The sequence below is a fragment of the Streptomyces sp. NPDC002958 genome (assembly GCF_055563255.1).
The window spans coordinates 500797-558467 of record NZ_JBVHDS010000003.1; the positions used below are offsets into that span (position 1 = coordinate 500797).

The following is a 57671-nucleotide window of genomic DNA, read 5'->3' on the forward strand; positions in this document are numbered from 1 at the left end:
ACGGACAAGGGTTCCAGCATCGACGCCTGACCTCGGCGGACGGCCCGGCGGCCCGGTGGCCGTCCGGCCGGGCGGGAACAACCGGCACCGGTCGGGGCGCGCAACTGTTCGTTGCCCGCCCCGGCCGGTTCTTTCACGGTGGAGAGCTCCCCGGTCCGCGGGAGCGGCGGTCGACTGGCAGCGCTCGCATCACGTGCAGGCCCGGTGGCTGCGGTGCGACTGCCGTCACCAACCCCGGGCGCGCCACTGCGGCAGCTGCGGACGCTCGTCGCCGAGCGTGGTGTCGTGACCGTGGCCCGGATAGACCCATGTCTCGTCGGGCAGCTGATCGAAGAGCTTGGTCTCCACATCGTGGAGCAGGTTCGCGAAGGCCTCGGGATCGTTGTGCGTATTGCCGACGCCGCCCGGGAAGAGGCAGTCCCCGGTGAACAGATGCGGGGCGCCGTGCGGGTCGTCGTAGACCAGCGCGATGGAGCCCGGGGTGTGACCGGCGAGGTGACGGGCGGTCAGGGCGACCCGGCCCACCCGGATCGTGCCGTTGTCGTCGACCAGGACATCGGTCGGGACCGGGATGCCCTCGGCGTCGTACCGCCCGGCGTACGTACGCGCGCCGGTGGCCGCCACCACCTCGGCGAGCGCCTGCCAGTGGTCGCCGTGCCTATGGGTGGTGACGACGGACGCGATGCCGTCGTCACCGATCAGCCGCAGCAGGGTCCCGGCCTCGTTGGCCGCGTCGATCAGGAGCTGCTCGCCGGTGGCCCGGCAACGCAGCAGATAGGCGTTGTTGTTCATCGGGCCGACGGCGACCTTGGAGATCATCAGATCCGTCAACTCGTGAACATCCGCACGTCCGCCGACCTTGACCGCTCCGCTGTACGTCATACGTCTCAGCCTATAGCGGGGGCAGCACGGGGAGGGGGCCGCCTTCGACGGTCAGGGCCGACCCGTCGCGGCGCCCGCAGAGCCAGCCGAGCAGCTCGGGGGCCGGGCCGCGGACCACGACAGGACTGCCCTCGGCGCCGCCGCCCGTCGTCCAGAACCGGCCGTCGTCGGCGGCCACGTCCGTGGACACCACATCGGGGTGCCCGTCGAACCGCTCGACGAGGAAATCGATCTCCCGCGCAACGAACTCGTCCGGCAGATCCTCCAGCTCGTAACCGATCCCCAGGTCGACATGGTGCAGTTCGACCTCGACGCGGCGGCGGAAGGGGACCCGGGAGGCCGAGTCGGTCACGCCGTTGCGCAACGTGACCGTGCGGGACCAGTCGGCCGGGGCCGAGGCGGCGTCGACGAAGCGGGCCGCGCTCTCGACCAGGTCGGTCAGCTGCTCGGCCTTCGGCCGGGGTGCGTCGCGCTCGATGTCGCGGTTGCGGGTTTCGCTGTCTGCGTACATGGGCCGACCCTGGAGAACATTTGTGAGCGCGTCGGCGTTACGAGAGAGGTGCGCAACGACATGGCCGCGGCTCCAGCCCGGCAATCGCGACGGCTGGGCGAGTGCGGCGTCGTCCAATTTCTCGGTGGCGCTGAGCAGTCGCCCGGTCGCTTCCTGTACGGCATCCAGGTCGTGCGCGTGATCAATCATGAGGCTGAGCCTAGCCTCGCCACTCATTCGGGTGAAGGAGTCTCCGGCCGTCCATAAATCGAATGCGCGTGCTATACGCTCGGACTCGAAAGCTTCGTACATCGCTGTGGCGCCCCCCATACCCTGGGACAGGGGCTCAGTTCCCCCACTTCTCTCTAGAAAGGTGCGGACCGGCGTGGCCGACCGTCTCATCGTCCGTGGCGCGCGCGAGCACAACCTCAAGAACGTCTCGCTCGACCTTCCCCGCGACTCCCTCATCGTCTTCACCGGGCTTTCCGGGTCGGGTAAGTCGTCCCTCGCGTTCGACACGATTTTTGCCGAGGGCCAGCGGCGCTATGTGGAGTCCCTCTCCTCGTACGCCCGCCAGTTCCTCGGCCAGATGGACAAGCCGGACGTCGACTTCATCGAGGGCCTCTCGCCCGCCGTCTCCATCGACCAGAAGTCGACCTCGCGCAACCCGCGCTCGACGGTCGGCACCATCACCGAGGTCTACGACTACCTCAGGCTGCTCTTCGCCCGGATCGGCAAGCCGCACTGCCCCGAGTGCGGCCGGCCCATCTCGCGCCAGTCGCCGCAGGCCATCGTCGACAAGGTGCTCGGCCTTCCCGAGGGCAGCCGTTTCCAGGTGCTCTCGCCGCTGGTGCGCGAGCGCAAGGGCGAGTTCGTCGACCTCTTCGCCGATCTGCAGACCAAGGGCTACAGCAGGGCCCGGGTCGACGGCGAGACCATTCACCTCTCCGAGCCGCCCAAGCTGAAGAAGCAGGAGAAGCACACCATCGAGGTGGTCATCGACCGTCTCACGGTGAAGGACAGCGCCAAGCGCCGGCTGACCGACTCGGTGGAGACCGCGCTCGGGCTCTCCGGCGGCATGGTCGTGCTCGACTTCGTCGACCTCCCCGAGGACGACCCCGAGCGTGAGCGGATGTACTCCGAGCACCTCTACTGCCCGTACGACGACCTCTCCTTCGAGGAGCTGGAGCCCCGCTCCTTCTCCTTCAACTCGCCCTTCGGCGCCTGCCCCGACTGCACGGGTATCGGTACGCGGATGGAGGTCGACCCGGAGCTGATCGTCCCCGACGTGGAGAAGTCGCTGGACGAGGGCGCGATCCACCCCTGGTCGCACGGCCACGTCAAGGATTATTTCGGCCGGCAGATCAGCGCGCTCGCCGCAGCCCTCGGATTCCGTACGGACATCCCGTGGGCCGGGCTGCCGCAGCGCGCCAAGAAGGCCCTGCTCCACGGCCACAAGATCCAGACCGAGGTCCGCTACCGCAACCGCTACGGGCGCGAGCGCGCCTACACCACCCCCGCCTTCGAAGGCGCGGTGCAGTTCGTCAAGCGGCGGCACTCCGAGGCCGAGAGCGACTCCAGCCGGGAGCGCTTCGAGGGCTATATGCGTGAGGTGCCCTGCCCGACCTGTGAGGGCACCAGGCTCAAGCCGATCGTCCTCGCGGTGACGGTGATGGAGAAGTCCATCGCCGAGGTCTCCTCGATGTCGATCAGCGAGTGCGCCGATTTCCTCGGCCGGATGAAGCTGAACGCCCGCGACAAGAAGATCGCCGAACGGGTGCTGAAGGAGGTCAACGAGCGGCTGAGGTTCCTGGTCGACGTCGGCCTCGACTACCTCTCGCTGAACCGCGCGGCGGGCACCCTGTCCGGCGGCGAGGCCCAGCGCATCCGGCTGGCCACGCAGATCGGCTCCGGCCTGGTCGGCGTGCTCTACGTGCTGGACGAGCCTTCCATCGGACTGCACCAGCGGGACAACCACCGGCTGATCGAGACCCTGGTCCGGCTCCGTGACATGGGCAACACGCTCATCGTCGTCGAGCACGACGAGGACACCATCAAGGTTGCCGACTGGGTCGTCGACATCGGCCCCGGCGCGGGTGAGCACGGCGGCAAGGTGGTCCACTCCGGATCGCTCAAGGAGCTGCTGGGCAACGGCGAGTCGATCACCGGCCAGTATCTGACCGGCAAGAAGTCGATCGCGATGCCCGACATCCGGCGCCCCGTCGACCCGACGCGCAGGCTCACGGTGCACGGTGCCCGGGAGAACAACCTCCAGGACATCAATGTCTCTTTCCCGCTCGGCGTGCTCACGGCCGTCACAGGTGTCTCGGGCTCCGGGAAGTCGACGCTGGTCAACGACATCCTCTACACCCACCTGGCACGCGAGTTGAACGGCGCCAAGTCCGTCCCCGGCCGGCACACCCGGGTCGACGGGGACGACCAGGTCGACAAGGTGGTGCACGTCGACCAGTCGCCCATCGGACGTACGCCCCGGTCCAACCCGGCCACGTACACCGGCGTCTTCGACCACGTCCGCAAGCTGTTCGCGGAGACGATGGAGGCGAAGGTGCGCGGCTATCTGCCGGGCCGCTTCTCCTTCAACGTCAAGGGCGGCCGCTGCGAGAACTGCTCCGGCGACGGCACCATCAAGATCGAGATGAACTTCCTGCCGGATGTGTATGTCCCGTGCGAGGTCTGCCACGGTGCGCGTTACAACCGGGAGACGCTGGAGGTCCACTACAAAGGCAAGTCCATCGCCGAGGTGTTGGACATGCCGATCGAGGAGGGCCTGGAGTTCTTCGAGGCCGTCCCCACGATCGCCCGCCACCTGCGCACGCTCCACGAGGTCGGCCTCGGATACGTCAGGCTCGGCCAGTCCGCGCCGACACTCTCCGGCGGTGAGGCACAGCGTGTGAAGCTCGCGAGCGAGCTGCAGAAGCGCTCCACCGGCCGCACGGTCTACGTCCTGGACGAGCCGACGACGGGTCTGCACTTCGAGGACATCAACAAGCTCATCAAGGTGCTCTCCGGGCTGGTCGACAAGGGCAACTCGGTGATCGTCATCGAGCACAACCTCGATGTGATCAAGACCGCGGACTGGGTTATCGACATGGGCCCCGAAGGGGGCAACGGCGGCGGTCTGGTCATCGCCGAGGGAACCCCGGAGCAGGTCGCCGGGATTCCGGCCAGCCACACCGGCAAGTTCCTCCAAGGCATCCTGGACCCGGACCGGGTGAGCGAAGCCACGGTGCCCGCGGCCCGCAAGCCGGTGCGGAAGGTGGCTGCGAAGAAGGCGGTCGCCGCGAAGTCGGCCCCGGTCAGAAAGACGGCCACGGCCAGGACGAGCGTGGGCCAGGCCGTCAAGTCCGCCACGGCCAAGACCGCCAAGACGGCTGCGGCCAAGAAGCCCGCGGCGAAGAAGACGACCGGCTCGCGCAAGGCCTGACGGCCCCGCGCCGAAGCGGCGGCCCCGTAAGCCGGGGCCGCCGCTTCTGTCGGTTCGCAGTACCCGCACCAGGCGGTACCAGGCACCCCATACCAAGCGCACACCAAGCGTCCCCACCCCCCTGACCAGGGACAATCGGCCTTGGGTGGCCCGGCCGTCGGAACTCCGATCTCCGCCGGTATCGTCGGTTCTGTCACCGATGGCTCTGATACCCGCGGTACCCCCGGTACTCCCGGTGTCTCAGTAGCCCCTGGTACCCCTTGCCCCCCTCTGAACAGTGGAGACCCGCATGCCCGGCCAGCCCGCCGCCCGCCGTACTGTGCTGAAGGGCGCCGCGCTCGCCGGCGTCGCCGGGCTGGGAACGGCCGCCTGCTCGACCGAATCGAAGCTCGGCCACGCCGAGACGCCGACGCCGACCGCCCCCGTCGAGCTCGGCGCTGCGGAAGAGGTGCCGGTCGGCGGATCCAAGCTCTACCGCGAGCAGCGGGTCATTGTCAGCTGCCCGGCCAAGGGCCAGTACAAGGCGTTCAGCGCCCAGTGCACGCACGCGGGCTGCCTGCTGGACAAGGTCGAGGACAACGTGGGGAACTGCCCCTGTCACGGCAGCCACTTCGACACGACGACCGGCAAGGCGATGCGCGGCCCGGCGACCGTGCCGCTGCCCTCGGTCCCGGTCAAGGTCGAGGGCGGAAAGCTCGTCGCGGGCCCCGACGCCTGACACCCGGCCGAGGCCGGACTCACTCCCAGTCCCAGTCGATCCGAGCAGGCCGCACTGTCACTGCCCGCAAGTAGGGTGGGACACATGGCAGACCCCTCCAGTTACCGCCCCAAGCCGGGACAGATCCCCGACTCCCCGGGGGTCTACAAATTCCGCGACGAACACCGTCGGGTGATCTACGTCGGAAAGGCCAAGAGCCTGCGCCAGCGCCTGGCCAATTACTTCCAGCACCTGGCCGCGCTCCACCCGCGTACGCGCACGATGGTCACCACGGCCGCCTCGGTGGAGTGGACCGTCGTCTCCACGGAGGTCGAGGCGCTCCAGCTGGAGTACTCCTGGATCAAGGAGTTCGACCCCCGGTTCAACGTCAAGTACCGCGACGACAAGAGCTATCCGTATCTTGCGGTCACGCTCAACGAGGAGTTCCCGCGCGTCCAGGTCATGCGCGGAGCGAAGAGGAAGGGCGTGCGCTACTTCGGTCCGTACGGGCACGCCTGGGCGATCCGTGAGACGGTCGACCTGATGCTGCGGGTCTTCCCGGTGCGTACGTGCTCCGCAGGCGTCTTCAAGAACGCCGCCAGGACCGGCCGCCCGTGCCTCCTTGGCTACATCGGCAAGTGCTCGGCTCCCTGCGTCGGCCGGGTCACCCCCGAGGAACACCGCGAACTGGCGGGCGACTTCTGCGACTTCATGGCCGGGCGCACCGGCACGTACATCCGCCGTCTGGAGAAGGACATGATGGCGGCGGCCGAAGAGATGGAGTACGAGCGGGCGGCCCGGCTCCGTGATGATGCGGAGGCCCTCAGGCGGGCCATGGAGAAGAGCGCCGTCGTCCTCGCCGACGCCACCGACGCCGACCTGATCGCGGTCGCCGAGGACGAGCTCGAAGCCGCTGTCCAGATCTTCCATGTGCGCGGCGGCCGGGTGCGCGGTCAGCGCGGCTGGGTCACCGACAAGGTCGAGAACGTCGACACCTCGGGCCTGGTCGAGCACGCCCTGCAGCAGCTGTACGGCGAGGAGACGGGCGACTCCGTCCCCAAGGAGGTCCTCGTACCGGCCCTCCCGGAGGACCCCGACGCGGTCTCCCAGTGGCTCGCCGACCGCCGGGGCTCCCACGTCAGCCTGCGCATCCCGCAGCGCGGCGACAAGAAGGACCTGATGGCGACGGTCCAGCGCAATGCCCAGCAGGCCCTGGGGCTGCACAAGACCAAGCGCGCCTCCGACCTGACGACCCGCTCCCGCGCCCTGGAGGAGATCGCCGAGGCGCTCGGCCTCTATACGGCCCCGCTGCGGATCGAGTGCTTCGACATCTCTCATCTCCAGGGCGACGACGTGGTCGCTTCCATGGTCGTCTTCGAGGACGGGCTGGCCCGCAAGAGCGAGTACCGCCGCTTCCAGATCAAGGGCTTCGAGGGCCAGGACGATGTCCGGTCGATGCACGAGGTGATCGGCCGCCGCTTCAAGCGGTACCTCCAGGAGAAGGAGCGGACGGGGGAGTGGGAGGAGCCCTCCGCCCCGACGGGCCCCGCCCCGAACACCATGTCCGTACCGGGTGCCACCCCCGATCCGGACACCATGCCTGCCCCGAACACCATGTCCGTCCCGGAAACCACCCCTGTCCCGGACCCCACCCCCGATCCGGATGCCGAGCCCCGTGAGGACGACGGCCGTCCCAAGCGGTTCGCCTATCCGCCGCAGCTCGTAGTGGTCGACGGTGGCCAGCCGCAGGTCGCTGCGGCCAAGCGGGCCCTCGACGAGCTCGGGATCGACGACATCGCCGTCTGCGGCCTCGCCAAGCGCCTCGAAGAGGTCTGGCTGCCCGATGACGACGACCCCGTAGTCCTGCCCCGCTCCAGCGAGGGCCTCTACCTTCTCCAGCGCGTCCGTGACGAGGCCCACCGCTTCGCGATCACGTATCAGCGCGCCAAGCGGGCCAAGCGCATCCGGTCCAGCCCCCTGGATGCCGTCGCCGGCCTCGGCGAGACCCGGAAACAGGCGTTGATCAAGCATTTCGGCTCCGTGAAGAAGCTGAAGCAGGCGACAATCGACGAGATCTGCGAGGTTCCGGGGATAGGCCGCAGGACGGCGGAATCAGTGGCTTTCGCCCTGGCCGCGGCCGCCCCGGCCACGCCCGCCGTGAACACGGCGACAGGAGAGATCATTGAAGAAGATGACGGGGGCAGCACGAATGACTGAGCACGAACGCGAACACGAAGTCGAGCACGACAGCACCAACCGAGCAGACGGAGCAGGACACGTGAGTACGGGCACCACGATCGAGACGGGTGACGGGAACGCGGCCATCCCCGAACTGGTGATCATCTCGGGGATGTCGGGCGCCGGGCGCAGCACCGCGGCCAAATGTCTGGAGGACCTCGGCTGGTTCGTCGTCGACAACCTGCCGCCCGCCCTGATCCCCACCATGGTCGAGCTCGGCGCCCGCTCGCAGGGCAACGTGGCCCGGATCGCCGTCGTCGTCGACGTGCGGGGCCGCCGCTTCTTCGACAACCTCCGCGAGTCACTCGCCGACCTGGAGGCCAAGCACGTCACCCGGCGCATCGTGTTCCTGGAGTCCTCCGACGAGGCCCTGGTCCGCCGCTTCGAGTCGGTCCGCCGCCCGCACCCCCTCCAGGGCGACGGCCGGATCGTCGACGGCATCGCCGCCGAGCGCGACCTGCTGCGCGAACTGCGCGGCGATGCCGACCTGGTGATCGACACCTCCAGCCTCAATGTGCACGAACTGCGCGCCAAGATGGATGCCCAGTTCGCCGGCGACGAGGAGCCGGAGCTGCGCGCCACGGTGATGTCGTTCGGCTTCAAGTACGGCCTGCCGGTCGACGCCGACCTGGTGGTCGACTGCCGCTTCCTGCCCAACCCGCACTGGGTCCCCGAGCTGCGCCCGTTCACCGGGCTCAACGAGGAGGTCTCCGCCTACGTCTTCGACCAGCCCGGCGCCAAGGAATTCCTCAACCAGTACACGGAGCTGCTCCAGCTCATCGCCGCCGGGTACCGCCGCGAGGGCAAGCGCTATGTGACCATTGCCGTCGGCTGCACCGGCGGCAAGCACCGTTCGGTCGCCATGTCCGAGAAGCTGGCGGCCCGGCTCGCGACCGAAGGCATCGAGACCGTCCTCGTCCACCGGGACATGGGGCGCGAGTGACCAGCCGCAATCTGCGCCTGCGGCGGCTGCGCAGAGCCACCTCCGCGTTGCCCGGCCGCAAGCGCGGCGCACAGCCCAAGGTCGTCGCCCTCGGCGGCGGCATGGGCCTGTCCGCGTCGCTCGCGTCGCTCCGCCGGATCACCGGCGATCTCACCGCCGTGGTCACCGTCGCCGACGACGGCGGCTCCAGCGGCCGGCTCCGCGAGGAGCTCGGAGTACTGCCGCCCGGCGATCTGCGCAAGGCGCTCGCCGCCCTGTGTGGCGACGACGACTGGGGCCAGACCTGGGCCCGGGTGATCCAGCACCGCTTCCAGTCCAAGGGCGATCTGCACGAGCACGCGGTCGGCAATCTGCTGATCGTCGCCCTCTGGGAGCAGCTCGGCGACCATGTCCAGGCCCTGGACCTGGTCGGCAAGCTTCTCGGGGCGCACGGCCGGGTGCTGCCCATGTCCGCCGTGCCGCTCGAGCTCCAGGCACTCGTACGGGGACATGACCCGGCCCGCCCGGACGACGTGGACACGGTGCGCGGCCAGGCCACCGTGGCGCTCACCCCGGGCGAGGTGCAGTCCGTCCACCTCGTCCCGCACGACCCGCCGGCCGTTCCCGAGGCCGTCGCCGCCGTCCTGGACGCCGACTGGGTGGTGCTCGGCCCGGGGTCCTGGTTCTCCTCCGTGATCCCGCATCTGCTCGTCCCGGAACTGCTCGACGCGCTCGTCGAGACCAAGGCCCGCAAGGTGCTGTCGCTCAATCTCGCACCGCAACCCGGTGAAACTGATGGCTTCTCTCCGCAGCGTCATTTGGAGGTTTTGGGACGACACGCCCCTAAACTCGCCATGGACGTGGTGCTGGCCGACGAAGCCGCCGTGCCCGATCGCGAGTCCCTGGCCCAAGCCGCCAAGCGGCTCGGTGCCGCGGTCGAGCTGGCGCCGGTGGCCTCACCCGACGGCGTTCCGATTCATGATCCGGAGCTGTTGGCCGCCGCGTACGACCGTATTTTTCGGATGCATGGAAGGATCGGCCCATGGCGATGACGCCGGCGGTGAAGGACGAAATCTCTCGGCTTCCCGTGACCCGGACCTGCTGCAGGAAGGCAGAAGTCTCGGCGATTCTTCGGTTCGCGGGTGGGCTGCACCTGGTGAGCGGTCGGATTGTGATCGAGGCGGAGCTGGACACCGCAATGGCGGCGCGCCGGCTGAAGCGGGACATCCTCGAGATCTTCGGGCACAGCTCGGAGCTGATCGTGATGGCGCCCGGAGGTCTGCGGCGCGGCTCCCGCTATGTCGTACGGGTGGTGGCGGGCGGCGATCAGCTGGCCCGCCAGACCGGCCTGGTGGACGGCCGTGGTCGTCCCATCCGCGGCCTGCCCCCGCAGGTGGTCTCGGGGGCCACCTGCGATGCCGAGGCCGCCTGGCGCGGGGCCTTCCTGGCCCATGGCTCGCTCACCGAGCCGGGCCGCTCCTCCTCGCTGGAGGTGACCTGCCCGGGCCCGGAGGCGGCGCTCGCGCTGGTCGGCGCGGCCCGCAGGCTCTCCATCGCGGCGAAGGCCCGCGAGGTGCGCGGGGTGGACCGGGTCGTCGTCCGTGACGGCGACGCGATCGGCGCCCTGCTCACCCGGCTCGGCGCCCATGACTCGGTGCTGGCCTGGGAGGAGCGGCGGATGCGCCGCGAGGTCCGCGCCACCGCCAACAGGCTCGCCAACTTCGACGACGCCAACCTGCGCCGTTCCGCGCGGGCCGCGGTCGCCGCGGGCGCCCGGGTGGGGCGTGCGCTGGAGATCCTGGGCGAGGAGGTGCCCGAGCATCTCGCGGCGGCCGGACGGCTGCGCATGGAGCACAAGCAGGCGTCCCTGGAGGAGCTGGGCGCGCTCGCCGACCCGCCGCTGACCAAGGACGCGGTCGCCGGCCGGATCCGTCGGCTGCTGGCGATGGCCGACAAGCGGGCCCAGGACCTGGGTATCCCGGGCACGGAATCCACCCTCAGCGAGGAACTCGCCGACGGCCTGGTGGGCTGAGGCGCGACCGCCATGAAGTCGGCCAAATGCAGAACGCACGGCATTCCCAGAGGTGTTGACGCTCCGTAATCGTCGCTGCGTGTGCGGCCAAGTATTCGAAGGCCCGTACTCCTATCGAGGAGGACGGGCCTCGGCGGTTCTTACGGCCCCGCTCGATGTCACCCCGGGGCGGTCGGAGAGGTAGGGTCGGAGGCGGTCGGGGACATCTCATACATCTGGCCGGGGTGGAAACCCCGCGTACCTAACGAGGAGATCGGTTCGTGACGATCCGCGTAGGCATCAACGGCTTTGGCCGCATCGGTCGTAACTACTTCCGCGCGCTGCTGGAGCAAGGTGCGGACATCGAGATTGTGGCTGTCAACGACCTGGGTGACACCGCGACCACGGCACACCTTCTGAAGTACGACACGATCCTGGGCCGTCTCAAGGCCGAGGTCAGCCACACCGCCGACAGCATCACCGTCGACGGCCACACCATCAAGGTGCTCTCCGAGCGCAACCCGGCCGACATCCCCTGGGGTGAGCTGGGCGTCGACATCGTCATCGAGTCGACCGGCATCTTCACCAAGAAGGCCGACGCCGAGAAGCACCTCGCGGGTGGCGCCAAGAAGGTCCTCATCTCGGCCCCGGCCAAGAACGAGGACATCACCATCGTGATGGGGGTCAACGAGGAGAAGTACGACGCGGCCAACCACCACGTCATCTCCAACGCCTCCTGCACCACCAACTGTGTCGCGCCGATGGCCAAGGTTCTGGACGAGCACTTCGGCATCGTCAAGGGCCTCATGACGACGGTCCACGCGTACACGAACGACCAGCGCATCCTGGACTTCCCGCACTCCGACCTGCGTCGCGCCCGCGCCGCCGCGGAAAACATCATCCCGACCACGACCGGTGCCGCCAAGGCCACCGCTCTGGTGCTCCCGCAGCTCAAGGGCAAGCTCGACGGTATCGCGATGCGCGTCCCGGTCCCGACCGGCTCGGTCACCGACCTGGTCATCACGCTGGAGCGCGAGGTCACCCGCGACGAGGTCAACGCCGCCTTCCAGAAGGCCGCCGAGGAAGGCCCGCTCAAGGGCAAGCTGTTCTACACCGAGGACCCGATCGTGTCCTCGGACATCGTCTCGGACCCGGCCTCCTGCACCTTCGACTCCCTGCTGACCATGGCAGAGGGCGCGCAGGTCAAGGTCATCGGCTGGTACGACAACGAGTGGGGCTACTCCAACCGTCTCGTCGACCTGACCGTCTTCGTCGGCAGCCAGCTCTGACCTTCGAATCGGCAGGCACCTCGATGTGAGCACGGGGCTCGGACGGCGCAACGCAGCGCTGTTCGAGCCCCGTTGCATGCTCTTTCGTCCCTCCAAGGAGTCCAGTAAAGATGAAGACGATCGACGAACTTCTCGCCGAAGGGGTCACCGGCAAGCGCGTATTCGTCCGCGCCGACCTCAACGTGCCGCTGAGCGGCACCACCATCACCGACGACGGCCGCATCCGCGCCGTCCAGCCGACCGTGGAGAAACTCGCCGCAGCCGGTGCGCGGGTCATCGTCGCCTCGCACCTGGGACGCCCCAAGGGCGCCCCGGACCCCACCTTCTCCCTGGCGCCCGCCGCAGCCCGCCTCGGCGAGCTCATCGGCGCCGACGTGGCCTTCGCGACCGACACGGTCGGCGAGTCCGCCCGCGCCACGGTCGCCGCGCTCACCGACGGCAGGGTCGCCGTCATCGAGAACCTCCGCTTCAACCCCGGTGAGACGTCGAAGGACGACGCCGAACGCGGCGCCTTCGCCGACCGGCTCGCCGAGCTCGCCGATGTGTACGTGGGCGACGGCTTCGGAGCCGTGCACCGCAAGCACGCCTCGGTCTTCGACCTCCCGGCCCGGCTGCCGCACGCCGCCGGCGACCTGATCGCCACCGAGGTCGGCGTCCTGAAGAAGCTCACCGAGAACGTCGAGCGTCCGTACGCCGTCGTACTCGGCGGCTCCAAGGTCTCCGACAAGCTCGGTGTCATCGACCATCTGCTGGAGCGCGCCGACCGCATCCTCATCGGCGGCGGCATGGCGTACACCTTCCTCAAGGCCCAGGGCCACGAGGTCGGCAGTTCCCTCCTCCAGGAGGACCAGATCCCGGCGGTGCTGGAGTACCTCAAGCGTGCCGAGGAGAAGGGCGTGGAGTTCGTGCTCCCCGTCGACGTCGTGGTCTCCGAGCAGTTCCCGGACCTGAAGACCAAGGCCCCGACCCGGCACCGCACCGTGCCCGCGGACGCGATCCCGGCCGGTTTCATGGGTCTGGACAACGGCCCCGAGACCAACAAGCTGTATGCCTCGAAGCTCGCCGACGCCGTCACCGTCTTCTGGAACGGCCCCATGGGTGTCTTCGAGCACCCCGACTACGCCGAGGGCACCCGGGCGGTCGCCCAGGCCCTCGTCGACTCCTCGGGCTTCAGTGTCGTCGGCGGTGGCGACTCCGCCGCCGCCGTCCGCATCCTGGGCTTCGACGAGAACGCATTCGGACACATCTCGACCGGTGGCGGTGCCAGCCTCGAATACCTCGAGGGCAAGACGCTTCCCGGCCTCGCCGCACTGGAGGACTGACCTTTCATGACCACCCGTACCCCGCTGATGGCGGGCAACTGGAAGATGAACCTCAACCACCTCGAGGCCATCGCACACGTCCAGAAGCTCGCCTTCGCCCTGGCCGACAAGGACTACGACGCCGTCGAGGTCGCCGTCCTGCCGCCCTTCATCGACCTGCGCTCCGTGCAGACGCTGGTCGACGGCGACAAACTGAAGATCAAATACGGCGCCCAGGACATCTCGGCGCACGACTCCGGCGCCTACACCGGTGAGATCTCCGGCCCCATGCTCGCCAAGCTGAAGTGCACCTATGTCGCCGTCGGCCACAGCGAGCGCCGTCAGTACCATGGCGAGAGCGACGAGATCTGCAACGCCAAGGTGAAGGCCGCCTACAAGCACGGCCTGACCCCGATCCTCTGCGTCGGCGAGGAGCTGGAGGTCCGTGAGGCGGGCAACCACGTCGCGCACACGCTCGCGCAGGTCGACGGCGGTCTCAAGGACATTCCTGCCGAGCAGGCCGAGTCGATCGTGATCGCGTACGAGCCGGTCTGGGCGATCGGGACCGGCAAGGTCTGCGGCGCCGACGACGCCCAGGAGGTCTGCGGGGCGATCCGCAGCCGCCTCGCCGAGCTGTACTCCCAGGAGCTGGCAGACAAGGTCCGCATCCAGTACGGCGGCTCCGTGAAGTCCGGGAACGTCGCCGACATCATGTCGAAGCCCGATGTGGACGGAGCTCTGGTCGGCGGCGCCGCACTGGACGCCGACGAGTTCGTCAAGATCGTCCGCTTCCGCGACCAGTGAGTATGCGGTAGCGCGGATCCGTCGTACCCTTGCGGGGGCCGAGGAGGGTAGCCTCTCGGCCCCCGCTGTTCGCACATGCAGTCCAGAGAATTCCGGAAAGTAGGGACCAGCCGTGATTTTGGCGTTCGAGATCGCCCTGATCGTTTTCAGCCTGCTGCTGATGCTGCTGGTGCTGATGCACAAGGGAAAGGGCGGCGGTCTCTCCGACATGTTCGGTGGCGGCATGCAGTCGTCCGTGGGCGGCTCCTCGGTCGCCGAGCGGAACCTCGACCGGATCACCGTGTTCGTCGGTCTGGGCTGGTTCGCGTGCATCGTTGTGCTTGGTCTGCTGATCAAGCTGGAAAACTGACCCGTCGTACGCGATTCCCGGTGAGGGTGTAACTCCTTTCACTGGACGCGCGTTGGGCCTTACGTAGACTGGGGCATCTTCGAGCACCATCACGCAGGGAGTTACGACCGTGGCAAGTGGCAACGCGATTCGGGGAAGCCGGGTCGGAGCGGGGCCGATGGGGGAGGCCGAGCGGGGCGAGTCCGCGCCGCGCCTTCGCATCTCCTTCTGGTGCTCGAACGGGCACGAGACGCAGCCGAGCTTCGCCAGTGACGCGCAGGTACCGGAGACTTGGGACTGCCCGCGCTGTGGTTTCCCGGCCGGCCAGGACCGGGACAGTCCGCCGGACCCGCCGCGCACCGAACCGTACAAGACGCATCTCGCGTACGTACGTGAGCGGCGTAGCGATGCGGACGGCGAGGCCATTCTCGCCGAGGCCCTGGCGAAACTCCGGGGCGAAATCTAGGGCGTGTTTCGAAAGTCACCCGAAGCAGCGCGGCCGGACACCCCAGGGTGTCCGGCCGCGCTGCTTCGGCCGTGCCGCAGCTTGCCGCCGTCTCGTCAACCCCTCTGATCAATTAGGTTGGAGAGGCAGCGGGGCATCTGCAGGTACGAGAAGAAGTGGGCTGATATCCGGGATGAATACACCAAGCCGAACCAGGCTCAACCAGACGCCCGAGTGGACCGCTCTGGGCAAGCACCACGAGCAGCTCGGTACGACACATCTGCGGCAGCTCTTCGCGGACGATCCGGAGCGCGGTACCGGATACACCCTCCGGGTCGGCGATCTGTATGTCGACTACTCCAAGCACCTGATCACCGACGAGACGCTCCGGCTGCTGCGCGAGCTTGCCGCGGCCACCGGGGTGGCGGAGCTGCGGGACGCGATGTTCCGCGGCGAGAAGATCAATACCACCGAGGGCCGCGCCGTCCTGCACACCGCGCTGCGTGCCCCGCGCGATGCGGTGATCGAGGTCGACGGTGAGAACGTGGTGCCCGGTGTGCACGCCGTACTCGACAAGATGGCGGCCTTCTCCGACCGCGTCAGGTCGGGGGAGTGGACCGGTCACACCGGCAAGCGCATCAAGAACGTCGTCAACATCGGCATCGGCGGCTCCGACCTCGGCCCCGCCATGGCGTACGAGGTGCTGCGCTCCTTCACGGACCGCTCGCTGACCGTCCGCTTCGTGTCGAACGTCGACGGCGCCGACCTCCACGAGGCCGTGCGCGATCTCGACCCGGCCGAGACGCTCTTCATCATCGCGTCGAAGACCTTCACCACGATCGAGACCATCACCAACGCCGCCTCCGCCCGCGACTGGCTGCTGACCGGTCTGAGGGCCGATCAGGAGGCGGTCGCCAAGCACTTCGTGGCGCTGTCCACGAACGCCGAGAAGGTCGCGGACTTCGGCATCGACACCGCCAACATGTTCGAGTTCTGGGACTGGGTCGGCGGCCGCTACTCGTACGACTCCGCCATCGGACTCTCGCTGATGATCGCCATCGGCCCGGACCGGTTCCGCGAGATGCTCGACGGCTTCCACCTCGTCGACGAACACTTCCGCATTGCCCCCGCCGAGGACAACGTCCCGCTGCTGCTGGGCCTGTTGGGCGTCTGGTACGGCGCGTTCTTCGACGCGCAGTCGCATGCCGTGCTGCCCTACAGCCACTATCTGTCCAAGTTCACCGCCTACTTGCAGCAGCTGGACATGGAGTCCAACGGCAAGTCCGTCGACCGGGACGGCCATCCGGTGGACTGGCAGACCGGACCGGTCGTCTGGGGCACTCCCGGCACCAATGGGCAGCACGCCTACTACCAGCTGATCCACCAGGGCACCAAGGTCATCCCGGCCGACTTCATCGGCTTCGCCGAGCCGGTCGCCGATCTGCTGCCCGGTCTGGTCGCCCAGCACGATCTGCTGATGGCCAACTTCTTCGCCCAGACCCAGGCGCTGGCCTTCGGCAAGACGCCGGACGAGGTCCGTGCCGAGGGCGTCGCCGAGGAGTTGGTGCCGCACAAGACCTTCCGGGGCAACCACCCGACGACGACGATCCTGGCCGACAGGCTGACCCCGTCCGTCCTCGGCCAGCTGATCGCGTTGTACGAGCACAAGGTCTTCGTCCAGGGCGCCATCTGGAACATCGACTCCTTCGACCAGTGGGGCGTCGAGCTCGGCAAGGTCCTCGCCAAGAAGATCGAGCCGGTGCTGACCGAGACGTCGACATCAGCCGCTGCCGCGGCGGAGGGGGGCGAGCAGTTGGACAGTTCGACGGCCGCACTCGTCCGGGCGTACCGCACCCGCAGGGGGCGCTGAGCCGATGACCACGGGGGAGCGGACGGTGCGGCTGAGGCCGCCGAACAACACGCTGGACCCGAGGGCCGTCGGCTGGTGGCGGGCCCAGTGGCTGCTGCTGACCGCGGCGTCGGTGGTCGTCCTGGCCGTGCTGGGCGTGCTCATCGAGCCCGCCCGGTTCTGGCTGCTGCTGCCTGCTGCGATCCTCGCGGTCCTCGGCGCCGGCTGCGCCGTCCTCTTCCCCCTCTGGTGGTTCCGCACCCACCGCTGGGAGGTCACCGACGAAGCGGTCTACGTCAGAACCGGAGTCCTCCGGCAGGAATGGCGGATCGCCCCGATGTCCCGGATCCAGACCGTGGACACCGTGCGCGGACCGCTCGAACAGCTCTACCGGCTCGCCACGGTCACCGTGACCACCGCGTCGTCCAAGGGCGCGGTGCGCATCGCGGGACTGGGCCACGAACTCGCGGCCGAGCTGGCCGAGCGGCTGACCCGGATCACCCAGGACACCCCGGGGGACGCCACATGAGCTCCGGGGCGACCGCTTCCGCTTCCCCTTCCCCGGACGCCGAAGGCCACCACGGCGTCACCGGCCCCGGGGCCGCCGCCACTGCCGACTGGCGGCGGCTGGACCGGCGTACGGTCCTCGTCAGCGCGCTCGTCACGGCCGGGGTGGCGGCCGGTGCGGCCGTGCCCACCACGCTCGGGCTTTCCGGACTGTTCGGGTTCGCACCGGCAGTCGCCCTGGTGCTGGGCGGCGCGATCGTGCTGATCGGCTGCGCCGCGGCCGGCGACTACGTACGGTGGCGCCGCACCCGCTACCGCATCGGCACGGAACGGGTCGAGCTCCACACGGGACTGCTGCTCGTCAAGAAGCGCTCACTTGCTCGCGAACGCATCCGCAGCGTCGACCTCACCGCCCATCTGCTGCAACGGGTCCTCGGCCTGGTCACCGTCCGCATCGGCACTGGCGAGCACACCGGCAACGACTCCACCCTGGAACTCGACCCGGTCCCCAAATCCGAAGGAGAACGGCTCCGCCGCGAACTGCTGGAACGCACGGCCACCGGCACTCCGGGCACCCATCGCGAGGGCGAGATCGTCGCCCTCGACCCGCGCTGGATCCGCTACGCACCGGTCTCGTTCGTCGCACCCGCGCTCGGCGGTGCGGCGGCCGGTGCGGTGATGCAGGTCAGCGACTGGTTCGGGGCCCAGGGGCAGGTGATCGACTGGGTCGGAGACCGGTTCCGGGACACTTCGCTGTCCGCCATGATCATGATCCTCGCCGTCGCCGCGGTCGCCATCGGCGCCGTCGCCGCACTCGGCCTGTGGGTCGAGATGTGGTGGAGCTACCGGCTGGAGCGCGAACCCGGCGGCACTCTGCGCCTCCGGCGCGGTCTGCTCACCTCCCGGTCCGTCTCCATCGAGGAACGGCGACTGCGCGGTGTCGACCTCGTCGAACCGCTCGGCATCCGGCTGGTCGGTGCCGCCCGGGTCGACGCGATCACCACCGGACTCGCCAAGGACGACGAGGAACAGCACGGCGACCACAACACCCTGCTGCCCGCCGCGCCCAGGCCCGTGGCCGACACGGTGGCCGCCGACGTGCTGCGCGAGACCACGTCCCCGACCGGCGCCCCGCTGACCGGGCACCCCCGCGCGGCCCGCGGACGTCGGCTGCGCCGGGCGTTGTGGGCCGTCGTCGTCCCCGTATCCGTCCTGGCCCTCCTGGGCGTGCTGCTGACACCCGGCCTGCTCTGGATCGCGCTCGGCTGCGCCGCCGTCGGGCTGCCCGCCGGGGTGCTGCTCGCCCTGGACGCGTACCGCGGTCTGGGACACGCCATCAGCGGCGACTATCTGGTGGTCCGGTCAGGCTCGGTACGGCGCTCGACCGCCGCGCTGGAGCGGGCCGGCGTCATCGGCTGGACGGTCAGACAGTCGTACTTCCAGCGGCGGTCCGGGGTGCTGAGCCTCACCGCGACAACGGCCGCCGGAGCGGGTGCGTACACGGCGTACGACGCAGATGTGAGCGAGGGCCTCGACTTCGCCTCCGAGGCCGTCCCCGGCCTGCTGGAGCCCTTCCTGGAGCGCACCCCGCAGGCCCGGTGACCGCGACGGTCAGCCATGCGTCGTGCCCATGACGCAGAACCTGTTGCCCTCGGTGTCCGCCGGTACTGCGAGATCCGGGTCGTCCGGGTACAGATCCCGGTCGACCCGGGCCGCGCCGAGGGCGACCAGCCGGTCCACCTCGGCGTTCTGCTCCTCGGCGTACAGGCCGGGGCGGACCCGCGGAACCGCCTGCACCGGCGTGGCGCTCCGCGCCAGGGCCAGCCCGGTGCCGTGCGCCCCGGCCGGGACCAGCACCACCCAGTCGTCCCGCGACGGCTCGCGCTCCGCATAGCCGAGCGCCGCCTTCCAGAAGGCCGCCGTGCGCCGCGCTTCCGACACACCCGTCACCACGGTTGGCGATGCGCACCATGCGCCGAGCCCTTCACGCCGCAGGCCCGGCCGCTACGAAGAGCGAACCGGGCCTGCCTGCAACGGTACTGACGACCACTCAGGAAGAGGCCGGCGGATACAGCGCGCGCGGCAGCCGCGAGGCCGCCGCCGCATCCAGCAGCCACAGGGTGCGGCTGCGTCCGTACGCGCCGGCCGCCGGGGCCTGGATCTCCCCGGCGCCCGAGAGCGCGATTTCCGCGGCCTCCGCCTTGTCCTCACCCGCGGCGAGCAGCCACACCTCGCGCGCCGCCCGGATCGCGGGCAGCGTGAGCGAGACGCGGGTGGGCGGCGGCTTGGGAGCGCCGTGCACACCGACGACGGTGCGCTCGGTCTCCCGTACCGCGGGCAGCTCCGGGAACAGCGACGCGACATGCGTGTCCGGGCCGACGCCCAGCATCAGCACATCGAACGTCGGTACCGGACCGTGGTCCTCCGGACCGGCCGCCGCGGCCAGTTCCTCGGCGTACGCGGCCGCCGCCGCGTCGGGGTCGTTGCCGCAGGGGCCGTCCGAAGCGGGCATCGCGTGCACCCGGGACGGGTCCAGCGGCACCGAGTCCAGCAGGGCCTCGCGGGCCTGCGTGACATTGCGCTCCGGATCGCCCTCCGGCAGGAACCGCTCGTCGCCCCACCACAGGTCGAGCCGCGACCAGTCGATCGCGTCCCGTGCGGGCGCCTCGGCGAGAGCGGCCAGCAGGCCGTTGCCGTTGCGCCCGCCGGTGAGCACCACCGAGGCGTGACCACGCGCGGCCTGGGCATCCACGATCTTCGTGATCAGCCGGGCCGCGGCGGCCTGCGCCATCAGCTCCTTGTCGCGGTGCACGACAAGCTGAGGAGCACTCACTTGGCCGCCGCCTTCTTGGCCGCGGTCTTCTTCGCGGCGGCAGGGGCCGCAGCGGGTGCGGGCTCGACCGGCTTCGGCTCCGCCGGTCCGCCGAGCTTCTCCACGCCGAACTTCACCGTTGCCGCATAGGTGTTGTCCGGGTCCAGGCGCCGCAGCTCCTCGGCGAGCAGCTCGGCGGTGTCCCGCCGCTTGAGCGCCACCGCACGGTCCGGCTGGCCCTGCATCGAGAGCGTGGCCAGCGAACCGTCAGGACGGTCCAGGACGATGACGCCGTTCTTGGTCTCCATCCGCACGGCCGTCAGACCTGGGCCGCCGGACAGGGTGCGCTCCACCGGAACGCCGAGCCGGTCCGCGAGCCACATGGCGAGCAGCTCACAGCTCGGGTTCTCCGACTCGCCCTCGACCGTCGCCGAGACGACCTCGACGTGCTGCTGGTCGAGCGCGGCCGCCAGCATCGAGCGCCAGGGCGTGATGCGGGTCCAGGACAGGTCGGTGTCGCCCGGGGTGTACGACCGGGCGCGCACCGCGAGTTCGTCGCTGGGGTTCTCCGACGAGTACGCGTCCGTGATCCGGCGCTGGGCGAGGGCGCCCAGCGGGTCCTTCGCCGGATCGGCGGGCGCGTCCTCGGGCCACCAGACCACGACCGGGGCGTCCGGCAGCAGCAGCGGCAGGACCACCGACTGGGCGTGGTTGGCCAGCTCGCCGTGGAGACGCAGGACGACGGTCTCGCCGGTGCCCGCGTCGGAGCCGACCCGCACCTCGGCGTCGAGCCGGGCGTCCCGGCGGCTGCGCGGCGAGCGGCTGACCCGCTTGATCACCGCGATGATCCGCGAGGGATGCTCGCGCGACGCGTCGCCAGCCGACTTGAGGGCGTCGTACGCGTTCTCCTCGTCGGTGACGATCACCAGGGTCAGCACCATGCCGATGGCCGGGGTGCCGATGGCTCGGCGGGCCGACACCAGCGCCTGGTTGATCTTGCTGGAAGTGGTCTCCGTGAGATCGATCTTCATGGCCGGCGCCAGCTCCGTCCGTCTCGTGCGAGCATCTCGTCCGCCTCGGCCGGGCCCCAGGTGCCCGCCGGGTACTGCGCGGGCTTGCCGTGCTTGTCCCAGTACTCCTCGATCGGGTCGAGGATGTTCCAGGAGAGTTCGACCTCCTGGTGCCGCGGGAAGAGGTTGGCGTCGCCGAGCAGCACATCGAGGATGAGCCGCTCGTACGCCTCAGGGCTCGACTCCGTGAAGGACTCGCCGTAGGCGAAGTCCATCGTGACGTCCCGGACCTCCATCGAGGTGCCAGGCACCTTGGAGCCGAACCGCACGGTCACGCCCTCGTCCGGCTGGACCCTGATGACCAGGGCGTTGCCGCCCAGCTCCTCGGTCGCGCCGGACTCGAAGGGCAGATACGGAGCGCGCTTGAAGACGACCGCGATCTCCGTGACCCGGCGGCCGAGCCGCTTCCCGGTACGGAGGTAGAACGGCACGCCCGCCCAGCGGCGGTTGTTGATCGTCAGCTTGATCGCGGCGTAGGTGTCGGTCTTCGACTTGGGGTCGATGCCGTCCTCTTCGAGGTAGCCGGGGACCTCCTTGCCGCCCTGCCACGCGTGCACGTACTGGCCGCGAACCGTGTGCTCGCCCAGGTCCGCCGGCAGCTCCACCGCCGTGAGCACCTTGAGCTTCTCGGCGACCAGGGCCTTCGGGTGGAAGGAGCCCGGCTCCTCCATCGCGGTCAGCGCCAGCAGCTGGAGCAGGTGGTTCTGGATGACGTCACGGGCGGCGCCGATGCCGTCGTAGTAACCGGCCCGGCCGCCGATGCCGATGTCCTCGGCCATCGTGATCTGGACGTGGTCGACGTACGACCGGTTCCAGATCGGCTCCCACATCGTGTTGGCGAACCGCAGCGCCAGGATGTTCTGTACCGTCTCCTTGCCCAGGTAGTGGTCGATCCGGAAGACCTCGTGGGGCGGGAACACATCGTGCACGAGCTGGTTGAGCTCCTGCGCGCTTGTGAGGTCGTGGCCGAAGGGCTTCTCGATGACGGCACGCCGCCAGGAGCCCTCCTTCTGGTCGGCCAGACCGTGCTTCTTGAGCTGCTGGACGACCTTGGGGAAGAACTTCGGCGGCACGGACAGGTAGAAGGCGAAGTTGCCGCCCGTGCCCTGTGCCTGGTCGAGCTCCTGGATCGTGGCCTTCAGCGTCTCGAAGGCGTCGTCGTCGTCGAAGTTGCCCTGGACGAAGCGCATCCCCTGGATGAGCTGCTGCCAGACCTCTTCGCGGAACGGCGTACGGGCGTGCTGCTTGACGGCGTCGTGGACCTCCTGTGTGAAGTCCTCGTCCTGCCACTCGCGGCGCGCGAAACCGATGAGGGAGAAGCCCGGCGGCAGCAGGCCGCGATTGGCCAGGTCGTAGACGGCGGGCATCAGCTTTTTGCGGGACAAATCGCCCGTGACACCAAAGATGACCAGGCCCGACGGCCCCGCGATGCGTGGGAGCCGTCGGTCCTGAGCGTCACGAAGCGGATTGGCTCCGGGAACACCAGACAAGGTGGTCAGCCCTCCGAAGGGGCGAGGCGCTTGAGCTCCGCCTCGGTCGAGTTGAGCAGGTCGATCCAGGACGCCTCGAACTTCTCGACGCCCTCGTCCTCGAGCAGTTGGACGACATCGTCGTAGGAGATCCCGAGCTTCGCGACGGCATCGAGTTCGGCACGGGCCTGCTCGTAGGTGCCGGTGATGGTGTTGCCCGTGATCTGTCCGTGGTCGGCCGTGGCTTCCAGGGTGGCCTCGGGCATGGTGTTCACCGTGCCGGGGGCGACCAGGTCGTCGACGTACAGCGTGTCCTTGTATGCGGGGTCCTTGACACCGGTCGAGGCCCACAGCGGACGCTGCTTGTTGGCCCGCGCCTTGTCCAGAGCGGCCCAGCGGTCCGAGGACTGTGCCGATCCGTCGGCGGAGCCGAACACCTCCTCGAACGCCTGGTAGGCGAGCCGGGCGTTGGCGAGGGCTGCCTTGCCCTTGAGTGCCTTGGCCTCCGGGGTGCCGACCGCGTCGAGGCGCTTGTCGATCTCGGAGTCCACACGGGACACGAAGAACGAAGCCACCGAGTGGATCCTGGAGAGGTCCAGGCCCGCGGCCTTCGCCTTCTCCAGCCCCGCCAGGTAGGCGTCCATGACCTCGCGGTAGCGCTCCAGCGAGAAGATCAGCGTGACATTGACGCTGATGCCCTTGCCGATGACCTCGGTGATCGCCGGGAGACCGGCCTTCGTCGCCGGGATCTTGATGAGCGTGTTGGGCCGGTCGACCAGCCAGGCCAGCTGCTTGGCCTCGGCGACGGTGGCATCGGTGCGGTGGGCCAGGCGCGGGTCGACCTCGATGGAGACCCGGCCGTCCTGGCCGTCCGTGGCGTCGAAGACCGGGCGCAGGATGTCCGCGGCGTCCCGTACATCGGCCGTCGTGATCATGCGGATGGCCTCGTCGACGGTGACCTTTCGGGTGGCGAGGTCGGTGAGCTGCTGCTCGTAACCATCGCCGTGCGAGATCGCCTTCTGGAAGATCGACGGATTGGTGGTGACGCCCACGACGTGCTGCTGGTCGATCAGCTCGGCAAGGTTGCCCGAGGTGATCCGCTTGCGCGACAGGTCATCGAGCCAGATCGCCACGCCCTCGTCGGAGAGGCGCTTGAGTGCGTCTGTCATGAGAATTGCATCTCCTACTAATCGTATAACGGCGTCAGCGTGCGGCGGCGGCGAGAGATTCCCGCGCGGCGGCGGCGACGTGCTCGCCGGTGAAGCCGAACTCGCGGAAGAGGACCTTGGCGTCGGCCGAGGCGCCGAAGTGCTCCAGCGAGACGATCCGGCCGGCGTCTCCGACGTACCGGTGCCAGGTCAGACCGATACCGGCCTCGACCGCGACCCGGGCCTTCACGGACGGCGGCAGAACGCTGTCCTTGTACGCCCGGTCCTGCTCCTCGAACCACTCGACCGACGGCATCGAGACCACACGGGTCGGGATGCCGGCCGCCTGCAGCTCCTCGCGTGCCTCGACGGCGAGGTGCACCTCGGAGCCCGTACCGATCAGGAGAACCTGCGGCCGGCCGCCCTCGGCCTCGAAAAGCACGTAGCCGCCCTTGGCCGCGTCCTCGTTCGCCTCGTACGTCGGCACGCCCTGGCGGGTCAGCGCCAGACCGTGCGGGGCTCCCTTGCCGAACACCTTGGTGTGGCGGCGCATGATCTCGCGCCAGGCGATGGAGGTCTCGTTGGCGTCGGCCGGGCGGACGATGTTCAGGCCCGGGATGGCGCGCAGCGAGGCCAGGTGCTCCACCGGCTGGTGGGTCGGGCCGTCCTCGCCGAGACCGATCGAGTCGTGCGTCCACACGTACGTCACCGGCAGGTGCATCAGCGCGGACAGGCGCACGGCGTTGCGCATGTAGTCGGAGAACACCAGGAAGGTGCCGCCGTAGATACGGGTGTGGCCGTGCAGGGCGATGCCGTTCATGGCCGCGGCCATGGCGTGCTCGCGGATACCGAAGTGGATCGTGCGCCCGTACGGGTCCGCGCCGGGCAGCGGGTTGCCCTCCGGGAGGAACGACGACGTCTTGTCGATCGTGGTGTTGTTCGAGCCCGCCAGGTCGGCGGAGCCGCCCCACAGCTCGGGGACGATCTCGCCGAGCGCCTGGAGCACCTTGCCGGAGGCGGCACGGGTGGCGACACTCTTGCCCGGCTCGAAGACCGGAAGCTTGTCCTCCCAGCCCGTGGGCAGCTCGCCCGCGGAAATCCGGTCGAACTCGGCGGCGCGCTCCGGGTTGGCGGTGCGCCAGGCGGCGAAGGTCTTCTCCCACTTGGCCTTGGCCTCGCGGCCGCGGTCCAGCGCCTCACGGGTGTGGGAGATGACCTCGTCGGAGACCTCGAAGGACTTCTCCGGGTCGAAGCCGAGGACCTTCTTCGTCGCGGCGACCTCTTCGTCGCCGAGCGCCGAGCCGTGCGAGGCCTCGGTGTTCTGGGCGTGCGGGGCGGGCCAGGCGATGATCGAGCGGGCGGCGATGAACGACGGGCGCTCGGTCTCGGCCTTGGCGGCCTGCAGCGCCTTGTACAGACCCGCCGGGTCCAGGTCGCCGCTGGGCAGCTGGTCGACGCGCTGGACGTGCCAGCCGTACGCCTCGTACCGCTTCAGGGTGTCCTCGGAGACCGCGGTCTCCGTGTCGCCCTCGATGGAGATGTGGTTGTCGTCCCACAGCAGGACCAGGTTGCCGAGCTTCTGGTGCCCGGCCAGCGACGACGCCTCCGCGGAGATGCCCTCCTGGAGGCAGCCGTCGCCGGCGACGACCCAGACCATGTGGTCGAACGGGGAGGTGCCCAGGGCCGCCTCCGGGTCGAACAGGCCGCGCTCGTAGCGTGCGGCCATCGCCATGCCCACGGCGTTGGCGACACCCTGGCCCAGCGGGCCCGTGGTCGTCTCGACGCCCGCGGTGTGGCCGTACTCCGGGTGACCGGGGGTCTTCGAGCCCCAGGTACGGAAAGCCTTCAGGTCATCGAGCTCCAGGCCGTACCCGGCCAGATAGAGCTGGATGTAGAGGGTCAGGCTGGTGTGACCCGCAGAGAGCACGAACCGGTCGCGACCGGCCCACTCGGCGTCGGCGGGGTCGTGCCGCATCACCTTCTGGAAGAGGGTGTACGCGGCGGGAGCCAGGCTCATCGCCGTGCCCGGGTGGCCGTTTCCGACCTTCTGTACGGCGTCGGCGGCAAGGACGCGGACAGTGTCCACGGCCCGCTGGTCCAATTCGGTCCACTGGAGATCTGTGGTGGTCGGCTTGGTGCTCACCCTGAGTCAGGGCTCCTCTCCACTGTTGTAAACCGGTGACTGTGACCGCACCGGGCGTTGTCGAGCCTACCCCCGTCGGAACAAGCATTTTCCGGCTGCTTTCCAGGGTGCGGGCGGCCCGCGGAGTTCGCCTCCCGTATGAGCGCAGCGGCTCACTTATGCGCCCTCCGATGAGCGCGTTTCCTTACTTATGTGCCGTCCGATGAGCGCGTCCTCTTACTTATGTGTCACGTCCACTTCCGTGCCCGTTCGATGAGCGAGACCCCCTTCTCGAGCGCTGCTCCGATGAGCGAGCCCCCTTGCTCATACGCCACTTCAACACGACCCCACCCCCGCGAAGGGCGGCCTGTCCCCAACGTCTACAGTGGTCTGGTTCGCGCAAGTCTTTATCGGGCCTTCACGCCCGGAGCTTGCTGGGATTTCTCTGTCAGGGGTGTGCGTGACGGCCGTCGAGTCCCGACCCGCAGGGGTCGCCTTGACTCCCAGCCCAGGGGGCCATCGCCCGTTCGGGGCCCGTGTCAAGGCATTCGTGGCGCTGACCAAGCCTCGGATCATCGAGCTGTTGCTGATCACCACTGTTCCGGTGATGTTCCTCGCTGCTCAGGGTGTACCCGACCTGTGGCTCGTTCTCGCCACCACCATCGGCGGGTATCTCTCCGCAGGCGGCGCCAACGCACTGAACATGTACATCGACCGCGACATCGACGCGTTGATGGACCGTACGTCGCAGCGTCCGCTGGTCACCGGCATGGTGAGCCCGCGTGAGTGCCTGGTTTTCGGCATCACCCTCGCGGTGATCTCCACGGTCTGGTTCGGGCTGCTCGTCAACTGGCTGTCGGCCGCGCTCGCGCTCGGTGCGCTGCTCTTCTACGTCGTCGGCTACACGATGCTGCTGAAGCGCCGCACTTCGCAGAACATCGTCTGGGGCGGCATCGCGGGCTGCATGCCGGTCCTCATCGGCTGGTCCGCCGTGACCGGCTCGATGTCCTGGGCCGCGGTCATCCTCTTCGCCGTCATCTTCTTCTGGACGCCGCCGCACTACTGGCCGCTGTCCATGAAGGTGAAGGACGACTACGCCCGGGTCGGCGTTCCGATGCTCCCGGTCATCGCCTCCAACCGCGTGGTGGCCCGCCAGATCGTCATCTACAGCTGGGTGATGGTCGCCGTCTCGCTGCTGCTGACCCCGCTCGGCTACACCGGCTGGTTCTACACGGCGGTGGCGCTGCTGACCGGCGGATTCTGGCTCTGGGAGGCGCACGCTCTGCTCAACCGGGCCAAGGCCGGGGTGACCGGCGGGAAGCTCAAGGAGATGCGGCTGTTCCACTGGTCGATCACCTACGTCTCGCTGCTCTTCGTCGCCGTGGCGGTCGACCCCTTCCTGAGGTAGTCCGGCTTCATCGATTCCTGCCGACGGGCGGGGTGCGTGGTCCATGCCACGTACCCCGCCCGTCGCCAGTCGATCTACCCGTCGGTAGCATCCTGAGCATGGCAGAGACGGCAGAGACCCAGGTTGAGAGCGGCAAGCAGGCGGCCCGCGCGGAGCGCAGGGCGGCGAAGCTCGCCAAGCAGATCGGCGCCTTCTCCAAGGCACACGGCGGTGCGGAGGGGCAGCTCGCCTACATAGGGCAGATGGGCACCCGCATCGTTCTCGTGGGCGAGGACGGCGGCTGGGGCGATCTGGTGGCCCCGTCGTACGCGGTCGCCGAGAGCGCCACGCGGAAAGCCGGGATCACGATGCACGAGTCCTTCGACGGGGAGTTCGCGGCGAAGGTCCGCACCGGCCCGTACGAGTGGACGCGGATGGCCGGCATTCAGCTCGGCGGCCCCTCCAACGAGGCTTGAAGCCGACGAAAGCCCCCCGCTCACCGGATCAGTCCGGCGAGCAGAGGGCTTTCGGCCAGTCACATCTGGTGGTTGTCGCATCTAGTGGCCGACGTAACCCCTGCAGGATTCGGCTCGTTGAGATTCACGCCGCGCACCGGGGACGGTCCGTACTGCACGTATCCGATGACGCCTTGCGCCAGTTGCTCCCCGGTGCGCAGCGTCTTTCAGGCGACGACCGCTGTTTCGCTGCGCGGAGTCGCCGTCGGTGAGACCGCCACCGGGCGCTCACGCATCGACAGCAGCACCCGCACGACCGCGATCCACACGAGGCACGAGCCGAGCATGTGCAGGCCGACGAGGATCTCCGGGGTGTTCGTGAAGTACTGGACGTAACCGATCACGCCCTGTCCCAGCAGCACCAGGAAGAGATCACGGGTGCGGTGCAGCGGGCCGACCGGCGTGTCCACGGCCTTCAGTACGAACCAGAGCGCGGCGGTCAGCGCCACCACGGCCCAAGCCAGATCGGCGTGCAGCTGGGTGATCATCTCCCAGTCGATCGGAATGCGGGGAACGTCGCTGGAGTCACCCGCGTGCCGTCCGGCACCCGTCACGACCGTGCCGACCGTGATCAGCAGACCCGCCACGACCACGAGCAGCCAGGTCAGCTGGGACACCGCCTTGCCCACCAGGGGACGGGGCGCCGCATCGCCCTCACCGACCCGCTGCCAGGTCACCATCGCGACGGTGATCAGCGCCGTGGAGAGCAGGAAGTGCGCTGCGACGGTGTACGGATTGAGGCCGACCAGCACCACGATGCCACCGAGCACCGCGTTGCCCATGACCACCCAGAACTGAGCCCAGCCGAGCCGGGTCAGGCTGCGCCGCCAGGGCTTCGCGCACCGGGCGGCGACGATCGCCCATCCGACCGCCGCGCACAGCACGTACGTCAGCATCCGGTTGCCGAACTCGATGACGCCGTGGATGCCCATCTCGCTCGTCGCCGTGAGGCTCTCCTCGGTGCACTTGGGCCACGTCGGGCAGCCGAGGCCGGAACCGGTCAGCCGTACCGCGCCGCCGGTCACGACGATGAGCACGGCCATGACGACGGCCGACATGGCCGCACGGCGGACCGTGCGGGGGGACGGAGTCCATCGCTCGGCGATGTAGAGGAGCGGGTTCCGCACGGCTTGAGCGACTTCGGCTCGGGTCAGCTTGGGCACGCGCACCATCGTAGGCGGCGGCTTGTGCAAGCTTTCACGAGGGGGACGAGTTACCTCGAACCGTCGACGGAGCGCTTCTGCGGACTCACTCCCAGCGGAAGAACTTCGCCGCCGCGCCCAGTCCGAGCACCGCCCACACCACGAGGATCCCGAGATCGCCCCACGGCATCGACGCGCCGTGCTGGAGCACATCCCGCAGTCCGTCCGACAGCGCGGTGATCGGCAGCAGACCCAGCACCGACTGCACCGCGTCCGGGAACTTCTCCAGCGGCACGATGACCCCGCCGCCGACCAGCAGCAGCAGAAAGACCAGATTGGCCGCGGCGAGCGTCGCCTCCGCCTTGAGCGTCCCGGCCATCAGCAGCCCGAGCCCGGAGAAGGCCGCGGTGCCGACCGCGAGCAGCATCAGGACGGCGAAGGGGTTGCCGTTCGGCGACCAGCCCAGCGCGAACGCGATCACCGTGAGCAGCACCACCTGCAGCACCTCGGTGACCAGTACCGCAAGCGTCTTGGCGGTCATCAGTGCCCAGCGGGGCAGCGGCGAGGCACCGAGTCGCTTGAGCACCCCGTACCGCCGCTCGAAGCCGGTGGCGATGGCCTGGCCCGTGAAGGCCGTGGACATCACGGCGAGCGCGAGAACGCCGGGCGTCAGGAAGTCGACGGATTCGCCCGCGCCCGTGTCCACGATGTCGACCGCGCTGAACAGCACCAGCAGCAGCGTAGGGATGATCACGGTCAGCAGCAGCTGCTCGCCGTTGCGGAGCAGCATCCGCGTCTCCAGCGCGGTCTGCGTGGTGATCATGCGGGACAGCGGCGCGGCGCCCGGCTGCGGGGTGTACGTACCGGCGCTCATGCGCGCAGCTCCTTGCCGGTCAGTTCCAGGAAGACGTCCTCCAGGGTGTGACGCTCCACGGAGATGCCGGACGGCATCACTCCGTGCTGCGCGCACCAGGAGGTGACGGTGGCCAGCAGCTGCGGGTCGACGTCGCCGGTGATGCGGTACGTGCCCGCGGTGAGCTCGGCCGCCTCCGTGCCGTCGGGCAGTGTCTTCAGGAGGGAGCCGAGATCGAGCCCCGGGCGGCCGGTGAAGCGCAAAGTGTTCTCGGCGCCGCCGCGGCAGAGCGTCTCGGGACTGCCCTGGGCGATGACCTTGCCCGCGTCGATGACGGCGACGTCGTCGGCGAGCTCCTCGGCCTCGTCCATGAAGTGCGTGGTGAGGACGACCGACACGCCGTCGGTGCGCAGCTCCCGTACGAGGTCCCAGGTGGAGTGGCGGGCCTGCGGGTCGAGGCCGGCGGTCGGCTCGTCCAGGAAGACCAGTTCGGGGCGGCCGACGACGGCCATCGCCAGGGCGAGGCGCTGCTGCTGGCCGCCGGAGAGCCGACGGTAGGGCGTACGGCCGCAGCTGCCGAGGCCGAGGCGCTCGATCAGGGTGTCGACGTCGAGTGGGTGGGCGTGGAGTTTCGCCATGTGGCGGAGCATCTCGTCGGCGCGCGCCCCGGAGTAGACACCGCCCGACTGGAGCATCACGCCGATCCGGGGGCGGAGCTTCGCGGCGTCGGCGACCGGGTCGAGCCCGAGGACCCGTACCGTCCCGTCATCCGGGCGGCGGTAGCCCTCGCAGGTTTCTATGGTGGTGGTCTTGCCGGCGCCGTTGGGGCCGAGGACGGCGGTGACCGCGCCGGTGCGTACACACAGGTCGAGGCCGTCCACAGCGGTCTTGGGGCCGTACCGCTTCACCAGGTTCCTGACCTGTACGACGGGCTCGCTCTTCATGGCCGGTAAGTCTAGGCAGGGGCGGGAACAGCCTGTCTCCCGGGGCCGAATTAGGTAACCCTAAGTGATGAACTGCACCGTAGATCGTTTCGGACCGTGGTTGTCAGGGCCCGATGAATTACGCAACAATGGCGTTGTGAAATACGGCGAGGCCAAGCGGGAGTCACCGCAGGAGGAACTCGCGACCGGAGAGCGCTCGACGCGCAACCGGGTCGCGCGCTCCATCCTGGATCACGGTCAGTCCACCGCCGCCGAACTGGCGAAGCGCCTCGGCCTCACCCAGGCCGCGGTCCGTCGCCATCTCGACGCCCTCGTCTCCGACGGCGTCGTCGAGGCCCGTGAACAGCGGGTCTACGGGGCGCGGACCCGCGGCCGCCCGGCCAAGGTGTTCGCCCTGACCGACTGCGGACGGGACGCCTTCGACCAGTCCTACGACAAGCTCGCCGCAGACGCGCTGCGCTGGATCGCCGAGACCTCGGGTGACGAAGCGGTCATCGCATTCGCCCGGGCCAGGATCGCGGCCCAGGACGAGGCGTACCGCAGGGTGATCGAGGCCGTGGACCCCGAGGCGCGCACCGAGGCGCTGGCCAAGGCCTTGTCCGCCGACGGGTACGCTGCTACGGCGCGTAGCGCGCCCGGCCCGCAGCAGGGCGAGCAGCTGTGCCAGCACCACTGCCCGGTCGCCCACGTCGCCGAGCAGTATCCGCAACTGTGCGAGGCGGAGACAGAATTCTTCTCCAGCCTCCTCGGGACGCATGTGCAGCGTCTGGCCACCATCGCCCACGGCGACGGTGTGTGTACGACGTACATTCCGCGCAGCGGCCACTCAGCAGCACCACAGACCACCAATTCAGTATCTGCAAGCACGGCCGGGAGGAACCCCGCATGACGCTCCCTACGGAGACTGCCCACCCTGAGCTCGAGGGTCTGGGTACGTACGAATTCGGCTGGGCCGACTCCGACGCGGCAGGCGCCGCAGCCAAGCGCGGGCTTTCCGAGGATGTCGTCCGCGATATCTCGGCGAAGAAGAACGAGCCCGAGTGGATGCTGAAGCTGCGCCTCAAGGGCCTCAGGCTCTTCGACAAGAAGCCCATGCCGAACTGGGGCTCCGACCTGTCGGGCATCGACTTCGACAACATCAAGTACTTCGTGCGGTCCACGGAGAAGCAGGCGGAGTCCTGGGAGGACCTGCCCGAGGACATCAAGAACACCTACGACAAGCTCGGTATCCCGGAGGCGGAGAAGCAGCGCCTGGTCGCCGGGGTCGCGGCGCAGTACGAGTCCGAGGTCGTCTACCACCAGATCCGTGAGGACCTGGAGGAGCAGGGTGTCATCTTCCTCGACACCGACACCGCGCTGAAGGAGCACCCGGAGCTCTTCAAGGAGTACTTCGGGACCGTCATCCCGGTCGGCGACAACAAGTTCGCCTCGCTGAACTCGGCCGTGTGGTCCGGCGGCTCGTTCATCTACGTGCCCAAGGGTGTCCACGTCGACATCCCGCTGCAGGCCTACTTCCGTATCAACACGGAGAACATGGGCCAGTTCGAACGGACGCTGATCATCGTCGACGAGGACGCCTACGTCCACTACGTCGAGGGCTGCACTGCGCCGATCTACTCCTCCGACTCGCTGCACTCCGCGGTCGTCGAGATCATCGTGAAGAAGGGCGGACGCTGCCGCTACACGACGATCCAGAACTGGTCGAACAACGTCTACAACCTGGTCACCAAGCGCGCCGTGGCCTACGAGGGCGCGACCATGGAGTGGGTCGACGGCAACATCGGCTCCAAGGTCACCATGAAGTACCCGGCCGTCTACCTGATGGGCGAGCACGCCAAGGGCGAGACCCTGTCCATCGCCTTCGCGGGCGAGGGCCAGCACCAGGACGCCGGCGCCAAGATGGTCCACATGGCGCCGAACACCTCCTCCAACATCGTCTCCAAGTCGGTGGCGCGAGGCGGCGGCCGTACCTCCTACCGCGGTCTGATCGAGATCGGTGAGGGCGCGCCCGGCGCGAAGTCCAACGTCCTGTGTGACGCGCTGCTGGTCGACACCATCTCGCGCTCCGACACCTACCCGTACGTCGACGTCCGCGAGGACGACGTGTCGATGGGGCACGAGGCGACCGTCTCCAAGGTCTCCGAGGACCAGCTCTTCTACCTGATGAGCCGTGGTCTGACAGAGTTCGAGGCGATGGCGATGATCGTGCGCGGCTTCGTCGAGCCGATCGCGAAGGAGCTGCCGATGGAGTACGCCCTCGAGCTCAACCGGCTGATCGAGCTGCAGATGGAGGGATCGGTCGGCTAACACGGCCTGGCACGGCCTGACGACCGAATCCCCCGACTTTTGACAGAGAAAGCGAGCACTACGACAGCCATGGCTGAGGCTCAGAACATTCCGGCGGGGTCCACCACCACCGGGTCCATCGCGGTGGCCGCCGAGTCGACCGTCGCCACGCGCATGAGCGCGCCCCCGTCCTACGACGTCGCGGACTTCCCGGTCCCGCACGGCCGCGAGGAGGAGTGGCGGTTCACGCCGCTGGAGCGGCTGCGCGGGCTGCACGACGGCACGGCCGTCGCCGACGGTGGCGGTGTGAAGGTCGTGATCGAGGCCCCCGAGGGCGTCACGATCGAGACCGTCGGCCGTGACGACTCCCGGCTCGGGAAGGCCGGCACCCCGGTGGACCGTGTCGCCGCCCAGGCGTACTCGTCCTTCGAGCAGGCATCCGTCGTCACGGTCGCCAAGGAGGCCGTGCTCACCGAGCCGATCCGCATCGCGGTGCACGGCGAGGGCGGTGTGGCCTACGGCCACCAGGTCGTCGAGCTGGGCGCCTTCGCCGAGGCCGTCGTCGTCATCGACCACACCGGTGACGCGGTGCTCGCCGCCAACGTGGACTATGTCCTCGGTGACGGCGCGAAGCTGACCGTCGTCTCCGTGCAGGACTGGGACGAGACCGCGGTCCACGTCGGCCAGCACAACGCGCTGGTCGGCCGGGACGCCTCGTTCAAGTCGATCGTCGTCACCTTCGGCGGTGACCTCGTCCGTCTCCACCCGCGCGTCAGCTACGCGGGCACCGGCGGCGAGGCCGAGCTCTTCGGCCTGTACTTCACCGACAAGGGCCAGCACCAGGAGCACCGCCTCCTGGTCGACCACAACACCCCGCACTGCAAGTCCAACGCCGCCTACAAGGGCGCGCTCCAGGGCGACGGCGCACACGCGGTGTGGATCGGTGACGTGCTCATCCAGGCCAGGGCCGAGGGCACCGACACCTACGAGATGAACCGCAACCTCGTCCTCACGGACGGCGCGCGGGTCGACTCGGTACCGAACCTGGAGATCGAGACCGGCGAGATCGTCGGCGCCGGTCACGCCTCCGCGACCGGCCGCTTCGACGACGAGCAGCTCTTCTACCTCATGTCCCGCGGCATCGCGGCAGAGGAGGCCCGCCGGCTCGTCGTGCGCGGCTTCTTCGCCGAGCTGGTCCAGCAGATCGGTCTGCCGGACGTCGAGGCGCGGCTGCTCGACAAGATCGAGACCGAGCTGAAGGCTTCCGTCTGATGGCCTTCGTCAAAGCCTGTGCGCTGAGTGAGCTGGAGGACGACACCCCGAAGCGGGTGGAGCTCGACGGCATTCCGGTGTCCGTCGTACGCACCGAGGGCGAGGTGTTCGCGATCAACGACATCTGCTCGCACGCGAACGTCTCACTGTCCGAGGGAGAGGTCGAGGACTGCATGATCGAGTGCTGGCTGCACGGCTCCAGCTTCGACCTCCGCACCGGCAAGCCGTCCGGCCTTCCCGCGACGCGCCCCGTCCCCGTATACCCCGTCAAGATCGAAGGGGACGATGTGCTCGTCTCCGTCACCCAGGAGTCCTGAGTCACCCATGGCAACGCTTGAAATCCGCGACCTGCACGTCTCCGTCGAGGCCGACAACGCCACGAAGGAGATCCTCAAGGGCGTCGACCTGATCGTGAAGCAGGGCGAGACCCACGCCATCATGGGCCCCAACGGGTCCGGCAAGTCCACCCTCGCGTACTCCCTCGCAGGCCACCCCAAGTACACGATCACCAGCGGTTCGGTGACCCTGGACGGCGAGGACGTCCTGGAGATGACCGTCGACGAGCGCGCCCGCGCCGGCCTGTTCCTCGCGATGCAGTACCCGGTCGAGATCCCCGGTGTCTCGGTCTCCAACTTCCTGCGCACCTCCGCCACCGCCGTCCGCGGCGAGGCGCCCAAGCTGCGTACCTGGGTGAAGGAGGTCAAGGAGACGATGGCCCAGCTGCAGATGGACCCGGCGTTCGCCGAGCGCAACGTCAACGAGGGCTTCTCCGGCGGTGAGAAGAAGCGCCACGAGATCCTTCAGCTGGAGCTCCTCAAGCCGAAGGTCGCGATCCTCGACGAGACCGACTCCGGTCTCGACGTCGACGCCCTGCGCGTCGTCTCCGAGGGTGTCAACCGGGTCCGTGAGACCGGCGAGGTCGGCACCTTGCTGATCACTCACTACACGCGGATCCTCCGCTACATCAAGCCCGACTTCGTGCACGTCTTCGCCAACGGCCGCATTGCCGAGTCCGGCGGCGCCGAGCTCGCCGACAAGCTGGAGAACGAGGGCTACGAGGCATATGTGAAGGGTGGCGCTTCCGCGTGACACAGCTGCCGGGCCTCCTCGACACCGAGGCGATCCGCAAGGACTTCCCCCTGCTGGATCGCACGGTGCACGACGGGAAGAAGATCGTTTACCTGGACAGCGCGGCGACCTCGCAGAAGCCGCGCCAGGTACTCGATGCCCTCAACGAGTACTACGAGCGGTACAACGCCAATGTGCACCGCGGTGTGTACACGATCGCGGAGGAGGCCACGGCGCTGTACGAAGGCGCCCGTGACAAGATCGCCGCGTTCATCAACGCGCCCAGCCGCGACGAAGTGATATTCACCAAGAACGCCTCCGAGTCGCTCAACCTCGTGGCCAACATGCTCGGCTGGGCCGATGAGCCCTACCGGGTGGACCACGACACCGAGATCGTCATCACGGAGATGGAGCACCACTCCAACATCGTGCCGTGGCAGCTGCTCGCGCAGCGCACCGGCGCGAAGCTGAAGTGGTTCGGCATCACCGACGACGGCCGTCTCGACCTGTCCAACATCGACGAGATCATCACGGAGAAGACGAAGATCGTCTCCTTCACCCTGGTCTCGAACATCATGGGCACGATCAATCCGGTCGAGAAGATCATCCGCCGTGCCCAGCAGGTCGGCGCGCTGGTCTGCATCGATGCCTCGCAGGCTGCCCCGCACATGGTGCTCGACGTGCAGGCGCTGCAGGCCGACTTCGTGGCCTTCACCGGCCACAAGATGGTCGGCCCGACCGGCATCGGCGTCCTCTGGGGACGGCAGGAGCTCCTGGAGGACCTGCCTCCGTTCCTCGGCGGCGGCGAGATGATCGAGACCGTGTCGATGCACTCGTCGACGTATGCCCCCGCGCCGCACAAGTTCGAGGCCGGTACGCCCCCGATCGCCCAGGCCGTCGGCCTCGGCGCGGCCGTGGACTACCTCTCGGCGATCGGCATGGAGAAGATCTACCGGCACGAGCACGCGATCACCCAGTACGCGGTGAAGCGGCTCCTGGAGGTCCCGGACCTCAGGATCATCGGTCCTGCGACGGCCGAGGACCGCGGCGCCACGATCTCCTTCACGCTCGGCGACATCCACCCCCATGACGTGGGCCAGGTACTCGACGAGCAGGGCATCGCGGTCCGGGTCGGACACCACTGCGCACGGCCGGTCTGCCTGCGGTACGGAATTCCTGCGACGACGCGAGCGTCGTTCTATCTGTACTCCACGCCCGCCGAGGTCGACGCCCTGGTGGACGGTCTGGAACACGTACGGAACTTTTTCGGTTAATAGACGCAGCGGCTGAGGGTTGACTGGTGAAGCTTGATTCCATGTATCAGGAAGTGATCCTGGACCACTACAAGCACCCCCACGGGCGCGGCCTGCGGGACGGCGACGCCGAGGTGCACCACGTCAACCCGACGTGCGGCGACGAGATCACTCTCCGGGTGAAGTACGACGGCGAAACCATCGCCGATGTGTCGTACGAGGGTCAGGGCTGCTCCATCAGCCAGGCCAGCGCATCCGTGCTGAACGACCTGTTGGTCGGCAAGGAGCTGGGCGAGGCGCAGAAGATCCAGGAGGCCTTCCTGGAACTGATGCAGTCGAAGGGCCAGCTGGAGCCGGACGACGCGATGGAGGAGGTACTGGAGGACGCGGTGGCGTTCGCCGGTGTCTCGAAGTACCCGGCCCGGGTCAAGTGCGCGCTACTGAGCTGGATGGCGTGGAAGGACGCGACGGCGAAAGCGCTGTCCGAAGGGAAGACGGCATGAGCGAGAACGAGACCCTGACGACCAAGCCGGCCTCCGAGGAGGAGGTCCGCGAGGCCCTGTACGACGTCGTCGACCCCGAGCTGGGCATCGACGTCGTCAACCTGGGCCTGATCTACGGCATCCACATCGATGACGCCAACATCGCCACCCTCGACATGACCCTGACGTCCGCGGCCTGCCCGTTGACCGATGTCATCGAGGACCAGGCGAAGTCCGCGACCGACGGCATCGTCAGCGAGCTGCGGATCAACTGGGTCTGGATGCCGCCGTGGGGCCCGGACAAGATCACGGACGACGGGCGCGAGCAGCTGCGCGCGCTCGGCTTCAACGTCTGAGCCATCTGCACCGCCGAACGGCCCCCGGCTTCTGCCGGGGGCCGTTCGGCGGTGTTCGTCTGCTGTACGCATGAGGCGTCTCCGCCGTTGGCGCGGGAACCGCAACCTGCTCCTCGACATCACGCCGACGAGAGGAACGCTGTGCTGCATCAGTCCGGGCGGACGGCGCTACCGTCGAAACACGCCCCGGTAGGGTCGGGGACTGGAGACCAAGCGGAAGCCACCGCGCCAGTCCCGACCCTACTGGGGGCCGTACTGCGCCGGTACAGCTGCCGCCTCGGTGAGGACCGGGCCCAGGTTCTCCGTACGCATGCGCCGGTCGACGTAGAGGAGTCCGGTCACCAACTGGGGGAATGTCGCCGAGACGAGCTGGCCGATCAGCTGCCCCAGCGCGTAGATCACCACGTAGCCGCTCATGGCGAAGGCGATCGCGGCGGGGTTCGGGTCGTCGTCCAGGGTCGCGCCGCCGATGACGCCGGAGAACATGCCGAGGAACGAGAACGGGATCTGGATGATGTAGTTCGCCACGGCCGCCATCGCGGAGGCCAGCAGGCTGATCCCGAAGATCCGCCACCAGTCGCCGCGCACCAGCTGCGACGAGCGGCGCAATGCCGCCACCGGGCGCTGGCCCTCGAAGACCACGACCGAGGGGGCCAGGCTGAATTTCACCCAGAGCCAGGCCGCCACGGGCGCGGTGGCCAGGGCGCCCAGGAAGCCGAGCGAGGTCCACACCGCGGCGCCGGACCCGTGGGCCAGACTGATCGCGCCGATCACGAGGGCGAAGAAGCCGATCACCGCGAACACCACTGGGATCACCGCGATCAGGGCGGTCAGGAGCACCGTTCCGATCAACGTCGGCACGCGGGCCCAGGCCCGGCGCCAGATGACGGAGAAGGTGGTCGGCCTGCCCAGTACTGCTTCCTGCAGGACCGCGGGAACGGTCGCGTACATCATGGCCGTACCGAGCATGAAGGCGACCATGGCGACCAGGCCGACGGAGCCCAGGGCGATCAGTATCGGTGCCGTGTCCTTCGACGACGGATCTTCCTCGGCGCTGAGCGAGATGACCCGTTGCAGATGGTCGCTGGTCGCGGAGTACGCGACCGCGGCCGCTGCCCCCACGACGACCAGCGCCCCGCCGTACACGGTCACGCCGACGCCGAACAGTTGCTTCCAGTAGCGCCCCATCGCGCTGAAGGCGCCGTTGAGTATGTCCCCGAGCTTCAGGGGCACCAGCGGTATCACTCCGGGCTTCGGCGGTGGCATCCAGCCGCCCCATCCCGGTGGCCCTCCATACGGTGCTCCGCCGTACGGCGGAACACCGCCCCACCCTGCGTCCTGCGCCACTGCTGCTCCGTTGTGTGTTGTCGTCCTGTGTGCCGGTCGGGACACCGTAGCGCTCCGGATGGCGCAAAGCTGCCGTACTGAGGTGCCGGCAACGGTGCGTGCACTCGTACACATGGGATATGCACTGCTTGCGCGGCGATCGCGGCGGAGTGCTGGTCATCGCCGGAGTGGTGGGACCCCCTTCGCGTCGACTCCGTTCTCCGCCTTGGAATCGCAGCTTCACCTTCTCCCGCGGTGGCGCCCGAACGGCAGGCGCAGCCCGGCTGACCAGGTGGTTGCGGTCTCTCGGGGACCACGCCGCGACCATCCGGCGAGACCGGTTGGCTCCGGCGGTGCCTCGCCGGTTAGGTTCGTGTCATGACCGACACGACTCCTGCTCGCACCACCGGCGCCGTCGCCGCCGGCCTCGCCACCATCGCCGGCGACGGTTCCGTTCTCGACACCTGGTTCCCTGCCCCCGAGCTCACCGCCGAGCCGAGCCCGGCCGGAACCGAGCGGCTCACCCCCGACCGGGCCGTCAACCTCCTGGGTGAGGGTGCCGCCAAGGCCATCGGCGTGGACGCCCGCCGCGGTGTCGAGATCGTCGCCGTACGTACGGTCATTGCCTCGCTCGACGACAAGCCGCTCGACGCGCACGACGCGTACCTGCGCCTGCACCTCCTCTCGCACCGCCTCGTCCAGCCGCACGGTCAGAACCTGGACGGCCTCTTCGGCCTCCTCACCAACGTCGCCTGGACCTCGCTCGGCCCGGTCGCCGTCGACGACGTGGAGAAGGTGCGGCTGAACGCCCGCGCCGAGGGCCTGCACCTTCAGGTCACCTCGGTCGACAAGTTCCCCCGGATGACGGACTACGTCGCGCCCAAGGGCGTCCGGATCGCCGACGCCGACCGTGTCAGGCTCGGCGCGCACCTCGCCTCCGGCACCACCGTCATGCACGAGGGCTTCGTCAACTTCAACGCGGGCACCCTCGGTACGTCGATGGTCGAGGGCCGGATCTCCGCCGGTGTCGTCGTCGGCAACGGCTCCGACATCGGCGGCGGCGCCTCCACCATGGGCACCCTCTCCGGCGGCGGCAAGGAGCGCATCGTCATCGGCGAGCGCTGCCTGATCGGCGCCGAGGCCGGTGTGGGGATCGCGCTCGGCGACGAGTGTGTCGTCGAGGCCGGGCTCTACATCACGGCCGGCAGCCGCATCACGCTGCCGGACGGCCAGATCGTCAAGGCACGTGAGCTCTCCGGCGCCTCGAACATCCTCTTCCGCCGCAACTCGGTCACCGGCGCCATCGAGGCCCGCCCGAACAACGCGGTCTGGGGCGGCCTCAACGACATCCTGCACAGCCACAACTAGCCCGTGGCGGCGAGGAGTTCCTCGTACGCCCTCCGCAGCCCGTCGGCCGCCTCGCGGTCGGCGGGCTGCAGCGGTTCCCGGACCGGTCCGGCGTCGAGCAGGGCCTTCGCCGTGACCGTGCCGGGAAGTCCGGACGCCATCATCAACTCGGCGAGCGGGAGGGTCAGCCGGTTGAGCCGGGCGGCCCCTGCGGTGTCCCCGGCGTCGAAGGTGTCCAGGACCGCCCTCAGTTGCCGGGGCGCGACATTGGCGACCGTGCTGACGTAGCCTGCCGCGCCCACCGCGTACAACGGCAGATTCAGCTCCTCGCAGCCCGAGTAGTACGCCAGCGAGGTCGCGCCGATCACCTTCGTGGAGCCGAGCAGGTCGTACGCGCAGTCCTTCACGGCCACGATGCGCGGGTGCTCCGCGAGCCTCAGCAGGGTCTCCGGCTCGACGCGCGTGCCGGTGCGGCCGGGGATGTCGTACAGCATCAGCGGAAGGCCGGTCGCGTCGGCGACGCGCCGGAAGTGCGCCTCGACGGCGGCCTGCGGCGGTCTGCTGTAGTACGGCGTCACCACCAACAGGCCGTCCGCACCCGCCTGTTCGGCCTGCTGGGCGAGGGCCACGGTGTGCCGGGTGTCCGAGCTGCCGACCCCGGCGACGATCGGCACACTGTCGCCGACCGCCGCCCTGACCGCCCGCAGCAGTGCGGTCTTCTCGGCGTCGGTGGTGGTCGGGGACTCGCCGGTGGTGCCGCTGAGCACCAGACCGTCGCAGCCGTCGGCGACCAGCGAGGCGGCATGCTTCTGGGCGGCCTCCTGGTCCAGCGCGCCCGAGGCGGTGAAGGGTGTGATCATCGCGCAGAGAGCGCGGCCGAAAGGGGCTGGAGGGAGTGCTGTCATCCCCGAAGTGTCGGTCGACCGGACCGTGAAGGTCCACTTAGTTCTGCTTGGGGTGAAGGGGAAGAAATGCTCAACAATCGTGGGAGGGGGCTCCGCGCTCTGGCATGATCGAACGCCTATGCGGCAGACCGGCACGGGGGCGGGGCCATGAGCGTGCGGGAACTGACACGGGCGAGGGCCGGGAGACGGCGGCCGACGGCGGCCGTGCTCATGGCCGGGGCGCTGGGCCTGTCGCTCTCGGGATGCGCCGGATTTCTCGTGCCGGCGGGCGAGGGGGAGCCGGAGCCCACGCCGAGCGCCTCGTACGGGGTGCACGCCGACGAGCTGCCGTCACCTTTTCCGAGCGCCCCGGTGGCACTCCCCGACCGGCCGCCGCCTGCGTCGGCGCAGGGGCCCGGCCCCACGCCCACCGTGGGCGCCGGCTGCCCGTCCTCCGGAGTCGTCGTCGACATGGGCGAGGTCGAGGCCGCGCTGGGCCACCGGGCCGTCGGCCTCACCCTCACCAACTGCGGCAGCAAGCCGTACCGCGTCGACGGGTATCCGTCCGTCCGGGCCCTGGACGAAGCCGGTGACCCGCTTCCGGTCCCGGTGAATCCGGGCTCCTCCTACATGGGGAGCGACCCGGGCCCGACGGAGGTCATGCTGAAGCCGGGAGAGACGATGCGGTCGCTCCTCGCCTGGGTCTCCACCCCGACCGGCGGCGACCTCATCGAGGGCGACGCGCTGGAGATCGCACCGGCCCCCGGCCTGGAAGCGCGCACCTTCCCGCTGGAGGGAAGCGACGTACGGTTGCTCGACGAGCTGAACATGACCGCCTGGCGGACGGAACCGTCCCGGTAGCCCAGCGAAAAGGGAACCGGAGAGCGAGCTTGAAGCCTTCATGGCTGCGGGCGAAGCCCCGCGACTCGTAGAACCGGTGAGCGTCCGTGCGCCGCTTGTTGCTGGTCGGCTGCATCAGCCCGCACCCGCGCAGCCGGGCCCGGTCGACGGCTCGCTTCATCAGCTCCCGGCGCGTACCCGGAGTACTCGGTACCCGGACACCGGCACGGAGGGCTACGGGCGGAAGCGAAGCACCTGCGGGTCGTGGTCGCTGTTCTGGTCGGCGAACTCGGAGTTGATGTGCACGCTGTCGTAGTGGAAGTCGTCGACCGACGGACTGGTCAGGATCTGGTCGAGAACCTGGGCGTTGCCCTGGTAGACGTAGGAGTAACGCTCCGACAGAGGCAGGGATTTCACCGCCGGGTACAGTGCGCCCCCGGCCGTCAGTGCCTCGGTCGTGCCGGAGAACTCGAAGTCGTTGATGTCGCCGACGACCAGGACGTCCGCGTTCTTCTGGACGCTCAGCAGCTTCTTGACGAAGGTGTTGACCACCTCGGCCTGTGCGTGCCGCTGGACCTCCGACGAGCGGGTCGGCGGCTGGTGCTGCGAGACGAGGGACTCGTCGCCGCCCTTGGACGCGAAGTGGTTCGCGACGACGAAGACCGTACGGCCGCGGAAGCTGAACTCTCCGGCGAGCGGCTTGCGGCTGTTCTCCCACGCCTTGTTCGCCGGATCGATCCGGCCGGGGGAGAGGGTCAGGGCCGCCCGGCCCCGCTTCCGTACGACATCGGTCGCCGTGGTCGCGTCGCCCGCGCGGTCGGTGAACGACACCCGCTCCGGGTTGAAGAGGAACACCTGTCGGATGTTGCCGCCGGGCTGGCCGCCGTCCTTCTTGTCCTCCGGGTCGATGGAACGCCACTCGTACGCCGGGCCGCCCGCGGCCACGATCGCGTCGGTGAACTTCCTGACCGTGACGTCGGCGGCGACCGTACCGTCGTTGGTCGCGCCGTTGTTGTCCTGGATCTCCTCCAGCGCCACGATGTCGGGCGAGGCGAGATTGTCGACCACCGCGGTGGCGAGGGCGTCGAATTTCTCCTGCGGGTCGCCCGGGTCGAGGTTCTCGACGTTGTACGTCGCCACCGCCAGCTCGCCGCCGCGCTGCTTGCGGGTCGTCTCCCGACGCAGGCCCCTGTCGGTGACCTCGCCCAGGGTGCGGGCGGTCAGCGTGTAGCCGCCGTACTGGTTGAAGTCGAGCGGGCCCTCGGTCGTACCGGACAGCACATCGCCCACGTCGGCGGTCGGGAAGGGCTGCTCGGCGAGCGGCACCAGCGACTGGATCTGGAGCCGGCCGGTGTTCTGCGCGGTGTACGAGCCATAGACCGTACCGCCGCGGCGGTCGGCGTTCTCGTGCGGCTTCACCGTCACCCACAGCTCGGCGTACGGGTCGGTGGCACCGACCACCCGCGAGGTGCCGATACGGACGTTCATGCCTTCCAGGGACTCGTAGTAGTCCAGCGCGTAGCGGGACGGAGCGAGGGAAAGCCCATTGACGGAGCCGTCCGCCGCGGGGTCGCCCGCCGGGGTGTACCGGGAGGGGACCGAGCGCGCCGAGATCGTCACCGGCGCGGGAAGGGCGTTGCCGGAGGACACCACGGCGACGGTGGGCCTGCTGATCTGGGTGAGCGACTGGTTGCCGGAGGAGGCGCCGCCCGGGACGTACTCGGCGACCGTGCCGGAGACCGTGACCGCGTCACCGACCGCGACGGTGGGCGTGGAGCCGGTGTAGACGAAGATGCCCTCGCTGGTGGCGGCGTCGACGTCGACGTCCGGGTCCTGGAACCAGAAGCCCTTCGAGCCGTACGTCCGCACACCTGTGACGATGCCCGCGACACCGCTGACCTGTCGGCCGGTGAGAGGGGATATCCGCGTGGTGCCCTGGATGTCGTGGATCCGGACCGTGCCGTCGAAGGGCGAGGCCGGGGACGGGGAGGCGGACGCGGAGGTGGTGGCTGCGCCGGTGAGCAGGCCCGCGGCGAGCGCGGCGGTGACTACGGCGGAGACGGCGGTCGTTCTGGACGATGCGGCGGGCATCACGGACTCCGGGGGTATCGAGGGGCGGGGTGGAGGTCTACGCGCGTCAATCTCTTGTGTGGGCAAGGCAATTGTCAAGGTTTCCCGGGTCAGTGGCCGCTGATCGTCGCATGAACCGGGCAGCATGGGGCGAAATGCGTCTACGCTTGAACCGCCTGACCCGTACGCCCCGTACGCCCCGAGGAGAACCACCTGATGTCCGCAGAGCGCCCCACCCTGCCGCCCGTACGGCTGCGCACCGAGGCCGAGCTGGCACGGGACGCGCTTGCCGCGCCGCTGCTCGCCCGCGCCGTCCGGCTCGCCCGCTGGGCCGGGCCCGGGACCCGGGTCGGCGCCGGTGGCGAGCTCGTCGACGTACAGCTGCCCGCGGCGGCCGAGCACCTCGGCCTCACGGCTGATGAGGACGGTGCGGCGGAGGCGAGCGAGGCGTGGCGGCTCGCGGTCGACACGGGGCTCATCGACGTCGAGGACCCGGAGGAGGCCGCGGGAGAGGACGCGGAGGGAACCGCCGCCGCCGGTGAGAATCTGGCGCTGATCACCGGCGGTTCACCGCAGGACGTCCTCTCGATCTGGCTCGACGGCCTGGAGGCCGTTCACGCCGACGCCACCGCACCCGTCTTCGAGGACCTCGCCGATCTCGTCGGCGAGGACGGCTCGATCGACTTCGAATCCCTGGAATGGGACCCGGAGGTCGAGGCGGAATTCCTCGACGGGGTCCTCGGCAATCTGTATCTGCTCACCGTCGGCGACGGCGGAGCGGACGCGGTGCCGGTACCGCTGCCCGCGCTCGCCGCGTCGATGATCGTGCCCGACGACATGGGCGAGCCCACCGACGACATCCTTGAGCAGGTGTCCGAGGCGATGATGCGCCTCGACGACCAGTTCCGGGTCCTCGAACCCATCGGGATCGTCGAATACCGCCCGCTGGACGAGGCGTTGTTGGCCGAGGAGGGCGAGGACGCCGCCCCGCCCGCCGACGACGAAGACTTCAGCCGGTACGGAATGGTGAAGCTGACCCCGCTCGGCCTGTACGGCATCCGGGCCCGGATGCTGGAGGCCGGAGTGGACGCCCCGGCGATCGGTGACCTCGCGGACAAGGGCGCCGACGCACTCCTCGGCGGCATCGCGTACTACCCCGAGATGGCGGCGCGCAGCGAGGTCGAGCTGTGGCTCACCCGGCGCGGCGCGGACGGCGCCGCGGCCGAACTCCTCGCGGCGGCACGCGGCGCGGACCGGCAGGCACCACTGCGCCGTCTCCACTGCCAGCAGGCGCTCGCCCTGGTCGGCGCGGAGGCGGAGACCGCGGTGCGCGCGGTATTGGACGACCCCGAGCTGGGCGGTCTCGCACGGGTCTGGCTTGCGGAGCTGGGCGCGGCGGACGTACCCGCACCGCCGGAGTCGATGATCTTCTGGCTCGCCATCGACACGATCGCGGCCCAGCTTGAGTCCGAGGGCGATCTGGAAGATCTCCAGGGCCTGATCGAGGGCCTGGCAGGCCAGCACAGCGGCTTCTTCGACGAGGCGTGGCGCGTGGAGCACCCGGCGACAGCAGACGTCCTCGAAGCGATGGGGCGGCTGCACAGCGACAAGAAGAAGGCCAAGGAGGCCCGCAAGGCGGCGTTCAAGGCGCGGTCGCGGACGGGGGCTTGAGGATCGGGCGGTCCGCGGCGGACCGAATGGTCCACGCGGTCTGCGGCTGACTGCATGGACCGGGCGGTCCACGGGTGACTGCATGGACCGGGCGGTCCGCAGGTGACTGCGTCGACCGGGCGGTCCGCGGCACCGGGCGGTCCGCGATGGACCGCGGGAGCCGGGCGTGGCATCCACTCCTGCCAACTGCACAGGAAGGATGCTCCTCAACGTCGTCCATAGTTCAACTGGTGTTGGCGCAGGGGCGCGATTGTGGGCGCGCCAACAACCCATTCAGTTGCTCCAGGAGTACGTGATGCCCTTCACGCGCAGGGAATTCACCAAACAGTCCGCCCTCACCGGTGCCGGCATCGCCCTGACCGGTACGGTTGCCGCGCTGGCCACGGCGCCCGGTGCCCTGGCCGCGGAGGAATCCAAGCACGGCCACGACGGCGACGGTCACGACCACGACCACGGTCACAGCCCCGAGCCCGGCTACGGGCCGCTGATCGCCGACCCCGAGGGACTCCTCGCGCTGCCCGCCGGTTTCTCCTACAAGATCATCACCCACTGTGGTGTCACCAAGCTGGAGTCCGGCGAGTACACCCCCTCCAACCACGACGGCACGGCCACCTTCGAGGGCCCCCGCGGCGTCACCCTGCTCGTCAACAACCACGAGCTGAGCGGCACCCGCGCCGGCAAGGAGCACCCGGTGCCGCTGGCCGAGGGCCTCGTCTACGACCCGGTCGCGGCCGGCGGCTGCACCGTCGTGGAGACCCGCCGCGACGGCCGTACCGCCGAGTGGGTCGGCATCGCCGGTACGTCCACCAACTGCGCCGGTGGCGCCAGCCCGTGGGGCACCTGGCTCACCTGCGAGGAGACCGAGGACAAGGCCGGCAAGAACGGCCTGCTCAAGGACCACGGCTACGTCTTCGAGGTCGACCCGTACGACAAGCGCGCCAACCGCGACCCCCGTCCGATCAAGGCGTTCGGCCGGTACGCCCACGAGGCCGTCGTCATCGACCCCAAGCGCGGCCACGCCTATCTGACCGAGGACGCCGCGGGCCCCAACGGACTGCTCTACCGCTGGGTTCCGCCGCACGACTTCCGGCACGGCCGCGGCAAGCTGCGCACCCTCGCCGACGACGCCGGTGTCCTCCAGGCCACCAAGTGCTTCGACAGCAACGGCAAGTTCGTCGACGACCTCTCCCGGGCCACGAAGATCGGCACGGTGTACGGCGTGGACTGGGTCGACGTACCCGACCGTGACGCGAAGACCGTCTCGGTGCGCAAGCAGTTCACGGACAACGAGGTCACCCGCGCCCGCAAGCTCGAAGGCATGTGGTGGGGCGACGGCGGCGCGTACATCGTCTCCTCGTTCGCCCGCGACGAGAGCCCCGTCCAGCACGACGGCCAGGTCTGGTTCTACGACCCGAAGCGCCGCACGCTGACGCTGAAGGTGCTCCTCGGTGTGAACGCCGACCCGTCGAAGGACGGCGCCTTCGACGGCCCGGACAACATCACCGTCTCGCCGTACGGCGGTCTGGTCATCTCAGAGGACGGCAACGGCATCCAGCACCTCTTCGGGGCGACCGACAGCGGCCGCACCTACCCCATCGCGCGCAACGAGCTGAACCTCGGCAGCGAACAGGAGCCGGAGTACAGCGAGTTCACCGGCGTCACGTTCTCGCCCGACGGCAAGACGCTGTACGCCAACATCCAGACGCCGGGCATCCTGCTCGCCATCACCGGCCCGTGGAAGCGTCAGCCGAACCGACACTGACGGCCCGTACCGTCGGAGGCCACCCGCGCAAAACTCCCTGGGCCGTAGTCCCCCGGGCGTAATTCCCTCGCACTCCGTGGAGTTCCCCTCTAGAGTCCTGTCTGTGTCCAGGTGCGCAGGCAGGGCCTACTTCCACTGATAATGGGGATGCCGCGGGTTCGAGTCCCGTCACCGGCTCTTGCGCCGGTGTAGCTCAGCGGCCAGAGCACCTACGTCGGTTCCGCCGAATTTGATCTCTGGACACCACAACTTCATCAGCAATGACTGCATGCACCTCCCGGTGCGCAGGCTGCGGCTACTTCTTGCCATGAAACTGCCGCCGCCGACTCTGATCTCGGGAGGCACAGACATCGGGGGGTGCCCGGTGCGCAGGTGACGGATACTTCTCGGATCTGACGGTTGCGGGTTCAAGTCCCGTCCGGTCGCGGCCGGTAGCTCAAGTGGTAGAGCATCAGGCAAGCCCGTCGCCGACTCCTGATCTCGGGCACCCTTTACCCGCTGTGCCTTCTCCCAATGAATTCGGGGGAATTCACATGGCACGCTTCAACACCCGCACCACCAAACCCCGCGCCACCTCGCCCGTGAAGTCGACCGGGCGCACCGCGCCGACCCATCAGGGCGGCCGAGGATATCTCCGCGACAATCGCTCCGAGCTTTTTCTGCTCGCGGTCGCCAATTTCGTTTCGCAGCAGACCTTTTACGAGGACGGCGAGCAGCGCGACAGCCGATTTGCCGAGCTGGTACGGATACTGGCCGTCGGCGACCCCGAGTGGACCGCCGGCCTGCTCCACTGGCTGCGCCGCGACGGCCAGATGCGTACCGCTTCGATCGTCGGCGCCGCCGAGTACGTGAAGGCACGGCTCGACGCGGGTGCCGAGGACGGTCCGTCCAACCGGCAGGTCGTCGACTCCGTGCTGCTGCGCGCCGACGAGCCCGGTGAACTGCTCGGGTACTGGACCTCGCGCCACGGCCGGGCCGTGCCCAAGCCCGTCAAGCGCGGCATCGCCGATGCCGTGCGACGCCTCTACAACGGCAAGTCGCTGCTGAAGTACGACACCGCGTCCAAGGGCTACCGCTTCGGCGACATCCTGAACCTGGTGCACGCCTCGCCCGACCCCCAGAAGCCGTGGCAGGGCGAGCTGTTCCGGTACGCCCTCGACCGCCGCCACCACCCGGAGACGGCCGTGGTGCCCGTTTCGAACCGCACCCTCACCGCCCACCGTGCGCTGATGGAACTGCCGGTCGAGGAGCGGCGGGCCGTGATCGACGGCGCCGACGGGGCGTACCGGCTGGCCGCCGCGGGCATGACCTGGGAGGCCCTGGCGGGCTGGCTGCAGGGGCCGATGGACGCCGCGGCCTGGGAAGCGGTGATTCCATCGATGGGCGCGATGGCGCTCGTCCGCAATCTGCGCAACTTCGACGAGGCGGGTGTATCGGACGAGGTCGCCGCGCAGGTGGCGGCGAAGATCTGCGACCCGGCCGTGGTCGCCGCGTCGCGGCAGTTCCCGTTCCGCTACCTCGCTGCCTATCAACACGCGCCCTCGCTGCGCTGGGCCCACGCGCTGGAGAAGGCGCTCGGCCACTCCCTGAGCAATGTGCCCGTGCTGTCGGGGCGGACGCTGATCCTGGTCGACCGCTCGGGCTCGATGTGGTCGCCGCTCTCGGACCGCTCGCAGCTCAACAGGGCCGACGCCGCCGCGATCTTCGGTACGGCACTGGCACTACGGGCGGCTGACGCCGATCTGGTGCAGTTCGGTACGAACAGCGCACTGGTGAAGTACCGCCGGGGCGAGTCCGTGCTGAAGGTCCTGGAGCGCTTCGGTGACCTCGGCGGCACCAACACCGCGGAGGCGGTGCGCCGGCACTACCGGAAGCACGACCGGGTACTGATCGTCACCGACGAACAGGCGTCGTTCTCCTACGCCACGGATGCCACCGCGGCCGTGCCGTCCACCGTGCCCGTCTACACCTGGAACCTGGCCGGATACCGGGTCGGGCACGCCCCGTCAGGCGCCGGGAACCGCCACACCTTCGGGGGTCTTTCGGACGCGGCGTTCCGCATGGTGCCGCTGCTGGAAGCGGGCCGGGACGCGGACTGGCCCTGGAATCTCTGATTACGAATCCGGCATCAGTGCGCCCCCAGGAGGGGACGGGCATGGCGTCGGGCGTTCCCAGGGCGCATACTCAAGGTAATGAAACAGTCAGCCGGATCCCGGCGTCACCTGCCTTCCAGTCCCTTCAACCGCCCGGCCCAGGCGGCCCCACCGGTCGAATTGTTCGATGTGGGCGACAGGGTGTCGCACGATCAGTTCGGACTCGGTCGCGTCCTTGCGGTCGAGGGCGACAACGACGCAGTGCTCATCGACTTCTCGGGGCGGCAGGGGAGGATCCTGAGCCCGTACTCCAAGCTGACCAAGCTCTGAGAGAGGCGGCGAGCACGCGCAGCGTCCCCGTCACGCTCTCCGCTTCAGGGGCATCTGGCACCCGCCAGGTGCCCCTGAAGCCGTTGCGGAGACTTCTGCGACGCTACAGCGCCTGGGCGGCGTGCTTCACCATGCCGCGGACGGTGCGCGACTTCACGAAGGTACCCATGGCCGTCATCTCCCACTCGCCGGAGAACTGCTTGATCAGCTTGGCCATCATCACGCCGGTCTGCGGCTCCGCGCCGGTCAGGTCGAAGCGGGCCAGCTCCTCGCCGGTGGCGGCGTCCATCAGTCGGCAGTAGGCCTTGCCGACCTCGGTGAACTTCTGGCCGGTGAACGAGTTGACCGTGAAGACCAGACCGGTCGCCTCCGCCGGGATCCGGCCCAGGTCGACGACGATCACCTCGTCGTCACCCGCGCCCTCGCCCGTGAGGTTGTCGCCGGAGTGTTTGATCGCGCCGTTCAGGATGGAGAGCTTGCCGAAGTAGCAGCTGTCCAGGTGGTTCCGGTTGGGGCCGTAGGCGATCACCGAGGCGTCGAGGTCGATGTCCTTGCCGCGGAACGCGGGCTCCCAGCCGAGCCCCATCTTGACCTGGGAGAGCAGCGGCTGGCCGCCCTTGACCAGGGAGACCGTCTGGTTCTTCTGGAGGCTGACCCGGCCCTTGTCGAGGTTGATCTTGCCGGAGGCGGCGGGCGCGGGAGCGGCGGCGGGCGGGGCCGGCGGAGCCGCGGGGGCCGGGGCCGCGGCGATCCGCGGGTCCACCGGAGCGGCGGCGGGCATCGGGGGCGCGACGGGGGCGGGTGCGGGCGCGGCGGCGGGCTCCTCCTCCACCGAGACGCCGAAGTCCTTGGCGATACCGGCCAGTCCGTTCGCATAGCCCTGGCCGACCGCGCGGGCCTTCCAAGCGCCGTTGCGGAGGTAGATCTCGATGACCACGAGCGCCGTCTCGGCGCCCAGCCGGGGCGGGGTGAACGTGGCGAGCGCACTGCCGTCGTCGGCGTTGCGCACGGTCGCGGTGGGTTCGATGCCCTGGAAGGTCTGGCCCGCCGCGTCCGGGCTCGCCGTGACGACGATCTTCTCGATGCCGGGCGGGACCGCGGTGGTGTCCACCACGATCGCGTCCGGTGCGGTGCCGCCGCCGGAGCGGTAGGTCACTCCGGGGCCGGTGGGCTGGTTGTAGAAGATGAAGTCGTCGTCGGAGCGCACCTTGCCGTCGACGGTGAGCAGCAGGCCCGAAACGTCGAGCCGCACCGGTGCGGAGACGTCCACTGCCACGCGGGCGGTGGAGAGAGGGATGTTCGAGCCGGGGGTCATAGCGGTCATGCATGGGGTAACGAGCGACCGGGCTTTGCCGTTCCCTTACCTTCACCCGCCTTGGCGCACTCTTCGGTGCGACTGGTGCGACTGGTGCGACCGGACCGGTCACACGGACAGATCGGCCGGTACCGGCATATGGGCCAGTACGGCCAGATCGGCGGGTTGGTGCAGAAGTGGCCGCCGAGGTGGGTGTGGTCGGGGTTGTCCGGGTCCAGCTCACTCTGTTCGGCGATGAGCCCGGCCGCGTACGGCTCCGAGTCGTCCCTCGGCTCGTATCCGAGTGAACGGGCCGTCGTCAGGTCCCACCACAGCCGGGTGTTGTCGGACGAGCCGTGGACGACGGTGTGCCGCACGTCCTCGGCGGTGAGCGCGGCGTGGAAGAGCCGGGCACCGTCCTCGGGGCTCGTCCAGACCGAGAGCATCCGTACGGACGTCGGCTCCGGGAAGCAGGAGCCGATGCGTACGGAGACGGTCTCCATGCCGTGCCGGTCCCAGTAGAGCTGGGCGAGGTCCTCGCCGAAGGACTTGGACAGGCCGTTGAAGGACGCCGATGAGTCGGCCGCGGCCGTGCGCCGGGCGCTGGAGCCGGTCTGGTCCGGCTCCGGCTCCCCGGAGGCCGGGTGGGCGGGCATCGAGAAACTCCTCGGCGCCGACCTCGCCGCCGCCACCCTCCAGTGGCGTGGCCGGGTCGCCCGTACGCTCCAGGAGTCCGCGGTCGCCGCCGTACGGGTGGCGGCGGCGGAGCAGTCCGAACCCCTTCCTCACCCCTTGAGCGCCGCGGTCATCATCTCCTGGGCGATCGGCGCCGCCAGACCGTTGCCGCTGACCTCCGTGCGGGCCGCGCCCGAGTCCTCGATGACCACCGCCACCGCGACCTCCTCGCCGCTGGAGTCGTCCGTCGCGTACGAGGTGAACCAGGCGTACGGGGTGTTGCTGTTGTCCACGCCGTTCTGGGCGGTTCCCGTCTTGCCGCCCACCTCGGCGCCGTCGATTTGGGCGTTGGCGCCGCTGCCCTCTTCGACGACGGTCACCATCGCGCTGCGCATCTGCTCGGCGGTCGACTGCGAGACGACCCGCGTGGTGTCCCCGTCCTCGAACTCCTGCAGCGCGTTGCCCTCGGAGTCCGTCACCTCGGACACCATGTGCGGTGCGGCCAGTTCGCCGTCGTTGGCGAAGGTGGCCGAGACCATGGCCATCTGCAGCGGTGTCGCGGTGACCTCGAACTGGCCGATGCCCGTCAGTGCCGTCTGAGGCTTGTCCATGCCGGACGGGTAGACGCTCTCGGAGGCCCGTACCGGAACATCGAGCTTCTCGTCGTTGAAGCCGAACTTCTCCGCCATCGCCTTGACCTCGTCCTGGCCGAGGTCGGCCGCGGCCTGTGCGAAGACGTTGTTGCAGGAGTACTGGAGCGCGGTGCGCAGCGTGGCGTTCTCGCAGGGGGCCGAGGGGATGTCGTTGGGCAGGACGGTGCTGGTGTCGGGCAGGGTGTACGGGTAGGGGCTGTTCGTGGGCTCGTCGACGGAGCCGTACAGTCCGTTCTCCAGCGCCGCGGCCGCCACCACCAGCTTGAACGTCGAACCGGGTGCCAGCGACTGGCGCAGCGCGCGGTTGACCATTGGCTTGCTCTCGTCGTCGAGCAGCGTCTCCCAGGCATCGCCGTCCGTCGTCCCGCTGATCGTCGACGGGTCGTACGAAGGGGTGGAGACCATGCCCAGGATCTGCCCGGTCGTCGGGTCGATCGCGACCGCCGCCCCCTTGTCGTCGCCGAGCGCCTCGTACCCCGCCTTCTGCACATCCGGGTCGATGGTCGTCACGACGTTGCCGGGGTCCGCCTGCTGGCCCGACAGCACGTCCATCGGCTTCTTCAGCCGGTCGTCGGTGCCGTCCAGCACATCGCTGTAGATCCCTTCGAGCTGTGTGGCACCGTACGCCTGCGAGCTGTAGCCGGTGACGGCCGAGTAGAGCTCACCCTCCGTATAGGTGCGTTTGTACGCGAGGTCGCTGTCCTCCGTCGCCTTCGATCCGGTAACCGGGTTCCCGGCCACGATGATGTCGCCGAGCGGCTGCGCGTACTGCGCGATGGTGTTCCGCCGGTTGTGTTCGTTTTCTGCGAGCTCCTCGGCCTGGTACGCCTGCAACCAGGTCGCCCGCAGCAGCAGGGCGAGGACCAGCAGCAGACAGAAGACCGAGGTGTGCCTGATCGTCTTGTTCATTCCGCATGAGGGACGAGCGGGGCACCGCGCTACGTTCCCGGTTGTGCTGTTTCTCACCGATTTTTCATGATCGGCCGGGGCAACCGAGGGCGATGCCCCGGGTCACCCCGGCAGGGTGAACAGCAGCTCGTCGGTGTCCTTGCCGCGAGCGTGCGAGAACCCGTGGTCCTTGCCGGTGACGGCGAACCCGCACTTCTCCAGCACCCGGCGCGAACCGGTGTTGTCGGCCGCGGCCCGTGCGTGCAGCGGGCGTTCCGGTACGACGTCGAGCAACGCGCGCAGCGCGGCCGTCGCGACCCCGCGGCCCCAGTGCGCCCTGTCGATCCAATAGGTGACCTGGCGGTCGTCCGGCGGCCCGTACGCTCCGACGTTGCCGACTGCCGCGCCGTCCACGACCACCGTCCGCATCACGATGGAGCCGTTGGCCAGGATCCGTCGCCAGTGGGCGTTGAACGCATGCCGGTCGGTGGGGTCCTCGCTGGTGAAGGCGGCCGTCCTGACCGACTCCGGGTCGGACATGAACACGAAGAACGACGGCAGGTCGCTGTCGCGCACCTCGCGCAGGGCGACACGCATGATCAGAGCCTCCGGGTGGCCAGCGTCAGCCGGTCCCGTGCGTCGAACAGCGCGTCCTTCACCATCTGCTCATGCGCGGGCGTGAGCCGGGCGACCGGCACCGAGCAGCTGATGGCGTCGCGGGCGGGCGTGCGGTACGGGATGGCGACGCCGAAGCAGCGCAACCCGAGGGTGTTCTCCTCGCGGTCCACCGCGTACCCCTGCTCGCGGATGAGGTGCAGCTCCTCGATGAGCTTTTCGCGGTCGGTGATGGTGTGCTCGGTCAGTGCGGGCAGGGTCTCCGGGAGCATCTTGCGGACCTGCTCGTCACTGTGGGTGGCGAGAAGCGCCTTGCCGAGCGAGGTGGAGTGGGCGGGCAGCCGACGGCCGACGCGGGTGAAGGGGCGCAGATAGTGCTGGGACTGCCGGGTGGCGAGGTAAACCACGTTCGTTCCGTCGAGGCGGGCCAGGTGGATGGTCTCCGTCGTGTCGTCGGACAGCCGGTCCAGGGTCGGGCGGGCGGCCACGACGACCTCGTCGCCGTCGATGTACGAGGTACCGACCAGCAGGGCCCGTACGCCGATCCCGTACCGCGTGCCCGTCGCGTCGGTCTCCACCCAGCCCAGTTCCACCAGCGTGCGCAGCAGCATGTAGAGACTGGACTTGGGATAGCCGACGGCCTCCTGCACCGCGGCGAGCGAGTGCATGCCGGGACGCCCGGCGAAGTATTCGAGCAGTTCCACCGTCCGTACAGCGGACTTGACCTGTGCCCCACCAGACTCGGCAACCGACATCGCCCTACGCCCCTTCCAGCCCACTTACGAAACCCTGCGACTTCTTGCCAACACTGAACGCCCGGAAATAGAGTCGCTTCATATTCACGATCGGGAACTCTGTTCAGAATACCGAACAGCTTCTGTTGTGTGGCAGTGGAGCGGAAGGAATCATGGTGGCAGCAGCACCAGTCTGGAGCGTCGACCCCCGCACGGGGAACCCGCGTGAGCAGGTTGCGGTGGAGGCTACGGCGGAGGAAGTCGACCGTGCGGTCCGGGCCGCTCATGCGGTACGCGGTTCGCTCGCCGACCGCACCGTGCGGGCCGCGTTCCTGCGCACCGCAGCTGATCTGCTCGCCGAGGCCGGGGAGCACGTCATCGAGGCCGCCGACGCGGAGACCGCACTCGGCCCCACCCGGCTCACCGGCGAACTCGCGCGCACCGCAGCCCAGTTGCGGGCCTTCGCGGAGGTTGTCGACGAGGGCGCCTTCCTCGACATCCACATCGACCACGAGGACGCCACCAGGACCCCGCCCTGGCCCGACCTGCGCCGCTACAAGATCCCGCTCGGGGTCGTCGCGGTGTACGCGGCCAGCAACTTCCCGCTCGCCTTCTCCGTCCCCGGCGGTGACACCGCGAGTGCGCTGGCGGCCGGCTGCCCGGTTGTCGTCAAGGCGCACCCCGATCACCCCGCCACCTCCGAACTGTGCGCCTCCGTACTGCGCCGGGCGGCGGCGCAGGTCGGCCTGCCGGAGGACGTACTGATCCTGGTCCACGGCTTCGACGCGGGCATCGAGCTGATCAAGCACCCGCTCGTCGCCGCCGCCGGTTTCACCGGCTCGGTACGCGGCGGCCGCGCCCTGTTCGACGCGGCGGCGGCCCGCCCCACCCCCATCCCCTTCCACGGCGAGCTGGGCTCCCTCAACCCTGTTGTCGTCACCGAGGCGGCCGCCGCCGAGCGCGGTGAGCAGATCGGCGCCGGGCTCGCGGGCTCGATGACCATGGGCGCGGGTCAGTTCTGCACCAAGCCCGGCTTCGTCCTGGCCCCGGCCGGTGAGACCGGCGACCGGCTGCTGAAGTCCCTGACCGACGTGGTCGGCGACACCGAGGCCGGAGTCCTGCTCGACCACCGGATGCGCGACGCCTTCGTCGCAGGCGTACGCGAACGGGCCGAACTCCCCGACGTGGAGGCCCCGGTCGTTCCCGGCGCGGGCGGCGACCACGCCGTCGCGGCCGGTTTCCTCACCGTACCGGCGCACCTCCTCACCGCGGAGGGCCCGCACGACGCGCTCCTGGAGGAGTGCTTCGGCCCGGTCACCGTCGTCGCCCGGTACGCCTCCGAGGACGAGATCACCGCCGTCCTCTCCCGGCTCCCCGGCAATCTCACGGCCACCCTCCAGATCGCCACGGACGGCGCCGACGCCGACGCCCCCGGACTGCTCGCGGCCCTCACCCCGCTGGCCGGCCGGGTCCTCGTCAACGGCTGGCCGACCGGCGTCGCCGTCGCCCCCGCCCAGCACCACGGCGGCCCCTACCCGGCCACCACCTCCACCTCCACCTCGGTCGGCGCCACCGCGATCGAACGCTGGCTGCGCCCCCTCACCTACCAGACGACCCCCGAAGCCCTGCTCCCGCCGGAGCTCCGCGACGACAACCCCCTGAACCTGCCCCGCCGGGTGGACGGCCGCCGTGCATGACCCTGCACCTTCCCGAACTCCCCTTTGAAGTCGGGCCGTTCGGGCCCTCAATGAGCGTCCCAGAAGCCGACGCTCATCACTTCTACGGCGGCGCTGCGAACTGCTCGGGCGCCGCCGGGTGGTGTCCCAGCGGCGCCCGGGGCTGGTGTCAATTGGCGGCTACGGGACTCTCCGCCGACTGGAGGTGGGCTGCCATGGCCGGGTCGCTGATGCCGTCCCTGCCGGATTCCACACGACCCGCGAATCGGCGCTCCAGCGATGAGCCGTCCATGGTGACGGTGAAGTCGTACCAGTGACCGCTCTGGTTCAGCGACCAGCGCCGCTGAACTTCCTTGCGGGGCGGCACATGGACCGTCCGGGGCCCAGCGAAGCGGTAGGCGTGGGGCTCGACGTGCAGCGTGACCGCCTTCGGTCCGGGATTGTGGACGGTGAGGACGACAGAATTGTCGGTACGGTCGTACCGAACCTGGAGTTCGGGGCCGGCCTCGGAGGCTGTACTCCCGGTGAAGGAACGGAAGAAGCCGCCCGGACCGTGGACCTCGAGGTCGTACGCACCCGAGTCGGTCACCATGGCGTCCCACACGTCGGTGAGGTGTTTCCCGGCCTCGACGGTGTAACGCCGCGGGATCCGGTCGAGGTGCAGCCTGTCGTACACGTGGAAGACGGCGCCCTTGTGACCCCTGTTGAGGAACCGGAGGGTGACCGTGCCCGCGCCGTGGTCGGTGGAGGCGTCGGTGTGGAGTTCGTACGGCAGCGCGCGGGAGTAGCGCGTCCCGCGCTCCTGGAACAGCGGCTCCGGTGCCGTCGGGGCCTTCGGTGACGGCAGGGTGCGCTGGTGGGCGTCGGAGTCGGCCCAGTCGCTCTGGTCGGGAAGTTCCGGGAACCGCTGCTTGTTGGGGTGCTTGAAGTCGAACGCCGAGGAGAGGTCACCGGAGACGGCGCGGTGCCACGGGCTGATGGCGTCGATCCGGACGCCGAAGCGCTGCTCGAGGAACATGCCGACCGAGGTGTGGTCGAACACCTCGGAGTCGACCCAGCCGCCCCGGCTCCACGGGGAGACGACGTAGAGCGGCACGCGCGGGCCCATGCCCCACGGTCGGGTCGTCCCGGTGACCGTGTCGTCGGCCTTGAGCCACGACGACGGCTTGCCGGACGCGTCGAAGTACTCGCCGTCCACCGGGACCGTCGACTTGCCGGCGAGGGTGCCGTCGAGGTTGTACGACGGGACGGCCGGTGCGGGGACGTGGTCGAAGAGGCCGTCGTTCTCGTCGAAGGTGAGCAGGAAGACGGTCTTGCTCCACACCTCCGGGTTGGCGGTCAGCGCGTCCAGCACGTCGGCGGTGAAGTTGCCGCCGTGCGTCGGGCTGGAACCCGCGCCGGGGTGCTCGGAGTTGGAGGCGGTCGT

At 69.1% G+C, this 57671-nt stretch carries 50 protein-coding genes and 1 pseudogene (1 of these 51 running past the window's edge); 31 read left to right on the top strand and 20 right to left on the bottom strand.

From position 1 onward, the window contains the following. Positions 1-225 precede the first annotated feature (225 nt). Positions 226-882: an MBL fold metallo-hydrolase gene (locus ACZ3IC_RS08615; RefSeq protein WP_467413910.1), complete on the bottom strand. Its 657-nt coding sequence runs from the start codon at positions 880-882 to the stop codon at positions 226-228. Positions 883-892: 10 nt separating this feature from the next. Further along, positions 893-1582 carry a maleylpyruvate isomerase family mycothiol-dependent enzyme gene (locus tag ACZ3IC_RS08620; protein ID WP_467413912.1) on the bottom strand — a complete coding sequence of 230 codons (690 nt, stop codon included), beginning with the start codon at positions 1580-1582 and terminating at the stop codon, positions 893-895. Positions 1583-1757: 175 nt separating this feature from the next. Here ACZ3IC_RS08620 and uvrA point away from each other — a divergent pair, with 175 nt between their 5' ends. The 14 genes from uvrA (at position 1758) to ACZ3IC_RS08690 (ending at position 18810) form a co-directional block, all read left to right on the top strand. Further along, positions 1758-4817: an excinuclease ABC subunit UvrA gene (gene uvrA / locus ACZ3IC_RS08625; protein ID WP_467413913.1), complete on the top strand. Its 3060-nt coding sequence runs from the start codon at positions 1758-1760 to the stop codon at positions 4815-4817. A 289-nt stretch (positions 4818-5106) separates the two neighbouring features. Then, entirely contained in the window at positions 5107-5535 is a 429-nt protein-coding gene (locus ACZ3IC_RS08630) for a Rieske (2Fe-2S) protein (protein WP_467413914.1), read from the top strand. An 84-nt stretch (positions 5536-5619) separates the two neighbouring features. Beyond that, positions 5620-7731 (top strand): excinuclease ABC subunit UvrC, encoded by a 2112-nt coding sequence (uvrC, locus tag ACZ3IC_RS08635; protein ID WP_467413917.1) that lies wholly within the window; start codon positions 5620-5622, stop codon positions 7729-7731. Beyond that, a complete protein-coding gene (gene rapZ / locus ACZ3IC_RS08640) occupies positions 7724-8695 on the top strand; it encodes an RNase adapter RapZ (RefSeq protein ID WP_467413918.1) in 972 nt (323 codons plus the stop codon). Before uvrC ends, rapZ begins: the two co-directional genes overlap by 8 nt. Further along, positions 8692-9726, top strand: a complete 1035-nt coding sequence (locus tag ACZ3IC_RS08645; RefSeq protein ID WP_467413919.1) for a gluconeogenesis factor YvcK family protein — start codon at positions 8692-8694, stop codon at positions 9724-9726. The genes rapZ and ACZ3IC_RS08645 overlap by 4 nt, the downstream gene beginning before the upstream one ends. Beyond that, complete coding sequence (gene whiA, locus ACZ3IC_RS08650) at positions 9717-10706, top strand: DNA-binding protein WhiA (RefSeq protein ID WP_467413921.1); 990 nt, start codon at positions 9717-9719, stop codon at positions 10704-10706. The genes ACZ3IC_RS08645 and whiA overlap by 10 nt, the downstream gene beginning before the upstream one ends. Positions 10707-10966: 260 nt before the next feature. Then, entirely contained in the window at positions 10967-11974 is a 1008-nt protein-coding gene (gap, locus tag ACZ3IC_RS08655) for a type I glyceraldehyde-3-phosphate dehydrogenase (protein ID WP_467413922.1), read from the top strand. Between the two features lie 110 nt (positions 11975-12084). Further along, positions 12085-13296, top strand: a complete 1212-nt coding sequence (locus tag ACZ3IC_RS08660; RefSeq protein WP_467413925.1) for a phosphoglycerate kinase — start codon at positions 12085-12087, stop codon at positions 13294-13296. Positions 13297-13302: 6 nt separating this feature from the next. Next, entirely contained in the window at positions 13303-14079 is a 777-nt protein-coding gene (gene tpiA / locus ACZ3IC_RS08665; RefSeq protein ID WP_467413926.1) for a triose-phosphate isomerase, read from the top strand. 112 nt (positions 14080-14191) lie between these two features. Next, on the top strand, positions 14192-14428 hold the full coding sequence (gene secG / locus ACZ3IC_RS08670; RefSeq protein WP_467413928.1) for a preprotein translocase subunit SecG: 237 nt from the start codon (positions 14192-14194) through the stop codon (positions 14426-14428). Between the two features lie 109 nt (positions 14429-14537). After that, on the top strand, positions 14538-14873 hold the full coding sequence (locus ACZ3IC_RS08675; protein WP_072483070.1) for an RNA polymerase-binding protein RbpA: 336 nt from the start codon (positions 14538-14540) through the stop codon (positions 14871-14873). A gap of 172 nt (positions 14874-15045) precedes the next feature. After that, complete coding sequence (gene pgi, locus ACZ3IC_RS08680; RefSeq protein ID WP_467413930.1) at positions 15046-16722, top strand: glucose-6-phosphate isomerase; 1677 nt, start codon at positions 15046-15048, stop codon at positions 16720-16722. A 4-nt stretch (positions 16723-16726) separates the two neighbouring features. Beyond that, entirely contained in the window at positions 16727-17230 is a 504-nt protein-coding gene (locus tag ACZ3IC_RS08685) for a PH domain-containing protein (protein WP_467413932.1), read from the top strand. Then, positions 17227-18810 (top strand): PH domain-containing protein, encoded by a 1584-nt coding sequence (locus tag ACZ3IC_RS08690; protein ID WP_467413934.1) that lies wholly within the window; start codon positions 17227-17229, stop codon positions 18808-18810. The genes ACZ3IC_RS08685 and ACZ3IC_RS08690 overlap by 4 nt, the downstream gene beginning before the upstream one ends. A gap of 9 nt (positions 18811-18819) precedes the next feature. Here the strand turns inward: ACZ3IC_RS08690 and ACZ3IC_RS08695 are convergent, their stop codons facing one another. From ACZ3IC_RS08695 to tkt, 6 genes are all read right to left on the bottom strand, one after another. Then, complete coding sequence (locus ACZ3IC_RS08695; protein ID WP_467413936.1) at positions 18820-19149, bottom strand: VOC family protein; 330 nt, start codon at positions 19147-19149, stop codon at positions 18820-18822. 109 nt (positions 19150-19258) lie between these two features. Beyond that, positions 19259-20041 carry a 6-phosphogluconolactonase gene (pgl, locus tag ACZ3IC_RS08700; protein ID WP_467413938.1) on the bottom strand — a complete coding sequence of 261 codons (783 nt, stop codon included), beginning with the start codon at positions 20039-20041 and terminating at the stop codon, positions 19259-19261. Continuing rightward, a complete protein-coding gene (gene opcA / locus ACZ3IC_RS08705; protein ID WP_467413939.1) occupies positions 20038-21051 on the bottom strand; it encodes a glucose-6-phosphate dehydrogenase assembly protein OpcA in 1014 nt (337 codons plus the stop codon). The genes pgl and opcA overlap by 4 nt, the downstream gene beginning before the upstream one ends. Further along, positions 21048-22580, bottom strand: a complete 1533-nt coding sequence (gene zwf / locus ACZ3IC_RS08710; protein ID WP_467413940.1) for a glucose-6-phosphate dehydrogenase — start codon at positions 22578-22580, stop codon at positions 21048-21050. Before zwf ends, opcA begins: the two co-directional genes overlap by 4 nt. A 5-nt stretch (positions 22581-22585) precedes the next feature. Beyond that, positions 22586-23728: a transaldolase gene (gene tal / locus ACZ3IC_RS08715; RefSeq protein ID WP_467413943.1), complete on the bottom strand. Its 1143-nt coding sequence runs from the start codon at positions 23726-23728 to the stop codon at positions 22586-22588. A gap of 34 nt (positions 23729-23762) precedes the next feature. Then, the gene (gene tkt / locus ACZ3IC_RS08720; RefSeq protein WP_467413944.1) at positions 23763-25850 is read right to left on the bottom strand and encodes a transketolase; all 2088 of its coding nucleotides are present in this window, start codon (positions 25848-25850) and stop codon (positions 23763-23765) included. A gap of 433 nt (positions 25851-26283) precedes the next feature. Here tkt and ACZ3IC_RS08725 point away from each other — a divergent pair, with 433 nt between their 5' ends. Both ACZ3IC_RS08725 and ACZ3IC_RS08730 read left to right on the top strand, forming a co-directional pair. Then, entirely contained in the window at positions 26284-27237 is a 954-nt protein-coding gene (locus tag ACZ3IC_RS08725; protein WP_467413946.1) for a heme o synthase, read from the top strand. Between the two features lie 98 nt (positions 27238-27335). Then, positions 27336-27692 carry a hypothetical protein gene (locus ACZ3IC_RS08730; protein ID WP_467413948.1) on the top strand — a complete coding sequence of 119 codons (357 nt, stop codon included), beginning with the start codon at positions 27336-27338 and terminating at the stop codon, positions 27690-27692. Between the two features lie 206 nt (positions 27693-27898). On the opposite strand, the gene ACZ3IC_RS08735 is transcribed toward ACZ3IC_RS08730, so the two are convergent. The 3 genes from ACZ3IC_RS08735 to ACZ3IC_RS08745 form a co-directional block, all read right to left on the bottom strand. After that, positions 27899-28903 (bottom strand): COX15/CtaA family protein, encoded by a 1005-nt coding sequence (locus ACZ3IC_RS08735; RefSeq protein WP_467413950.1) that lies wholly within the window; start codon positions 28901-28903, stop codon positions 27899-27901. A gap of 76 nt (positions 28904-28979) precedes the next feature. Continuing rightward, positions 28980-29747, bottom strand: a complete 768-nt coding sequence (locus tag ACZ3IC_RS08740; protein ID WP_467413952.1) for an ABC transporter permease — start codon at positions 29745-29747, stop codon at positions 28980-28982. Then, positions 29744-30670: an ABC transporter ATP-binding protein gene (locus tag ACZ3IC_RS08745; RefSeq protein ID WP_467413954.1), complete on the bottom strand. Its 927-nt coding sequence runs from the start codon at positions 30668-30670 to the stop codon at positions 29744-29746. Before ACZ3IC_RS08745 ends, ACZ3IC_RS08740 begins: the two co-directional genes overlap by 4 nt. Before the next feature lie 100 nt (positions 30671-30770). Here ACZ3IC_RS08745 and ACZ3IC_RS08750 point away from each other — a divergent pair, with 100 nt between their 5' ends. From ACZ3IC_RS08750 to ACZ3IC_RS08785, 8 genes are all read left to right on the top strand, one after another. After that, a complete protein-coding gene (locus tag ACZ3IC_RS08750) occupies positions 30771-31559 on the top strand; it encodes a helix-turn-helix transcriptional regulator (RefSeq protein WP_467413956.1) in 789 nt (262 codons plus the stop codon). Beyond that, on the top strand, positions 31556-32977 hold the full coding sequence (gene sufB / locus ACZ3IC_RS08755) for a Fe-S cluster assembly protein SufB (RefSeq protein WP_114243915.1): 1422 nt from the start codon (positions 31556-31558) through the stop codon (positions 32975-32977). Before ACZ3IC_RS08750 ends, sufB begins: the two co-directional genes overlap by 4 nt. 69 nt (positions 32978-33046) lie before the next feature. Next, a complete protein-coding gene (sufD, locus tag ACZ3IC_RS08760) occupies positions 33047-34228 on the top strand; it encodes a Fe-S cluster assembly protein SufD (protein WP_467413958.1) in 1182 nt (393 codons plus the stop codon). Beyond that, positions 34228-34545, top strand: coding sequence for a bifunctional 3-phenylpropionate/cinnamic acid dioxygenase ferredoxin subunit (locus ACZ3IC_RS08765; protein WP_093899509.1), 318 nt, complete (start codon positions 34228-34230; stop codon positions 34543-34545). The genes sufD and ACZ3IC_RS08765 overlap by 1 nt, the downstream gene beginning before the upstream one ends. A 7-nt stretch (positions 34546-34552) precedes the next feature. Further along, positions 34553-35317 (top strand): Fe-S cluster assembly ATPase SufC, encoded by a 765-nt coding sequence (gene sufC, locus ACZ3IC_RS08770; protein ID WP_467413960.1) that lies wholly within the window; start codon positions 34553-34555, stop codon positions 35315-35317. After that, complete coding sequence (locus ACZ3IC_RS08775) at positions 35314-36570, top strand: cysteine desulfurase (RefSeq protein ID WP_467413961.1); 1257 nt, start codon at positions 35314-35316, stop codon at positions 36568-36570. The genes sufC and ACZ3IC_RS08775 overlap by 4 nt, the downstream gene beginning before the upstream one ends. A gap of 26 nt (positions 36571-36596) precedes the next feature. After that, positions 36597-37052, top strand: coding sequence for a Fe-S cluster assembly sulfur transfer protein SufU (gene sufU / locus ACZ3IC_RS08780; protein WP_389285356.1), 456 nt, complete (start codon positions 36597-36599; stop codon positions 37050-37052). Then, entirely contained in the window at positions 37049-37387 is a 339-nt protein-coding gene (locus tag ACZ3IC_RS08785) for a metal-sulfur cluster assembly factor (protein WP_145802444.1), read from the top strand. Before sufU ends, ACZ3IC_RS08785 begins: the two co-directional genes overlap by 4 nt. Positions 37388-37627: 240 nt before the next feature. Here ACZ3IC_RS08785 and ACZ3IC_RS08790 read toward each other — a convergent pair whose 3' ends face one another. After that, positions 37628-38620 carry a DUF7847 domain-containing protein gene (locus ACZ3IC_RS08790; protein WP_467413966.1) on the bottom strand — a complete coding sequence of 331 codons (993 nt, stop codon included), beginning with the start codon at positions 38618-38620 and terminating at the stop codon, positions 37628-37630. A gap of 471 nt (positions 38621-39091) precedes the next feature. Here ACZ3IC_RS08790 and dapD point away from each other — a divergent pair, with 471 nt between their 5' ends. Then, entirely contained in the window at positions 39092-40081 is a 990-nt protein-coding gene (dapD, locus tag ACZ3IC_RS08795; protein ID WP_467413968.1) for a 2,3,4,5-tetrahydropyridine-2,6-dicarboxylate N-succinyltransferase, read from the top strand. Here dapD and dapA read toward each other — a convergent pair. Further along, on the bottom strand, positions 40078-40965 hold the full coding sequence (gene dapA / locus ACZ3IC_RS08800) for a 4-hydroxy-tetrahydrodipicolinate synthase (RefSeq protein ID WP_467413970.1): 888 nt from the start codon (positions 40963-40965) through the stop codon (positions 40078-40080). The genes dapD and dapA overlap by 4 nt on opposite strands. A 147-nt stretch (positions 40966-41112) precedes the next feature. Here dapA and ACZ3IC_RS08805 point away from each other — a divergent pair, with 147 nt between their 5' ends. Beyond that, positions 41113-41805 (top strand): DUF4232 domain-containing protein, encoded by a 693-nt coding sequence (locus ACZ3IC_RS08805; protein WP_467413973.1) that lies wholly within the window; start codon positions 41113-41115, stop codon positions 41803-41805. A gap of 213 nt (positions 41806-42018) precedes the next feature. On the opposite strand, the gene ACZ3IC_RS08810 is transcribed toward ACZ3IC_RS08805, so the two are convergent. Continuing rightward, on the bottom strand, positions 42019-43875 hold the full coding sequence (locus ACZ3IC_RS08810) for an endonuclease/exonuclease/phosphatase family protein (RefSeq protein WP_467413974.1): 1857 nt from the start codon (positions 43873-43875) through the stop codon (positions 42019-42021). A 195-nt stretch (positions 43876-44070) separates the two neighbouring features. Here ACZ3IC_RS08810 and ACZ3IC_RS08815 point away from each other — a divergent pair, with 195 nt between their 5' ends. From ACZ3IC_RS08815 to ACZ3IC_RS08830, 4 genes are all read left to right on the top strand, one after another. Beyond that, positions 44071-45525 carry a hypothetical protein gene (locus ACZ3IC_RS08815; RefSeq protein WP_467413977.1) on the top strand — a complete coding sequence of 485 codons (1455 nt, stop codon included), beginning with the start codon at positions 44071-44073 and terminating at the stop codon, positions 45523-45525. A 295-nt stretch (positions 45526-45820) separates the two neighbouring features. Continuing rightward, entirely contained in the window at positions 45821-47287 is a 1467-nt protein-coding gene (locus ACZ3IC_RS08820; RefSeq protein WP_467413978.1) for an alkaline phosphatase PhoX, read from the top strand. Positions 47288-47820: 533 nt separating this feature from the next. Then, on the top strand, positions 47821-49401 hold the full coding sequence (locus ACZ3IC_RS08825) for a TROVE domain-containing protein (protein WP_467413981.1): 1581 nt from the start codon (positions 47821-47823) through the stop codon (positions 49399-49401). 78 nt (positions 49402-49479) lie between these two features. Beyond that, positions 49480-49710, top strand: coding sequence for a hypothetical protein (locus ACZ3IC_RS08830; protein WP_037711258.1), 231 nt, complete (start codon positions 49480-49482; stop codon positions 49708-49710). A 103-nt stretch (positions 49711-49813) separates the two neighbouring features. On the opposite strand, the gene ACZ3IC_RS08835 is transcribed toward ACZ3IC_RS08830, so the two are convergent. From ACZ3IC_RS08835 to ACZ3IC_RS08855, 5 genes and pseudogenes are all read right to left on the bottom strand, one after another. Beyond that, on the bottom strand, positions 49814-51034 hold the full coding sequence (locus ACZ3IC_RS08835) for a TerD family protein (protein WP_467413983.1): 1221 nt from the start codon (positions 51032-51034) through the stop codon (positions 49814-49816). A gap of 137 nt (positions 51035-51171) precedes the next feature. Further along, positions 51172-51573: pseudogene (locus ACZ3IC_RS08840) on the bottom strand (NAD-dependent epimerase/dehydratase family protein); the annotation flags it as partial. A gap of 216 nt (positions 51574-51789) precedes the next feature. Then, positions 51790-53241, bottom strand: a complete 1452-nt coding sequence (locus ACZ3IC_RS08845) for a peptidoglycan D,D-transpeptidase FtsI family protein (RefSeq protein WP_467413986.1) — start codon at positions 53239-53241, stop codon at positions 51790-51792. A gap of 102 nt (positions 53242-53343) precedes the next feature. After that, complete coding sequence (locus ACZ3IC_RS08850; RefSeq protein WP_467413988.1) at positions 53344-53817, bottom strand: GNAT family N-acetyltransferase; 474 nt, start codon at positions 53815-53817, stop codon at positions 53344-53346. A gap of 2 nt (positions 53818-53819) precedes the next feature. Beyond that, positions 53820-54590 carry an IclR family transcriptional regulator gene (locus ACZ3IC_RS08855; protein ID WP_383067815.1) on the bottom strand — a complete coding sequence of 257 codons (771 nt, stop codon included), beginning with the start codon at positions 54588-54590 and terminating at the stop codon, positions 53820-53822. A gap of 152 nt (positions 54591-54742) precedes the next feature. Between ACZ3IC_RS08855 and ACZ3IC_RS08860 the strand changes: the two genes are divergently transcribed. Then, positions 54743-56266, top strand: a complete 1524-nt coding sequence (locus ACZ3IC_RS08860) for an aldehyde dehydrogenase (NADP(+)) (RefSeq protein ID WP_467413991.1) — start codon at positions 54743-54745, stop codon at positions 56264-56266. A gap of 148 nt (positions 56267-56414) precedes the next feature. On the opposite strand, the gene ACZ3IC_RS08865 is transcribed toward ACZ3IC_RS08860, so the two are convergent. Continuing rightward, a protein-coding gene (locus ACZ3IC_RS08865; protein ID WP_467413992.1) for a phosphocholine-specific phospholipase C crosses the window boundary here: on the bottom strand, positions 56415-57671 show its 3' portion. The gene runs 942 nt beyond the window's last position; only the last 1257 of its 2199 coding nucleotides appear in the window; its start codon lies beyond the right edge, outside the window; it ends in the stop codon at positions 56415-56417.

Excerpts from the sequence above, each read along its gene's own strand:
- ACZ3IC_RS08615 (WP_467413910.1), bottom strand. The coding sequence starts at position 882 with ATGACGTACAGCGGAGCGGTCAAGGTCGGCGGACGTGCGGATGTTCAC.
- ACZ3IC_RS08620 (WP_467413912.1), bottom strand. The coding sequence starts at position 1,582 with ATGATTGATCACGCGCACGACCTGGATGCCGTACAGGAAGCGACCGGG.
- ACZ3IC_RS08630 (WP_467413914.1), top strand. The coding sequence starts at position 5,107 with ATGCCCGGCCAGCCCGCCGCCCGCCGTACTGTGCTGAAGGGCGCCGCG.
- uvrC (WP_467413917.1), top strand. The coding sequence starts at position 5,620 with ATGGCAGACCCCTCCAGTTACCGCCCCAAGCCGGGACAGATCCCCGAC.
- rapZ (WP_467413918.1), top strand. The coding sequence starts at position 7,724 with ATGACTGAGCACGAACGCGAACACGAAGTCGAGCACGACAGCACCAAC.
- whiA (WP_467413921.1), top strand. The coding sequence starts at position 9,717 with ATGGCGATGACGCCGGCGGTGAAGGACGAAATCTCTCGGCTTCCCGTG.
- ACZ3IC_RS08660 (WP_467413925.1), top strand. The coding sequence starts at position 12,085 with ATGAAGACGATCGACGAACTTCTCGCCGAAGGGGTCACCGGCAAGCGC.
- tpiA (WP_467413926.1), top strand. The coding sequence starts at position 13,303 with ATGACCACCCGTACCCCGCTGATGGCGGGCAACTGGAAGATGAACCTC.
- pgi (WP_467413930.1), top strand. The coding sequence starts at position 15,046 with ATGAATACACCAAGCCGAACCAGGCTCAACCAGACGCCCGAGTGGACC.
- ACZ3IC_RS08685 (WP_467413932.1), top strand. The coding sequence starts at position 16,727 with ATGACCACGGGGGAGCGGACGGTGCGGCTGAGGCCGCCGAACAACACG.
- ACZ3IC_RS08690 (WP_467413934.1), top strand. The coding sequence starts at position 17,227 with ATGAGCTCCGGGGCGACCGCTTCCGCTTCCCCTTCCCCGGACGCCGAA.
- opcA (WP_467413939.1), bottom strand. The coding sequence starts at position 21,051 with ATGAAGATCGATCTCACGGAGACCACTTCCAGCAAGATCAACCAGGCG.
- tal (WP_467413943.1), bottom strand. The coding sequence starts at position 23,728 with ATGACAGACGCACTCAAGCGCCTCTCCGACGAGGGCGTGGCGATCTGG.
- ACZ3IC_RS08730 (WP_467413948.1), top strand. The coding sequence starts at position 27,336 with ATGGCAGAGACGGCAGAGACCCAGGTTGAGAGCGGCAAGCAGGCGGCC.
- ACZ3IC_RS08735 (WP_467413950.1), bottom strand. The coding sequence starts at position 28,903 with ATGGTGCGCGTGCCCAAGCTGACCCGAGCCGAAGTCGCTCAAGCCGTG.
- ACZ3IC_RS08740 (WP_467413952.1), bottom strand. The coding sequence starts at position 29,747 with ATGAGCGCCGGTACGTACACCCCGCAGCCGGGCGCCGCGCCGCTGTCC.
- ACZ3IC_RS08745 (WP_467413954.1), bottom strand. The coding sequence starts at position 30,670 with ATGAAGAGCGAGCCCGTCGTACAGGTCAGGAACCTGGTGAAGCGGTAC.
- sufB (WP_114243915.1), top strand. The coding sequence starts at position 31,556 with ATGACGCTCCCTACGGAGACTGCCCACCCTGAGCTCGAGGGTCTGGGT.
- sufD (WP_467413958.1), top strand. The coding sequence starts at position 33,047 with ATGGCTGAGGCTCAGAACATTCCGGCGGGGTCCACCACCACCGGGTCC.
- ACZ3IC_RS08765 (WP_093899509.1), top strand. The coding sequence starts at position 34,228 with ATGGCCTTCGTCAAAGCCTGTGCGCTGAGTGAGCTGGAGGACGACACC.
- sufC (WP_467413960.1), top strand. The coding sequence starts at position 34,553 with ATGGCAACGCTTGAAATCCGCGACCTGCACGTCTCCGTCGAGGCCGAC.
- ACZ3IC_RS08785 (WP_145802444.1), top strand. The coding sequence starts at position 37,049 with ATGAGCGAGAACGAGACCCTGACGACCAAGCCGGCCTCCGAGGAGGAG.
- dapD (WP_467413968.1), top strand. The coding sequence starts at position 39,092 with ATGACCGACACGACTCCTGCTCGCACCACCGGCGCCGTCGCCGCCGGC.
- dapA (WP_467413970.1), bottom strand. The coding sequence starts at position 40,965 with ATGACAGCACTCCCTCCAGCCCCTTTCGGCCGCGCTCTCTGCGCGATG.
- ACZ3IC_RS08805 (WP_467413973.1), top strand. The coding sequence starts at position 41,113 with ATGAGCGTGCGGGAACTGACACGGGCGAGGGCCGGGAGACGGCGGCCG.
- ACZ3IC_RS08810 (WP_467413974.1), bottom strand. The coding sequence starts at position 43,875 with ATGCCCGCCGCATCGTCCAGAACGACCGCCGTCTCCGCCGTAGTCACC.
- ACZ3IC_RS08815 (WP_467413977.1), top strand. The coding sequence starts at position 44,071 with ATGTCCGCAGAGCGCCCCACCCTGCCGCCCGTACGGCTGCGCACCGAG.
- ACZ3IC_RS08820 (WP_467413978.1), top strand. The coding sequence starts at position 45,821 with ATGCCCTTCACGCGCAGGGAATTCACCAAACAGTCCGCCCTCACCGGT.
- ACZ3IC_RS08825 (WP_467413981.1), top strand. The coding sequence starts at position 47,821 with ATGGCACGCTTCAACACCCGCACCACCAAACCCCGCGCCACCTCGCCC.
- ACZ3IC_RS08830 (WP_037711258.1), top strand. The coding sequence starts at position 49,480 with ATGAAACAGTCAGCCGGATCCCGGCGTCACCTGCCTTCCAGTCCCTTC.
- ACZ3IC_RS08835 (WP_467413983.1), bottom strand. The coding sequence starts at position 51,034 with ATGACCGCTATGACCCCCGGCTCGAACATCCCTCTCTCCACCGCCCGC.
- ACZ3IC_RS08845 (WP_467413986.1), bottom strand. The coding sequence starts at position 53,241 with ATGAACAAGACGATCAGGCACACCTCGGTCTTCTGTCTGCTGCTGGTC.
- ACZ3IC_RS08850 (WP_467413988.1), bottom strand. The coding sequence starts at position 53,817 with ATGCGTGTCGCCCTGCGCGAGGTGCGCGACAGCGACCTGCCGTCGTTC.
- ACZ3IC_RS08855 (WP_383067815.1), bottom strand. The coding sequence starts at position 54,590 with ATGTCGGTTGCCGAGTCTGGTGGGGCACAGGTCAAGTCCGCTGTACGG.
- ACZ3IC_RS08860 (WP_467413991.1), top strand. The coding sequence starts at position 54,743 with ATGGTGGCAGCAGCACCAGTCTGGAGCGTCGACCCCCGCACGGGGAAC.